This window comes from Kribbella sp. NPDC051137 (assembly GCF_040682535.1).
Classification (GTDB): domain Bacteria; phylum Actinomycetota; class Actinomycetes; order Propionibacteriales; family Kribbellaceae; genus Kribbella; species Kribbella karoonensis.
This window is the reverse complement of sequence record NZ_JBFBBI010000002.1, coordinates 56,905-112,683: the sequence shown is the minus strand read 5'-3', so window position 1 is coordinate 112,683 and position 55,779 is coordinate 56,905. Positions and strand designations below refer to the sequence as shown.

General features: G+C 69.6%; 55 protein-coding genes and 1 tRNA gene (2 of these 56 cut by a window edge). 22 read left to right on the top strand and 34 right to left on the bottom strand.

Annotated features, from left to right (window positions below; all coding sequences use genetic code 11):
* The 13 genes from prmC to AB0M51_RS07950 all read right to left on the bottom strand — a co-directional run.
* A protein-coding gene (prmC, locus tag AB0M51_RS08010; protein WP_344201856.1) for a peptide chain release factor N(5)-glutamine methyltransferase crosses the window boundary here: on the bottom strand, positions 1 to 789 show its 5' portion. 66 nt of this gene lie to the left of the window's left edge; 789 of the gene's 855 nt are visible here — the first part of the coding sequence; its start codon is at positions 787 to 789; the stop codon falls past the left edge of the window.
* On the bottom strand, positions 786 to 1,862 hold the full coding sequence (prfA, locus tag AB0M51_RS08005) for a peptide chain release factor 1 (protein ID WP_344201859.1): 1,077 nt from the start codon (positions 1,860 to 1,862) through the stop codon (positions 786 to 788). The genes prmC and prfA overlap by 4 nt, the downstream gene beginning before the upstream one ends.
* A gap of 87 nt (positions 1,863 to 1,949) precedes the next feature.
* A complete protein-coding gene (rpmE, locus tag AB0M51_RS08000) occupies positions 1,950 to 2,156 on the bottom strand; it encodes a 50S ribosomal protein L31 (RefSeq protein ID WP_209693871.1) in 207 nt (68 codons plus the stop codon).
* Between the two features lie 107 nt (positions 2,157 to 2,263).
* Positions 2,264 to 4,684, bottom strand: coding sequence for a glutaminyl-peptide cyclotransferase (locus AB0M51_RS07995; RefSeq protein ID WP_344201864.1), 2,421 nt, complete (start codon positions 4,682 to 4,684; stop codon positions 2,264 to 2,266).
* A 239-nt stretch (positions 4,685 to 4,923) separates the two neighbouring features.
* Entirely contained in the window at positions 4,924 to 7,113 is a 2,190-nt protein-coding gene (gene rho, locus AB0M51_RS07990; RefSeq protein ID WP_344201866.1) for a transcription termination factor Rho, read from the bottom strand.
* Between the two features lie 328 nt (positions 7,114 to 7,441).
* Positions 7,442 to 8,296 (bottom strand): homoserine kinase, encoded by an 855-nt coding sequence (gene thrB, locus AB0M51_RS07985; RefSeq protein ID WP_344201869.1) that lies wholly within the window; start codon positions 8,294 to 8,296, stop codon positions 7,442 to 7,444.
* 61 nt (positions 8,297 to 8,357) lie between these two features.
* Entirely contained in the window at positions 8,358 to 9,422 is a 1,065-nt protein-coding gene (gene thrC, locus AB0M51_RS07980) for a threonine synthase (RefSeq protein ID WP_344201872.1), read from the bottom strand.
* Between the two features lie 4 nt (positions 9,423 to 9,426).
* Positions 9,427 to 10,722, bottom strand: coding sequence for a homoserine dehydrogenase (locus tag AB0M51_RS07975; protein WP_344201875.1), 1,296 nt, complete (start codon positions 10,720 to 10,722; stop codon positions 9,427 to 9,429).
* Positions 10,719 to 12,125 (bottom strand): diaminopimelate decarboxylase, encoded by a 1,407-nt coding sequence (gene lysA, locus AB0M51_RS07970; RefSeq protein WP_344201877.1) that lies wholly within the window; start codon positions 12,123 to 12,125, stop codon positions 10,719 to 10,721. Before lysA ends, AB0M51_RS07975 begins: the two co-directional genes overlap by 4 nt.
* Complete coding sequence (argS, locus tag AB0M51_RS07965; RefSeq protein WP_344201879.1) at positions 12,122 to 13,780, bottom strand: arginine--tRNA ligase; 1,659 nt, start codon at positions 13,778 to 13,780, stop codon at positions 12,122 to 12,124. Before argS ends, lysA begins: the two co-directional genes overlap by 4 nt.
* A 63-nt stretch (positions 13,781 to 13,843) precedes the next feature.
* Entirely contained in the window at positions 13,844 to 14,374 is a 531-nt protein-coding gene (locus AB0M51_RS07960) for a hypothetical protein (RefSeq protein ID WP_344201882.1), read from the bottom strand.
* 44 nt (positions 14,375 to 14,418) lie between these two features.
* Positions 14,419 to 14,604 carry a PspC domain-containing protein gene (locus tag AB0M51_RS07955; protein ID WP_344201885.1) on the bottom strand — a complete coding sequence of 62 codons (186 nt, stop codon included), beginning with the start codon at positions 14,602 to 14,604 and terminating at the stop codon, positions 14,419 to 14,421.
* A gap of 136 nt (positions 14,605 to 14,740) precedes the next feature.
* On the bottom strand, positions 14,741 to 15,574 hold the full coding sequence (locus tag AB0M51_RS07950) for a hypothetical protein (RefSeq protein WP_344201888.1): 834 nt from the start codon (positions 15,572 to 15,574) through the stop codon (positions 14,741 to 14,743).
* A gap of 80 nt (positions 15,575 to 15,654) precedes the next feature.
* Here AB0M51_RS07950 and AB0M51_RS07945 point away from each other — a divergent pair.
* Positions 15,655 to 15,726: transfer RNA gene (locus AB0M51_RS07945), tRNA-Arg, on the top strand.
* A 133-nt stretch (positions 15,727 to 15,859) separates the two neighbouring features.
* Here the strand turns inward: AB0M51_RS07945 and AB0M51_RS07940 are convergent.
* The 4 genes from AB0M51_RS07940 to AB0M51_RS07925 are packed head-to-tail and all read right to left on the bottom strand — an operon-like array spanning position 15,860 to position 19,564.
* On the bottom strand, positions 15,860 to 16,786 hold the full coding sequence (locus AB0M51_RS07940) for an SDR family NAD(P)-dependent oxidoreductase (protein WP_363748596.1): 927 nt from the start codon (positions 16,784 to 16,786) through the stop codon (positions 15,860 to 15,862).
* Positions 16,783 to 17,220 carry an SRPBCC family protein gene (locus AB0M51_RS07935; RefSeq protein WP_344201894.1) on the bottom strand — a complete coding sequence of 146 codons (438 nt, stop codon included), beginning with the start codon at positions 17,218 to 17,220 and terminating at the stop codon, positions 16,783 to 16,785. Before AB0M51_RS07935 ends, AB0M51_RS07940 begins: the two co-directional genes overlap by 4 nt.
* A complete protein-coding gene (locus AB0M51_RS07930; protein WP_344201896.1) occupies positions 17,217 to 18,683 on the bottom strand; it encodes an SDR family oxidoreductase in 1,467 nt (488 codons plus the stop codon). Before AB0M51_RS07930 ends, AB0M51_RS07935 begins: the two co-directional genes overlap by 4 nt.
* Positions 18,680 to 19,564 (bottom strand): cobalamin B12-binding domain-containing protein, encoded by an 885-nt coding sequence (locus AB0M51_RS07925; RefSeq protein ID WP_344201899.1) that lies wholly within the window; start codon positions 19,562 to 19,564, stop codon positions 18,680 to 18,682. Before AB0M51_RS07925 ends, AB0M51_RS07930 begins: the two co-directional genes overlap by 4 nt.
* 94 nt (positions 19,565 to 19,658) lie before the next feature.
* Between AB0M51_RS07925 and AB0M51_RS07920 the strand changes: the two genes are divergently transcribed.
* Genes AB0M51_RS07920 through AB0M51_RS07910 form a run of 3 tightly spaced genes read left to right on the top strand, consistent with a single transcriptional unit; the run spans position 19,659 to position 22,782 of the window.
* Positions 19,659 to 20,906 carry an FAD-dependent oxidoreductase gene (locus AB0M51_RS07920; RefSeq protein ID WP_344201901.1) on the top strand — a complete coding sequence of 416 codons (1,248 nt, stop codon included), beginning with the start codon at positions 19,659 to 19,661 and terminating at the stop codon, positions 20,904 to 20,906.
* Positions 20,903 to 21,568 (top strand): DUF1365 domain-containing protein, encoded by a 666-nt coding sequence (locus tag AB0M51_RS07915; RefSeq protein ID WP_344201904.1) that lies wholly within the window; start codon positions 20,903 to 20,905, stop codon positions 21,566 to 21,568. The genes AB0M51_RS07920 and AB0M51_RS07915 overlap by 4 nt, the downstream gene beginning before the upstream one ends.
* A complete protein-coding gene (locus tag AB0M51_RS07910) occupies positions 21,565 to 22,782 on the top strand; it encodes a cyclopropane-fatty-acyl-phospholipid synthase family protein (protein WP_344201907.1) in 1,218 nt (405 codons plus the stop codon). The genes AB0M51_RS07915 and AB0M51_RS07910 overlap by 4 nt, the downstream gene beginning before the upstream one ends.
* Here the strand turns inward: AB0M51_RS07910 and AB0M51_RS07905 are convergent.
* A complete protein-coding gene (locus AB0M51_RS07905) occupies positions 22,716 to 23,249 on the bottom strand; it encodes a helix-turn-helix domain-containing protein (protein WP_344201910.1) in 534 nt (177 codons plus the stop codon). The two genes, AB0M51_RS07910 and AB0M51_RS07905, sit on opposite strands and share 67 nt — an antisense overlap.
* 98 nt (positions 23,250 to 23,347) lie before the next feature.
* Here AB0M51_RS07905 and AB0M51_RS07900 point away from each other — a divergent pair, with 98 nt between their 5' ends.
* Entirely contained in the window at positions 23,348 to 24,847 is a 1,500-nt protein-coding gene (locus tag AB0M51_RS07900; RefSeq protein WP_344201912.1) for a serine hydrolase, read from the top strand.
* Here the strand turns inward: AB0M51_RS07900 and AB0M51_RS07895 are convergent.
* Genes AB0M51_RS07895 through AB0M51_RS07885 form a run of 3 tightly spaced genes read right to left on the bottom strand, consistent with a single transcriptional unit; the run spans position 24,828 to position 26,953 of the window.
* Entirely contained in the window at positions 24,828 to 25,418 is a 591-nt protein-coding gene (locus AB0M51_RS07895; protein ID WP_344201915.1) for a maleylpyruvate isomerase family mycothiol-dependent enzyme, read from the bottom strand. The two genes, AB0M51_RS07900 and AB0M51_RS07895, sit on opposite strands and share 20 nt — an antisense overlap.
* 18 nt (positions 25,419 to 25,436) lie before the next feature.
* Complete coding sequence (locus tag AB0M51_RS07890) at positions 25,437 to 26,627, bottom strand: sigma-70 family RNA polymerase sigma factor (protein ID WP_344201918.1); 1,191 nt, start codon at positions 26,625 to 26,627, stop codon at positions 25,437 to 25,439.
* Positions 26,624 to 26,953 (bottom strand): YciI family protein, encoded by a 330-nt coding sequence (locus AB0M51_RS07885; RefSeq protein WP_344201920.1) that lies wholly within the window; start codon positions 26,951 to 26,953, stop codon positions 26,624 to 26,626. The genes AB0M51_RS07890 and AB0M51_RS07885 overlap by 4 nt, the downstream gene beginning before the upstream one ends.
* Positions 26,954 to 27,012: 59 nt before the next feature.
* Between AB0M51_RS07885 and AB0M51_RS07880 the strand changes: the two genes are divergently transcribed.
* Positions 27,013 to 27,399: a VOC family protein gene (locus tag AB0M51_RS07880; protein WP_344201922.1), complete on the top strand. Its 387-nt coding sequence runs from the start codon at positions 27,013 to 27,015 to the stop codon at positions 27,397 to 27,399.
* Here AB0M51_RS07880 and AB0M51_RS07875 read toward each other — a convergent pair whose 3' ends face one another.
* Genes AB0M51_RS07875 through AB0M51_RS07865 form a run of 3 tightly spaced genes read right to left on the bottom strand, consistent with a single transcriptional unit; the run spans position 27,400 to position 30,613 of the window.
* The gene (locus AB0M51_RS07875) at positions 27,400 to 28,332 is read right to left on the bottom strand and encodes a DUF1177 domain-containing protein (protein ID WP_344201924.1); all 933 of its coding nucleotides are present in this window, start codon (positions 28,330 to 28,332) and stop codon (positions 27,400 to 27,402) included. It lies immediately after the preceding gene.
* A 14-nt stretch (positions 28,333 to 28,346) separates the two neighbouring features.
* Positions 28,347 to 29,948 (bottom strand): OPT/YSL family transporter, encoded by a 1,602-nt coding sequence (locus tag AB0M51_RS07870; RefSeq protein ID WP_344201927.1) that lies wholly within the window; start codon positions 29,946 to 29,948, stop codon positions 28,347 to 28,349.
* Positions 29,945 to 30,613: an AroM family protein gene (locus AB0M51_RS07865; protein WP_344201929.1), complete on the bottom strand. Its 669-nt coding sequence runs from the start codon at positions 30,611 to 30,613 to the stop codon at positions 29,945 to 29,947. Before AB0M51_RS07865 ends, AB0M51_RS07870 begins: the two co-directional genes overlap by 4 nt.
* 121 nt (positions 30,614 to 30,734) lie before the next feature.
* On the opposite strand from AB0M51_RS07865, the gene AB0M51_RS07860 reads away from it, so the two are divergent.
* The 6 genes from AB0M51_RS07860 to AB0M51_RS07835 all read left to right on the top strand — a co-directional run bounded on the left by AB0M51_RS07860 (position 30,735) and on the right by AB0M51_RS07835 (position 36,975).
* On the top strand, positions 30,735 to 31,514 hold the full coding sequence (locus tag AB0M51_RS07860; RefSeq protein WP_344201932.1) for an IclR family transcriptional regulator: 780 nt from the start codon (positions 30,735 to 30,737) through the stop codon (positions 31,512 to 31,514).
* A 10-nt stretch (positions 31,515 to 31,524) separates the two neighbouring features.
* Positions 31,525 to 32,232, top strand: a complete 708-nt coding sequence (gene pepE, locus AB0M51_RS07855) for a dipeptidase PepE (protein WP_344201935.1) — start codon at positions 31,525 to 31,527, stop codon at positions 32,230 to 32,232.
* 40 nt (positions 32,233 to 32,272) lie between these two features.
* Positions 32,273 to 33,046 carry a phytanoyl-CoA dioxygenase family protein gene (locus AB0M51_RS07850; protein ID WP_344201938.1) on the top strand — a complete coding sequence of 258 codons (774 nt, stop codon included), beginning with the start codon at positions 32,273 to 32,275 and terminating at the stop codon, positions 33,044 to 33,046.
* Between the two features lie 69 nt (positions 33,047 to 33,115).
* On the top strand, positions 33,116 to 34,603 hold the full coding sequence (gene zwf / locus AB0M51_RS07845) for a glucose-6-phosphate dehydrogenase (protein ID WP_344201940.1): 1,488 nt from the start codon (positions 33,116 to 33,118) through the stop codon (positions 34,601 to 34,603).
* 14 nt (positions 34,604 to 34,617) lie between these two features.
* Positions 34,618 to 35,379 carry a precorrin-6A synthase (deacetylating) gene (cobF, locus tag AB0M51_RS07840; protein ID WP_344201942.1) on the top strand — a complete coding sequence of 254 codons (762 nt, stop codon included), beginning with the start codon at positions 34,618 to 34,620 and terminating at the stop codon, positions 35,377 to 35,379.
* Between the two features lie 57 nt (positions 35,380 to 35,436).
* The gene (locus tag AB0M51_RS07835) at positions 35,437 to 36,975 is read left to right on the top strand and encodes a carboxylesterase family protein (RefSeq protein WP_344201945.1); all 1,539 of its coding nucleotides are present in this window, start codon (positions 35,437 to 35,439) and stop codon (positions 36,973 to 36,975) included.
* Here AB0M51_RS07835 and AB0M51_RS07830 read toward each other — a convergent pair.
* Positions 36,929 to 37,567, bottom strand: coding sequence for a TMEM175 family protein (locus AB0M51_RS07830; protein WP_344201947.1), 639 nt, complete (start codon positions 37,565 to 37,567; stop codon positions 36,929 to 36,931). The genes AB0M51_RS07835 and AB0M51_RS07830 overlap by 47 nt on opposite strands.
* A 43-nt stretch (positions 37,568 to 37,610) precedes the next feature.
* The gene (locus AB0M51_RS07825) at positions 37,611 to 38,102 is read right to left on the bottom strand and encodes a MarR family winged helix-turn-helix transcriptional regulator (RefSeq protein WP_344201949.1); all 492 of its coding nucleotides are present in this window, start codon (positions 38,100 to 38,102) and stop codon (positions 37,611 to 37,613) included.
* Positions 38,103 to 38,251: 149 nt separating this feature from the next.
* On the opposite strand from AB0M51_RS07825, the gene AB0M51_RS07820 reads away from it, so the two are divergent.
* The 7 genes from AB0M51_RS07820 to AB0M51_RS07790 all read left to right on the top strand — a co-directional run bounded on the left by AB0M51_RS07820 (position 38,252) and on the right by AB0M51_RS07790 (position 45,163).
* Complete coding sequence (locus AB0M51_RS07820; protein WP_344201952.1) at positions 38,252 to 39,421, top strand: MFS transporter; 1,170 nt, start codon at positions 38,252 to 38,254, stop codon at positions 39,419 to 39,421.
* Between the two features lie 43 nt (positions 39,422 to 39,464).
* Complete coding sequence (locus tag AB0M51_RS07815) at positions 39,465 to 40,499, top strand: precorrin-3B synthase (RefSeq protein ID WP_344201954.1); 1,035 nt, start codon at positions 39,465 to 39,467, stop codon at positions 40,497 to 40,499.
* Positions 40,496 to 41,125 (top strand): precorrin-8X methylmutase, encoded by a 630-nt coding sequence (locus AB0M51_RS07810; RefSeq protein WP_344201957.1) that lies wholly within the window; start codon positions 40,496 to 40,498, stop codon positions 41,123 to 41,125. Before AB0M51_RS07815 ends, AB0M51_RS07810 begins: the two co-directional genes overlap by 4 nt.
* Positions 41,125 to 42,660, top strand: coding sequence for a precorrin-2 C(20)-methyltransferase (locus tag AB0M51_RS07805; protein ID WP_344201960.1), 1,536 nt, complete (start codon positions 41,125 to 41,127; stop codon positions 42,658 to 42,660). Before AB0M51_RS07810 ends, AB0M51_RS07805 begins: the two co-directional genes overlap by 1 nt.
* 80 nt (positions 42,661 to 42,740) lie before the next feature.
* Positions 42,741 to 43,433, top strand: a complete 693-nt coding sequence (locus AB0M51_RS07800; protein WP_344201963.1) for a hypothetical protein — start codon at positions 42,741 to 42,743, stop codon at positions 43,431 to 43,433.
* 67 nt (positions 43,434 to 43,500) lie between these two features.
* Entirely contained in the window at positions 43,501 to 44,055 is a 555-nt protein-coding gene (locus tag AB0M51_RS07795) for a hypothetical protein (RefSeq protein WP_344201966.1), read from the top strand.
* 40 nt (positions 44,056 to 44,095) lie between these two features.
* A complete protein-coding gene (locus tag AB0M51_RS07790) occupies positions 44,096 to 45,163 on the top strand; it encodes an FAD-dependent oxidoreductase (RefSeq protein ID WP_363748585.1) in 1,068 nt (355 codons plus the stop codon).
* On the opposite strand, the gene AB0M51_RS07785 is transcribed toward AB0M51_RS07790, so the two are convergent.
* Entirely contained in the window at positions 45,128 to 46,177 is a 1,050-nt protein-coding gene (locus AB0M51_RS07785) for a DUF5937 family protein (protein WP_344201971.1), read from the bottom strand. The two genes, AB0M51_RS07790 and AB0M51_RS07785, sit on opposite strands and share 36 nt — an antisense overlap.
* Positions 46,178 to 46,651, bottom strand: coding sequence for a GyrI-like domain-containing protein (locus AB0M51_RS07780; RefSeq protein WP_344201974.1), 474 nt, complete (start codon positions 46,649 to 46,651; stop codon positions 46,178 to 46,180).
* 65 nt (positions 46,652 to 46,716) lie between these two features.
* Between AB0M51_RS07780 and AB0M51_RS07775 the strand changes: the two genes are divergently transcribed.
* Entirely contained in the window at positions 46,717 to 47,997 is a 1,281-nt protein-coding gene (locus AB0M51_RS07775; protein WP_363748582.1) for a glycoside hydrolase domain-containing protein, read from the top strand.
* A gap of 3 nt (positions 47,998 to 48,000) precedes the next feature.
* On the opposite strand, the gene AB0M51_RS07770 is transcribed toward AB0M51_RS07775, so the two are convergent.
* Positions 48,001 to 48,372: a cupin domain-containing protein gene (locus AB0M51_RS07770; RefSeq protein ID WP_363748580.1), complete on the bottom strand. Its 372-nt coding sequence runs from the start codon at positions 48,370 to 48,372 to the stop codon at positions 48,001 to 48,003.
* A 61-nt stretch (positions 48,373 to 48,433) separates the two neighbouring features.
* On the opposite strand from AB0M51_RS07770, the gene AB0M51_RS07765 reads away from it, so the two are divergent.
* Positions 48,434 to 48,898 carry a MarR family transcriptional regulator gene (locus tag AB0M51_RS07765; protein WP_344201982.1) on the top strand — a complete coding sequence of 155 codons (465 nt, stop codon included), beginning with the start codon at positions 48,434 to 48,436 and terminating at the stop codon, positions 48,896 to 48,898.
* On the opposite strand, the gene AB0M51_RS07760 is transcribed toward AB0M51_RS07765, so the two are convergent.
* The 3 genes from AB0M51_RS07760 to AB0M51_RS07750 all read right to left on the bottom strand — a co-directional run bounded on the left by AB0M51_RS07760 (position 48,895) and on the right by AB0M51_RS07750 (position 53,952).
* Complete coding sequence (locus AB0M51_RS07760; RefSeq protein ID WP_344201985.1) at positions 48,895 to 50,160, bottom strand: serine hydrolase domain-containing protein; 1,266 nt, start codon at positions 50,158 to 50,160, stop codon at positions 48,895 to 48,897. The two genes, AB0M51_RS07765 and AB0M51_RS07760, sit on opposite strands and share 4 nt — an antisense overlap.
* A gap of 81 nt (positions 50,161 to 50,241) precedes the next feature.
* Positions 50,242 to 53,049 (bottom strand): DEAD/DEAH box helicase, encoded by a 2,808-nt coding sequence (locus AB0M51_RS07755; RefSeq protein ID WP_363748577.1) that lies wholly within the window; start codon positions 53,047 to 53,049, stop codon positions 50,242 to 50,244.
* Between the two features lie 9 nt (positions 53,050 to 53,058).
* Positions 53,059 to 53,952 (bottom strand): alpha/beta hydrolase, encoded by an 894-nt coding sequence (locus AB0M51_RS07750; RefSeq protein WP_363748575.1) that lies wholly within the window; start codon positions 53,950 to 53,952, stop codon positions 53,059 to 53,061.
* Between the two features lie 69 nt (positions 53,953 to 54,021).
* Between AB0M51_RS07750 and AB0M51_RS07745 the strand changes: the two genes are divergently transcribed.
* A complete protein-coding gene (locus tag AB0M51_RS07745; protein WP_363748573.1) occupies positions 54,022 to 54,477 on the top strand; it encodes a MarR family winged helix-turn-helix transcriptional regulator in 456 nt (151 codons plus the stop codon).
* A 72-nt stretch (positions 54,478 to 54,549) separates the two neighbouring features.
* On the opposite strand, the gene AB0M51_RS07740 is transcribed toward AB0M51_RS07745, so the two are convergent.
* Positions 54,550 to 55,380, bottom strand: coding sequence for a chitosanase (locus tag AB0M51_RS07740; RefSeq protein WP_344201995.1), 831 nt, complete (start codon positions 55,378 to 55,380; stop codon positions 54,550 to 54,552).
* Positions 55,381 to 55,479: 99 nt separating this feature from the next.
* Positions 55,480 to 55,779 carry the 3' end of a YegS/Rv2252/BmrU family lipid kinase gene (locus AB0M51_RS07735; RefSeq protein WP_363748571.1) on the bottom strand. The gene runs 573 nt beyond the window's last position, so only the last 300 of its 873 coding nucleotides appear in the window; its start codon lies off the right edge, out of view — the gene reads right to left on this strand; its stop codon occupies positions 55,480 to 55,482.

Sequence of the window (55,779 nt, the reverse complement as noted above, 5' to 3'; positions counted from 1 at the left end):
GAATTGCCCGGTGGCGGTGAAGACTGCGGGGGCGGATTCGCCTTGGACGTCGGCGTGCTCGCACGCGAACCATCCGCCGGGCTTCAGCAGCCGGCCGGCAGTGGCGGCGACCACCTTGATCTCGTCCAGGCCGTCGTCGCCGGACCACAGCGCGAGCGCGGGGTCGTGGTCGCGGACCTCGGTCGCGACGGATTCCCAGGCAGTCAACGGGATGTACGGCGGGTTCGAGATCACCGCGTCCACCTGGCCGTCGAACTCCGGCAGGCAGCCGTCGATGTCCCCCTCGTGCAGGATCGCCCCGGTACCTTCCAGATTCCGCCGGGCCCACGCGACCGCGTCCGCGGACAGCTCGACCGCATGCACCGTACTGTCCGGCCGCTCGGTCGCCACCGCGCCGGCGATCGCCCCAGAACCACTGCACAGGTCGACAACCAGAGGATTCGGTACGCCGGCGATCCGCTCCAGGACCCAACCCACCATGACCTCGGTCTCCGGTCGCGGTACGAACACGCCCGGTCCGACCGCGAGCTCGCGGTACCGGAAGGCCGCCGTTCCGGTCAGATGCTGGAGGGGCTCCCGCCGTACCCGCCGCGCCACCAACTCCTCGTACTGCGCCCGCTGCTCGGCCGACGGCTCGGAGAGGTGCAGCCGACTGGATCCGGTGACGTACGCCATCAACTCCCCGGCATCGAACTCGGGCGAAGCAACCCCCGCCCCCCGCAACCGCGCGACCGCAGCCCCCACAACCTCCCGCACGCTCCCGATCGGCCGGGTTTCGTTCTCGGTCACTGGGAATCGACGGACTCGAGACGAGCCGCCAGGTCCGCCTCGGTGAGAGCCTTGATGACCGGCTCGAGGTCACCGCCGAGGACCTGGTCGAGGTTGTGCGCCTTGTAGCCCACGCGGTGGTCGGAGAACCGGTTCTCCGGGAAGTTGTACGTGCGGACCCGCTCCGAACGGTCGACCGTACGGATCTGCGAGCGCCGGGCGTCCGACGCCTCCTGGTCCGCCGCTTCCTGCGCCGCCGCGAGCAACCGGGCACGCAGTACCCGCATCGCCTGCTCACGGTTCTGCAGCTGGGACTTCTCGTTCTGCATCGACACCACGATGCCGGTCGGCAGGTGCGTGATCCGTACGGCGGAGTCGGTCGTGTTGACGCTCTGCCCGCCCGGACCGGACGACCGGAACACGTCGATCCGCAGGTCGTTCTGGTCGATCTCGACGTCGACGTCCTCGGCCTCCGGCAGCACCAGGACACCTGCCGCGGACGTGTGGATCCGCCCCTGCGACTCGGTCACCGGGACCCGCTGCACCCGGTGCACGCCGCCCTCGAACTTCAGCTTCGCGTACGGCGCGTCGCCCGGTTCCGGCGTACCTTTCGCCTTCACCGCGACCGTGATCGACTTGTACCCGCCGAGGTCGGACTCGGCCGAGTCGAGCACCTCGGTCTTCCAGTTCTGCGACTCGGCGTACTTCAGGTACATCTTCAGCAGATCCCCGGCGAACAGCGCCGACTCGTCGCCGCCCTCACCGGCCTTGATCTCGAGGATCGCGTCCTTGTCGTCGTTGGGGTCCCGCGGCACCAGCAGTGTCTGCAGCCGGTCCGCGAGTTCCTCCCGCCGCGCGGTCAGCCGGGTGGCCTCCTCCGCGAACGCCGGGTCCTCGGACGCCAGCTCGCGTGCCGCCTCGATGTCGTCGCCGGTCTGCAGCCACTCGTCGTACGTGCGCACCACCGGCGCCAGCGCGGCGTACCGCTTGCCGACCCGGCGGGCGTTGGCCTGGTCGGAGTGCAGCTCCGGCTCCGCCATCTGCCGCTCCAGCTCGGCGTACTCCGCCTTCAGCGTCTCGACTGCCTCGAACATCTCGCACTCCTCCCTTCACCTGTGGACACATACAAACCGCGCGCCGGTCCCGCCCAGAACAGGCGGAACCGGCGCGCGGCAGGACAGCTACTTCTTCGCGTACCGCTTCTCGAAGCGGGCGACCCGGCCACCGGTGTCCAGAATCTTCTGCTTGCCGGTGTAGAAGGGGTGGCACTGCGAGCACACGTCGGCGTGGATGACGCCGTTCTCCGCGGTCGAGCGCGTGGTGAACGTGGCGCCACAGGTGCAGGTCACCGTGGTCTCCACGTACGTCGGGTGGATGTCGCTCTTCAAGACAGTCTCCTAGGTTCAGGTGCCCCGGGTCGTCCGCACGGTACGAACGTGAACCGGAACCAGCCATCTAGTGTGCCACGACCTGGTAATCCGCCGGAAATCCGGGGTCACCGCCCGCCTTCCTCGGCCGCCTCCGCACCGCTCGCAGGGGCGCCCCGCGGCGCCGGCATCGGGCTGTCGGCACCCTTCACGCTCTTCCAGATCGCCTCGTTCAACTGCTGCTCGGGCGCCTTGTCCGCCTGGCTGAAGTCCATCTTCGACGACTCTGCCGCGAGCGGCGCCGACGCGGTGTTCTTCTCGTCCAGCGACTGCGACGGCGTCCGGGCGTCGTACGGCGTGAAATCAGGCTTTCCGGTGAAACTCGCGGTCATCGGGGTGGCCCCGGCGTCGAACTGGGTCAGCGGGCCGATCCCGGCGATCAGTTCCATGGTCCGCATCATCGACACCGTGCTGTACATGGTCGAGTCGACCTTGCCGGTCTGCGTGTACGGGCTGATCACCAGCGCCACGGTCCGGTGCGCGTCGACGTGGTCCGGGCCGTTCTGCGCGTCGTCCTCGGTGACGAAGATCGCGGTGTCCTTCCAGTACTTGCTGTGCGACACCGCGTCCACGATCCGGCCGAGCGCCTGGTCGTTGTCGGCGACCGCGGCCTTCGGCGTCGGCTTGCCGACCGACGTACCGAACGTGTGGTCGTTGGCCAGCCGGACGAACTGCATCGTCGGCAGGGTGTCCGACGCCTTGAACTCCTTCAGCCACTCGTCGGCCCGGCTGTTGTCCCGGATGTCGCCGCTCTGCGCGGCGTAGTCCGGGTCGGTGTGGGCCGCCAGCCGCGGCTCGGTCGCGAACACCTTGGCCGGCAGCGGACCGCCCGCCCACATGCCGTAGTTGCGGTACGAGATGCCGGCGTCGTCGAGCCGGTCCCAGATCCGCGAGTCGCCGGTGAGCTTGCCCGGGTCGGTCGCCTGGTTCGTGTACACGTCGTCGCCCCGGCCGCGGCCGCTGTACGCGACCGGCCAGAGGTGCTCGTTGTACGCGTTCGACTCCGAGCCGGTCGCCCACTCCCAGCCGTCCGAGGACACGGCGCCGTCGGCGTAGAAGTTGTCGAGCGTGACGAACTGGCGGGCCAGTTGCCGCTGGTTCGGGGCCGAGTCGTCGCCGAACAGGTTCAGCGACGGGTCGCCGTCACCCTTGCCGAGTGAGCCGAACACCTGGTCGTACGTGCGGTTCTCCTTCACCACGTAGATCACGTGCTTGATCGGGCTCGCGTCCCCCGGCCGCACCGGCACGACGTTCGCCGGGCCGTTCGGGTGCGGGGCGCCGGTGAAGCCGTCGTTCTCGCGGACCCGCGCGGTGTAGTGCGCGAGCTCGTCCCGGGCCGGTACGGCGATGTCCGACAGCGTGCCCATGATCATCGAGCCGACGTACTGCGAGTAGTCGACGACCGGGTTCGTGGGCTGCGGGCCGCCCGGATTCGGGCCGGCGCCGAGGCCCTTCGCGTTCGTCACCAGCAGGCGGCGCTTGTCCTTGGTGACGGTCACCGTGGTCGGGTACCAGCCGGTCGGGATCAGCCCGGTGACGTGGTTGTTCGCGAGGTTCACGACCGCGACGTCGTTGTTGCCGGCGTTCGCGACGTACAGCGTCGTCCCGTCGATCGCCAGACCCTGCGGGCTGGAGCCGACCGGCGCGTGCCGGTACGGCGCCAGCTCCATCGTCCGGGTGATCGCGTCGGTGGCCGGGTCGATGCCGATCACCTTGTCGGCGTCGGTGACCGCGACGAGCATCTCCCCGGTGGCGGGGTTCCGCAGGATCGCTGTCGGGTGGCTGCCGACGGTCAGGGTCTTGCGGACGGTCAGGGTCGCGGTGTCGACGGCGGAGACCGTGTTGGTGCCCCAGTTCGAGACGTACGCCGTCTTGCCGTCGGCGGTCAGGCCGACGGTGAACGGGTTCGCGCCGGTCGCGACCTTGCCGAGGACCTTGCCGGTCGCGGTGTCGATCGCGGACATCGCGGCGGCACCGTTGCCGGCGACGTACAGCTTGCTGCCGTCGGCGTTCAGGGTGAGGCCGGCCGGGAAGGTGCCCTTCGGCAGCGTGATAGGGGCGGTCTCGGTGAGCAGCCCGTTCGCCTGCGTGTAGACGCGGATCTTGTCGTTGCCGCCGGCCGCGGCGTACAACTTGCTGCCGTCCGGGCTCCAGGCGAGGCCGATGAAGAGGGCCTCCGGGCTCACGTACGGGAGGTTCTGGACGACCTTGCCGGTCGCGGCCTCGACCAGCGAGAGGCTCTGCGTCCGGGTGCCGTCGTTGCTGATCGCGAGGTACTTGCCGTCCGGGCTGAGCGCCGAACCGAACGGCTTCTCGCCGAGCTTGGTCTGGTCGCCGGCCGGCGTCACCCGCCAGCCGTACGTCGTGTTCGCCGTACCGTCGGGTTGCGGGCCCGCGTGCCGCGCCGGCACCACGTTCGCGACCGCGACGCCGGTGACCGCCGTCAGGGCGATCCCGGCGGCCGTGGCCAGCCGCCATCTTGTGCGCATTCCAACTCCCGCCGAAGTAAGTACTTGACAGGATGCACATTCCCGCCGGGAATAAACCTTCGGCAAGCTCCAGATGAACCCCCGGCACACCTTCCCTCAGCTACCTGAGAACACCCTCAGCCAGCCCCGCAGGCGAGCAGCGGAAGGAACGCCGGAGGCGCGTGGTGGAAAGGCGGGTGGTGGAGAGGACCGGCGGGGGCGGGGGAGGCTTGGGGGCCTCCCCCGCGGTCACCGCGTTGTCAGTCGCCGTTGGTGGTGCTGTGGGTGGAGCCGGTGGACGGGGTGGTCTTGTTGACCTGGAGGAGGAACTCGATGTTCGACTTGCTCTCCTTGAGCTTGCCGATCAGCAGTTCCAGCGCGGCCTGCCCGTCGAGCGCGGACAGCACCCGGCGCAGCTTCCAGACCACCTGGGTCTCGTCCTTCGACATCAGCAGCTCCTCGCGGCGGGTGCCGGAGGCGACCACGTCGATGGCCGGGAAGATCCGCCGGTCGGCGAACTCCCGGCGCAGCCGGAGCTCCATGTTGCCGGTGCCCTTGAACTCCTCGAAGATCACCTCGTCCATCTTCGAGCCGGTCTCGATCAGCGCGGTCGCGAGGATCGTCAGCGAGCCGCCGTCCTCGATGTTCCGGGCCGCGCCGAAGAACCGCTTCGGCGGGTACAGCGCGGACGAGTCCACACCACCGGACAGGATCCGGCCGCTGGCGGGCGCGGCGATGTTGTACGCACGCCCCAGCCGGGTGATCGAGTCCAGCAGTACGACGACGTCGTGGCCGAGCTCCACCAACCGCTTGGCCCGCTCGATCGCCAACTCCGCGACCGTGGTGTGGTCGTCGGCCGGCCGGTCGAACGTCGAGGCGATGACCTCGCCCTTGACCGTGCGCTGCATGTCGGTGACCTCTTCGGGCCGCTCGTCCACCAGCACGACCATCAGGTGCACTTCGGGGTTGTTCGTGGTGATCGCGTTCGCGAGCGCCTGCAGCACCATCGTCTTACCGGCCTTCGGCGGCGAGACGATCAGGCCGCGCTGGCCCTTGCCGATCGGGCTGACGATGTCGACGATCCGGGTGGTCAGGATGCCCGGCTCGGTCTCCAGCCGGAGCCGCTCGGTCGCGTACAGCGGAGTGAGCTTGTTGAAGTCCTGCCGCTGCTTGGCGATCTCCGGGTCGGCACCGTTCACGGTGTCGATCCGGACCAGCGGGTTGAACTTCTCCTTGCGCTCGCCCTCCTGCGGCTGCTTCACCGCACCGGTGATCGCGTCGCCCTTGCGCAGGCCGTAGCGCTTCACCATCGAGAGTGCGACGTACACGTCGTTCGGGCCCGGCAGGTAGCCGCTGGTCCGGACGAACGCGTAGTTGTCGAGTACGTCGAGGATGCCCGCCGCGGGGACCAGGACGTCGTCCTCGGTGATCGTCGGCTCGGCGTCGTACCGCTCGCCGCGGCCGCGGTTGCGGAGGTTGTCCCGGCCGCCGTCGCGCCCGCCGTCCCGGCCACCGTCACGGTTGCCCTGGCTGTCGCGGTTACGGTCCCGGTCGCGGCCCCGGCGGCGCCGGCGACGGCCCTCGCCCTCCTCGCCACGGTCGTTCTGGTCCTGACGGTCCTGCCTGTCCTGCTGACGGTCCTGCCGGTCCTGCCGGTCCTGCCGGTCCTGCCGGTCCTGACGGTTCCGCTGGTTGTCGCGGCCGCCGTCGCGGTTGCCGTCACGGCCCTGGCTGTCGCGGCCGTCGCGGTTCTGCTCGCGGTTGCCGTCGCGGCCCTGGGTGTCGCGGTTCTGCTCGCGGGCGCCGTCGCGCTGTCCGTCCCGGTTGTTGTCCCGAGTCTGGTCGCGGTTCTGCTCGCGGTTCTGGTTGTCGCGGCTCCGGTTGCTTGCCCGGTCGCGGGTCCGGCCCTGGCTCTCACCACGGTCGTCGGAGCGGTCCTCGGCCTGACCGGCCTGGGCACCGTTCTGCACGGCCGGCTCCGGCTGCGACTGCCGCGCCGCGGGCGCTTCGACGGCGGCCTCGGGGGCGGCGCCGTTCTGCCGGGCGTCGTGCACGTTCTGCTGGACGGGCGCCTCGCTCGGCGCCGCGTCGGGGGCCGCGTCCTTCTGCGCGGCGGCGCGGGTCCGGCGGCTGCCGCCCTCGCGCTTGGCCGGCGCCTCGGCGGTCTTCGCCGCCGGCGCCTCGGCCGCCTCGTCGAGCGTCGGCTGCGTCGCCTTCGCCCGGCCGCGGCCGGTGGAGCCGCCCGCGGGAGACCCCGCCTGAGCGGCCTTGATCGCCTCGATCAGCTGGCCCTTGCGCAGCGCGCCGGTGCCCTTGATGCCGAGCGTCCCGGCGAGCTGCTTGAGCTCCGGGAGCAGCATGCCCTCGAGGCCGCCGCCAGCTTTCCGCCGACGCGTGGCGGTGGTAGCCGCTGCGTCCGCTCCGCTGGAGGCTTCAACAGTTTCTGTCACGTGAGGTCCTTCCCACACGGATCGTCGAAGGCCTGCACGGCTCATCGACCAATTTCATTCCACCCACGGCCACACAACGGGCACGCGGGGTACAGGAGGTCTCTCGCTCGATCTGAGTCCCCCCGGACATCTCCGACGCAGGCGGCGCAAGGTCACATCCACAGGAGGGTCGCCACACAACACAGGAATGCCGGGAGCACAGCCCGGATCGTGACGAGAGCACACCGATCACCTGGAGGGGATCGGGTGAGTCGAGACTAGCACCACTACAGGTCCTTCTGCCGACTCAAGGGGGTTCAACGCGTGTCCGCCGTCGCGCATTCCCCGGTCAGCCCGCCTCCAGCGACCAGACCTGTACGCCGACTGGATCGATGTCCAGTTCGTACTTCGTCCAGCCGTCCGGGGCGTCCGGCGTACCGGCAGCGCCCAGTACGGCGACGGTCGGGCCGGCGCCGCTGACGATCGCGGCGAGGCCGCTGCCGCGGAGTTTGTGCACCAGCGCGAGGCTCTCCGGCATCGCCGGCTCGCGGTACTCCTGGTGCAGCAGGTCCTCGGTCGCGGTGAACAACAACTCCGGCCGGCCGGTCAGCGCGGCGACCAGCAGCGCGGCCTTCCCCGCATTCGCCGCTGCCGAACTGTGGGAAACAACGCTCGGCAGCAGACCGCGCGCCTCCTTGGTGAGCACACGATTGTCCGGTACGTAAGCAGTCGCAGCGATACCGGCCGCCGGTGGCAACTTCACCGCGTGGCCGGTTTGCCCTTCAGTCCAAGCGATAGTGAACGCTCCGAGTACTGCCGCGGCGACATTGTCGGGATGACCCTCGATCTCGTTCGCGAGGACGACGAGCCGCTCACGGTCGAGCTGCTCACCGGCCAGGCCGTACGCCGCGGCCAGCCCGCCGACGATCGCGGCCGACGACGACCCGAGTCCGCGCCCGTGCGGGATCCGGTTCTCGCATCGCAACGTGAATCCCGGCACCGAGGCGCCCAACGCCTCCAGCCCCGCCCGGATCGACCGCACCACCAGATGCGACTCGTCCAGCGGTACTTCGCCCGCACCGCATCCGCTGACCTGGACAGTCACCCCGGATCCACCCGGGGTGACCACCAACTCGTCGTACAAGGTCAAAGCCAGCCCGAACGCATCGAACCCAGGCCCCAGGTTCGCACTCGTAGCCGGCACCCGGACCCGCACCTGGTCACACGGCCTGCGGCCGCTCGCTTCTTCGCCCATCACAGCCCGCTCAGGCGAGGCCTGCGAGGCGGGCGACGGCGTCGGTGTCAGCCGGGGTCACCGGAGGTTCTTCGAAGGTCGCGTGGGACAGAGCGGTGTCGATGTCCTTCAGTCCGTGGCCGGTGACGGTGATCACCACCGTGGAGCCGCCGGGCAGGTCGCCGTTGGCCTTGGCGAGCAGCAGGCCGGCGACACCCGCCGCGGAGGCCGGCTCGACGAAGACGCCCTCGCGGGCGGCGAGTTCGCGCTGGGCGGTGAGGATCTGCTCGTCGGTGACCAGGTCGATCCGCCCGCCGGACTCGTCCCGCGCCGCCTCGGCGAGCGTCCACGAGGCCGGGTTCCCGACCCGGATCGCGGTCGCCGCGGTCTCCGGCTTCTCGACGATCGCGCCCCGGACGATCGGCGCCGCGCCCTCCGCCTGGAAGCCCCACATCTTCGGGGTCCGGGTCGCGAGCTTGTCCTTGGCGTACTCCTGGTATCCCTTCCAGTACGCCGCGATGTTCCCCGCGTTCCCGACCGGCAGCAGGTGCAGGTCCGGAGCGTCACCCAGCGCGTCGCAGACCTCGAACGACGCGGTCTTCTGGCCCTCGAGCCGCACCGGGTTCACCGAGTTCACCAGCGCGACCGGGTAGTTCTTCCCGAGCTCGCGCACGATCCGCAGGCAGTCGTCGAACCCGCCGTCGATCTGCACGAGCTTCGCGCCGTGCACGACCGCCTGGGCGAGCTTTCCCTTCGCGATCCGCCCGGCCGGGATCACCACGAGCGGCAGCATCCCCGCACGGACGGCGTACGCCGCGGCCGACGCCGAGGTGTTACCCGTCGAGGCACAGACGACCGCCTTGTCCCCCGCCTGCGCGGCGAGCGAGATCGCGACCGTCATCCCGCGGTCCTTGAACGAGCCGGTCGGGTTGTTGCCCTCGACCTTCAGCCACACCTCGCAGCCGGTCTGCTCGCTCAGCCACTGCGCGGCCACCAGCGGCGTCCCGCCCTCGCCGAGCGTGACCACCGGCGTGTCCGCCGAGACGGGAAGCCGGTCTCTGTACTCCTCGATCACGCCGCGCCACTGGTGCACCATTGAATTACTCGCCTTCTACCCGCATCACACTGCTGACTTCACGGACGATGTCCATGTCCCGCAAGGACTCCACGGTCGCGGACAACGCGGCATCGGTCGCGGTGTGGGTGACCACCACCAGCTGCGCGTCGCTGCCCCGGCCCTCCTGGCGGACGGTCTGGATCGACACGTCGTGCTCGGAGAACGCCTGGGCCACCGCCGCCAGCACACCGGCCTTGTCGGCCACGTCCAGCGACACGTGGTAGCGGGTCGTCGCGTCGCCCATCGGCCGCACGGCCCGCTGGGTGTACGACGACTCGCCGACACCCGGCACACCCTTGAGCCGGTTGCGCGCGGCGGACACCAGATCCCCGAGGACTGCACTGGCCGTCGGGGCGCCGCCGGCACCACGACCATAGAACATCAGCCGCCCGGCCGCCTTGCTTTCCACGAAAACGGCGTTGTACGCGTCCCGAACACTGGCCAACGGGTGGGTGACCGGGATCATCGCCGGATACACGCGAGCACTCACCGAGTCGGTCCGCTCGTCCAGCTCGCAGATCGCCAGCGACTTCACCACGCAGCCCATCTCCCGGGCGGACGCGATGTCGGTCGCGGTCACCTCGGTGATGCCCTCGCGGTGCACGTCGGCGATCGACACCCGGGTGTGGAACGCGAGGCTGGCCAGCAGCGCGGCCTTGGCGGCGGCGTCGAAGCCCTCGATGTCCGCGGTCGGGTCGGCCTCGGCGTACCCGAGCGCCTGGGCCTCCTCGAGCGCCTCGTCGAAGCCGGCGCCGGTGCTGTCCATCTTGTCGAGGATGTAGTTCGTGGTGCCGTTGACGATGCCCATCACCCGCACCACGTCGTCGCCGGCCAGCGACTCGCGCAGCGGCCGCAGGATCGGGATCGCGCCGGCCACCGCGGCCTCGAAGTACAGGTCGCGCTGGTACTTCTCGGCGGCCGCGAACAGTGTCGGGCCGTCCTCGGCGAGCAGTGCCTTGTTCGCCGTGACGACCGAGGCACCGTGCTCGAGCGCGGTCAGGATCAGTCCGCGCGCGGGCTCGATGCCGCCGATCACCTCGATCACCAGATCCAGGTCGCCGCGCGAGACCAGCGCCTGCGCGTCGGTGGTGATCAGGCTCGGATCGACCGCGATGTCGCGCTCGCGGCCGGCCCGCCGGACGGCGATCCCGGCGATCTCCAGCCGGGCGCCGACGCGGGCTGCCAGATGGTCCGCCTGCTCGGTCAGGATCCGCACCACCTCGGTGCCGACCACTCCACAACCGAGCAGGCCTACCTTGAGAGGCTTTTCATCGTTCATTCGGCGGCCCCCATGTCCAGGAGAAGCAGGTCGTCTTCGGTCTCACGGCGTACCACCACGCGCGTTCGGCCGTCCTTGACCGCGATCACCGGTGGCCGCGGCACGTGGTTGTAGTTGCTCGCCATCGACCGGCAGTACGCACCGGTCCCGGGGACGGCGACCAGGTCGCCGGGCCGGACGTCGGCGGGCAGGAACTCGTCCTTGACGACGATGTCCCCGGCCTCGCAGTGCTTGCCGACCACCCGGGCCAGGGTCGGCTCGGCGTCGGAGTACCGGTTGGCGAGCGTGCAGGAGTAGTCGGCGTCGTACAGCGCGGCGCGGATGTTGTCGCTCATGCCGCCGTCCACCGACACGTACGTTCGGGCCGCGCCGGCGTCCAGCTCGACCTCCTTGACGGTGCCGACCGAGTACACCGTGCACATCGCCGGGCCGACGATCGCGCGGCCGGGCTCGACCGACACCCGCGGCACCGGGACGTCGTGCTCGTGGCACTCGTGCTCGACGATCTTGCCCATCTCGGTGGCGAGCTGTGCCGGGTCCGACGGATCGTCCTGGGTGGTGTACGCGATCCCGAAGCCGCCACCCAGGTCGAGCTCCGGCATGTCCACGCCGATCTCCTCGGAAACCCTTGCGTGCAAGGCGATCACGCGCTTCGCGGCCACCTCGAACCCGGACGAGTCGAAGATCTGCGAACCGATGTGCGAGTGCAGGCCGAGCAGCTCGAGCTCCGGCGCTTCGTTGATCCGGGCAACGGCCTCGAAGGCCGCGCCGGAGGTGATCGAGAAGCCGAACTTCTGGTCCTCGTGCGCGGTCGCGATGTACGCGTGGGTGTGCGCCTCGACCCCGGCGGTGACCCGGACCATCACCGGCGCGACCACCCCGCGCTCGCGGGCCAGCTCGATCAACCGGGTGATCTCGTACTGCGAGTCGACGACGATCCGGCCGACGCCGGCGTCCAGCGCGCGGGCCAGCTCGGACTCGGACTTGTTGTTGCCGTGGAACCCCAGCCGCTTCGGGTCCGCACCGGCCCGGAGCGCGACGGCCAGCTCTCCCCCGCTGCAGATGTCGAGGTTCAGGCCCTCCTCCATCACCCAGCGGACGACCGTCGTACAGAGGAACGCCTTGCCCGCGTAGTAGACGTCGACGTCCTTGAACGCGTGCTTGAAGGCCCGTGCCCGGGCGCGGAAGTCGTCCTCGTCCAGGACGTACGCCGGGCTGCCGTGCTCGGCGACCAGGTCCCGGACGTCGACACCGCCGACCACGAGCGCGCCCTCGGCGTCCTTCTTCGCGTTCATCGACCAGAGCGACGGGACCAGCTCGTTGGGGTCGCGGGGGGCGCGCAGCCAGGGCGGTGCCCGGTGGCCGATGTCGGCGTGCAGCGCGCCCGCCTCGTGCGCCCTCACATCCGCTCCGGTGCGGAGACGCCGAGCAGGTCGAGCCCGTTGGCGAGCACGGTCCGGGTCGCGGAGACCAGGGTCAGGCGAGCCTTGTGCACCGGCTCCACCTCCTCGTCGCCGCGCGGCAGCACGCGGCAGCTGTCGTAGAACTTGTGGAACGCGGACGCGGTGTCCTCGAGGTACCGGGCGATCCGGTGCGGCTCCCGCAGCTCGGCCGCGGTCGCGACGACCCGCGGGAACTCGGCCAGCGCGCGGAGCAGGTCGCCCTCGCGCTCGTGGCTGAGCAGGCCCGGGTCGAACTCGTCCAGCTTGATGCCGAGCTCGTCGGCGTTACGCAGGATCGAGGCCAGCCGGGCGTGCGCGTACTGGACGTAGAACACCGGGTTCTCGCTGGCCTGGCGGGTCATCTCCTCGATGTCCAGGGTCAGCGGGGAGTCGGCCGGATACCGGCAGAGGGTGTAGCGGAGCGCGTCCACGCCGCCCTCCTCGACCAGCTCGGCGAGCGTGACGATGGTGCCGGCCCGCTTGGACAGCCGCATCTCCTCGCCGCCCTTGAGGATCTTCACCAGCTGGCCGATCAGGATCTCGATGTTGTGCTCGGGGTCGTCACCGGCGCAGGCGGCGATCGCCTTCAGCCGGTTCACGTACCCGTGGTGGTCGGCGCCGAGCAGGTAGACGCACGTCTCGAAGCCGCGGTCGCGCTTGTTCACGTAGTACGCCGCGTCGGAGGCGAAGTACGTCGGCTCGCCGTTCGACCGGATCAGCACCCGGTCCTTGTCGTCGGTGAAGTCCGTCGTCCGCATCCACAGCGCGTCGTCGGCCTCGTAGAGGTGGCCCTGGTCACGGAGCTTCTGGATGGCGTGCGGTACGCCGTCCTGCTCGTGCAGGCTCCGCTCCGAGAACCAGACGTCGAACTTGGTCCGGAAGTGCTCGAGCTGGTCCTGCTGCTCCTTGAGCTGCCGCTCGTACCCGGCCTCGCGGAACGCGACGACCTGCTCGTCCTCCGGCAGCGTCAGGATGTCCGGCACCTCGTCGACGATCCGCTTGGCGAGGTCGAGGATGTACTCCCCGTGGTACCCGTCCTCCGGGATCTTGTGCCCGTGGGCCGCGGCCTGCAGGCTGGCGCCGAACTTGTCCATCTGGTTGCCGCGGTCGTTGATGTAGAACTCGCGGGTGACGTTCGCACCGGCGGCGGACAGCACCCGGGCCAGGGCGTCGCCGACCGCGGCCCACCGGGTGTGGCCGAGGTGCAGCGGGCCGGTCGGGTTCGCCGAGATGAACTCGAGGTTGATCGCGCGGCCCTGCAGGCTGTCGCTGGTGCCGTACGCCGGGCCCGCGTCCAGGATCGCCTGGGCGACCTTGCCCTGGGCATCGGCCGCGACCCGCAGGTTGATGAACCCGGGGCCGGCGATGTCGACGGCGGTGATCGCCTCGTCGTCGCGGAGCTTGGCGGCCAGCAGCTCGGCGAACTGCCGCGGATTCAGCCCGGCGCGCTTGCCGAGCTGCATCGCGACGTTCGTGGCGTAGTCCCCGTGCTCGGGGTTCTTGGGTCGCTCGACCTTCAGCTCGCGCGGCAGCCCGCCCTCGACGGTGATGGTGCCGTCGGCGGCGAGCGCGGCCAGGGCCTGCAGGATCTTCTCAGCGAGCTGTTCCGGAGTCACCGGATCAGCCTAATGGGCCGCGCCCGAAACCCTTGACTCGCTATCCACAGCGCGGTACGGAGATCACCTCCGGGCGGTGACCAGGATGTGACTGCTGCGTACCAGTGGGGTGTTCCAGGCGGCGGGCTTGCCGTCGACGGTCACGCTCAGGCTCTTGCAGGCGTCGGCGAGGCACTTGGCGTCGTACCGGACGCCCCAGAGGGTGAAGAACTGGGCGAGCGTGGGCTGCTCGGCGGCGGTCTTGGCCTCGACCCAGACGACGCCGTCGGTGCCGTGGGTGTGGACGGCGGCCTGCTCGGCGCGGAGCTTGTCGATGCCGATCCCGGCCGCGACCTGGACCGGCCTGCCGTCGAGGGTGACGGCGACGTTCAGCGTGTAGGGCGAGGGGCCGGAGAAGTCCAGCGGGAGCCGCTCGAACCCGGCCTCGTCGATGTAGGAAACGGCGTCCCGGGGAGCGTCCCAGGGCGGCGCGGCGGTCCGCAGGTCGGCGGCCGCGGGCGCCGCGGGGCCGATCTGGCAGCCGCCGAGCAGGACGCCGGCGACCAGCAGGACGGCCACCGTGCCGGCCGCCCGGCGCCACCTGCCTGCCCTCATGGGAGCCAGGTTGCCAGGTACGCCGGGACGGACGGCCGCCGGGGTCAGCGCTCCGCCGGCATCAGGATCCAGAGCGCGACGTAGATCAGGATCTGCGGCCCGGGAAGCAGGCAGCTGAGCACGAAGATCAGGCGCATCGTGTTCGAGGAGATACCGAACCGGCGAGCGAGTCCGGAGCACACACCGCCGATCCAGCGATCGTTGACCGGGCGAACCAGAGAGCTGGCCATGAGTACCGCGTCCTTTCCACCGTTGAGCCCCCGTCGGGCCTTGTGTCCACTATGACGGTGCCCACCGGCGGAAAGGTCCCACCTCGCCGGGGTTCCAGGGTCCGCTCAGGGGTCCCCCGTATGACGAAAGTCGCGCTCAGCGCCGGAAGCGGTAGGTCTTGCTGTCGATGCCGACGCAGACCCCCGGCGACATAACCACGACGCGCAGCGTGCCGTCGGGTTCGTAGTAGTCGAGCCCCTCCACCTCGAAGCTGCCGGAGCAGCTACTTTGCAGCGGGAGCTGCCCCAGCGAGGTCACGTGACCGGTGACGTCGCCGGAGCCGACCGGCGCGGACAGATCCACCTGCAGCAGCGGCTTCGTCGTACCGAACAGGCTGCCGTCCGGGTCGTCGGAGGAGCACAGGAGCTGGGTGGCGTTCACGAAGTCGCAGCCCTGTACGTCGCGGACCTGGTGGTCCAGGCGGACCGCAGCGGCGTACGGGAGGTTCTTCGAGGGGTCCGTGGCCGCCACACCGGGCATCGGGAGGACCAGGAGCCGGTCCATCGTTCCCCACTCCCCTGTGACCAGCCACCGGGCGTCCGGGCTCACCGCGGCGAAGCTGTTGTTGTTCGCCTCCCAGGACTCCAGCGCGTGCGTGTAGTTCGACCACGTCCCGGACGGCGACTGCACGCGGTACAGCTTCCCGCCGCGGTCGTCACGCTGGTACGGCTCGACGTACCAGCCCTGTGACGCGCCTGGGTCGCCGACGTGGTTCCAGCCGCGGACCAGGAGGTCCGACGGGATGGTCCCGACACCTGTGTAGCGGTACTGCGTACTGCCGTCACGTGTGACCGTGGCGAGGCCCTGGCTCTCGTCCAACGGGCGCGCGTTGTCGGACCCGACAACGTGCCATCCGGTGACTGCCTGGGCCTGGGTCGGTAGAAGGAGGGCGGCTAGCACGGCAACAAGAGAGATCCCTGGTTTGCGCATGCCAAGACTTCTACCCCACGCCGAAGCGCCCCGATTCGGAATTGGCATGAACATGCTGCTAATGTTCTGCTCGTTCCTGAGCCCCCGTAGCTCAGGGGATAGAGCACCGCCCTCCGGAGGCGGGTGCGCAGGTTCGAATCCTGCCGGGGGCGCGACCGATCTGGCCGATCTGTGTGCACAAAGAGCGTGCACCTGGATCGGTCGTTGTGTTTTCTGGGGGCGGAGCCCCCAGACCCCGCCCGGAGGGCTTCGCCCCCCGGACCCCCCTTTGGGTGGTCCCGGGCGTCAGGTGGTACTCGAGGGTGGGGGTTGTGGGACGCCTGCCTGTTCCAGGCAATAGGTCCAGGTGGTTTCCGTGAGGGTGCTTCGGGTTCGGTCGAGGTAGTGGGTGGGGCGGATTCGTCTGTCGTGCCAGAAGTTGCCGGTTGGTGGGGGCGGCTCGGTTGCGGCCAGCCACACTGCTGTGTCTGCGCCTTGCTCCGGTGTGCGCAACAGCGGTCCGGTCAACCGGGCGAACCCGGGCAGCGAGGTTGTCAGGCCCGGGGTGTCGGACCAGCCCGGATGCATCGTGGCGATCGTGACCGGGGCGAAGTGGGTAGCCATGAGCGGGGTCAGGTCGACCTGGATGCGTTTGCTGCGGGCGTAGGCGACGGCCGGCTTGTAGGGGCTGTCGCGGTACTCGGGGTCCCTCGGGAGGGGTTGGGTGTACATGCCGCCGGAGGCTACGAAGATCGCTCTGGCCAGGTGGTCTTTGAGGAGTTCGGTGAGCAGGAGCGGGCCCAGTACGTGGGTTGCCAGGGTTAGTTCGTGGCCTTGGGGGCTCTCGGTTCGGGTGGGCGGCATCACGCCCGCGTTGTGGATCAGGGCGTGGATGGGCTCTTCGACGGTGGCGGCGTAGGCGCGGACCGAGGTCAGGTCGGCGATGTCGCACTGGTCGAGGATGAAGGTGCCTCCGGTGGATTGGAGGTCGGCCAGGGCGGTGGTGGCGTTGGACGGGTCTCTCACTGCCAGGCGGACGGTGGCGCCCAGGGTGGCCAGGGCTGCCGCGGTGGCTTTGCCCAGGCCTGAGCGGGCGCCGGTGACGATGACCGTTTTGCCTTGCAGAGCTTGGGGTTCAGGGTCGTCGACGGGCCAGGTGCGGCTGCGGAGGGCGTAGCCGAGCTTGGTGTAGCCGGGAACGACCAGGCGGTCCAGCAACGTGTCCAGGCTCATGCAGCCAGCTTTCCGAGCGCGTTGCGCAGGCCTTCCTCGGCCTCCTCGCCCAGCTGCTCGAACGGTTTGCGCAGGAAAGGTTCGGCGAACCGGGCCAGGCCCTTGAGCCGGAACTCGGCGCGGTAGGTGACGCGAGTGCTGTTGGCATCCCCGCGGAACGTCATGGTGTCGCGGGCAACGATCGTGCGGTTCTCACCGCGGAGGACGATGCGCTCCGGCCTGACGTAGTCCTCCACCACGTAAACCAGCTCGGTCTCGCGGCCCTTGAAACGAGAGGTGTTGCGGTACGTCGTCCCCGGCCCGCCGGCGCCGGACAGCAGGATCGTACGGACCGTGCCCGGGTCCCACTCTTCGGTGTTCCGGAAGTCGGAGAGGTAGTCGAAGACGCGCTCCAAGGGCGCGGCGACCGGTACTTCGCGTTCGACGACGATCATCGGGGATCCTCCGCTCGTTCGGCCGCGTGGGCGATGTTGCGTTGCATTCCCCCGAAGACGACGTCGTGGAACGGACTGATCGCCGCCCAGTACAGCTCACCCGGCAGCCCTCGCGGGTGGAACAGCGCGCGCTGCCGGAACAGCGTGCGTCCGTGCTCGTCGCTCCCCGCCTGCAGCTCCAGCCAGGCCTCGCCGGGCAGCCGCATCTCGGCGCGCAGCCGGAGCAGGCGGCCGCGGTCGAGGGCCTCGACCCGCCACCAGTCGAGGGGGTCGCCGACCGACAGCGCGTCGGGGTGCCGCCGGCCGCGACGCAGCCCGGGACCGCCGACGATCCGGTCGAGCAGACCGCGGGTCCACCAGCCGAGCCGCCACGAGTACCAGCCGCGCCGCCCGCCGATACCCTCGATCACCTTCCAGAGCTGCTGGGGCGACGCGTCGACCGTGCAGTCGCGTTCGTCGACGTACAGCGAGCCGCCGCTCCAGTCCGGGTCGCCCGGCAGCGGATCGCTCGGTGCGCCGGGCGTCGCCGCGGACGCCCACGACGTACTCACGTCCAGGTCGTGCACCTTCTTCAGCGCGAGCTCGACCGCGCGGTCGAAGCCGATCGGGTCGTGCGGGCCGGCGTACCGGTCGATGTCGTGTTCCTTGCAGACCACTTCGTGCACCAGGCTGTCGACGAGCGGCCGGGCGATACCGCTGGGGACCGGGGTGACCAGCCCGACCCAGTGGCTCGACAGGCCGGGGCTGAGCAGCGGGAGCGTCACGATACGGCGCGGACGGAGGCCGGCGACGGCGGCGTACCGCTGCATCATCGCGCGGTAGGTCAGCACGTCCGGACCGCCGATGTCGAAGCCGCGGCTCACGCCGGACGGCATCCGGGCGGAGCCGACCAGGTAGTGCAGCACGTCCCGGACCGCGATCGGCTGGATCCGCGTGTCCAGCCAGCGCGGTGTCACCATCACCGGCAGCCGCTCGGTCAGGTAGCGCAGCATCTCGAACGAGGCGGAGCCCGAGCCGATGATCACCGCGGCCCGCAGCACGGTCGTCGGAACGCCGGCGGCGAGCAGGATCTCGCCCACCTCGCGCCGGGATCCCAAATGGGGCGACAGCTCCTCGCCCTCCGGGTACAGCCCGCCGAGGTACACGATCCGCCCGACCTGCGCCTCGCGGCACGCGACCCCGAAGGCGAGCGCGGTCCGCCGGTCGCGCTCCTCGAACCGGCGGCCGGTACCGAGCGCGTGGATCAGGTAGTACGCGACGTCGACGCCGGCCAGCGCCTTCGTCAACGCCACCGGATCACCGGCGTCGCCCTCGGTGACCTCGACCCGGGACCGCCACGGACGGTCGTCGAGACGCTGCGGACGGCGGGCCAGGACGCGGACGTCGTACCCGGCCGTGAGCAGCTCGGGGACCAGCCGGCCGCCTATGTAGCCGGTGGCTCCGGTCACCAGGACCCTGGTCATCGGTCTGCCCATCGCTCCGCGGCGGTGACCGGGTCGTCCTCGACGTACTGCGCTCCGACCGCGACGGCGAGGTCCTCGGAGGCACCGGCGCCGGCCAGCGCGACGGACCGGTCCTGGGCCAGCCTGACGAGTTCGGGACGGATGGCGTCGAAGCGGGCAGCGTCGGTCGCCGCGAGCATCACCAGGTCCGGCTCGAGCACGTCGGCGGTGCGTGCGATGTCGGTCGTCGGCGAGTCCGCGCCCAGGAACACCACCCGCCAGCCGCAGCGACGCAGGACCAGCCCGAACGACAACAGGGCGATGTCGTGCAGCTCGCCGGGCGGGCAGGCCAGCACGGCCCGCGGACCGTGGCCACCGCCCCAGCCCGGTGCCAGCGCCGCGAGGCGGGAGCGGATCACGTTGCTCGCGAAGTGCTCCTGGCCGACCGTCACGTCGCCCCGGGCCCACCGGTCCCCCAGGTCGTGCAGATACGGGATCAGCACGTCGCGGAGCACTGCCTCGATCGTCAGCGTGGCGAACAACTGGTCGAGTACGACATGCGCGGCGCGCTCGTCCAGGTCGTCCAACGCGACCTGGAGGCTGGCAGCCGCACCCACTGCGGCGGTACGGACGACAACGGGGTCCGGCTCCTGCGCAACGGCACCGGACTCGGCCAGCACAGCACGGGCCGCCTCAGCCGCGGACAGGCCGTCGGCCAGGTACGCCCGCATCCGCTGCACCCGGCGTACGTCGAGCTGCGAGTACAGCCGGAAGCCGCCGGGCGAACGGGTCGGCGTCAGCAGTCCGTACCTGGTCTCCCAGGCCCGTAGTACGTGCTCGCTGACGCCGGCGCGCTTGCTCAACGCACCGATCCGCAGAGCGCCCGGCACCGAAGTCTCCATGAGGTCACTATACAAAACCTAGACAGACCTTTGACGAACGTCAACAGTTCCGCCTAATCTCTAGACAATCCTTCGACAGCCTGGAGAGCTTCCCATGACCGAGTCCGTGGCTGTGATCGGTGCCGGAGTGTCCGGCCTGACCGCCTGCTATCTGCTCGCGCGCCGCTTCGACGTCACGCTCTTCGAGGCCGCGCCACGGCTCGGCGGCCATGCGCACACGCACGACCTCACCGACCCGGCCGGACGCCGGCTGGCGGTCGACACCGGGTTCATCGTGCACAACACCCGCACCTATCCCCTGCTCCGCCGGTTGTTCGACGAGCTCAGGGTGCCGACGCGGCCGACCGAGATGAGCATGAGCATCAGCGACCCCGCGCACGGCCTGGAGTTCGCCGGCGGCCGCGGGGCGACGGGGATCTTCGCGCAGCGCCGCCGGCTCGCCGACCCGCGCTTCCTGCGATTGCTGGCCGAGGTCCGCCGGTTCCACCGCCGCGCCGCCGACTACGTGACCCGGACCGACGACCACGACCTCCTGACGTTCGGCGAGTTCCTCGAGGCGGAGCGCTTCACCCCTGCTTTCATCCGGCTGTACGCCGTTCCCGTGGTGTCCTGCGTGTGGTCCTGCGGCGGCAACTCGGCGTTGACGTACCCGGCCCGCTACCTGTTCCGGTTCCTCGACCACCACGGCATGCTCTCGATCGGCGGGTCGCCGCAGTGGATGACCGTTACCGGTGGCTCCCGGACGTACGTCGACGCCGTCGCGGACCGGCTCGACGCCGTACGCACGGGCCGGCCGGTGCGGGCCGTACAGCGGCACCCGGACGGTGTCGCGGTGACCGTTGCCGACGGCAACACGTTCGACTTCGACCGGGTCGTCGTGGCCACGCACGCGGACCAGGCACTCGACCTGCTGGCGGATGCGACACCTCAGGAGAAGGCCGTCCTCGGGCCGTTCGGGTACAGCCGCAACGAGACGGTCCTGCACACCGACACGTCGTTGCTGCCCGCAACGAAGAACGCCCGCGCCTCGTGGAACTACGTCGTACGCCCGGGCGCTCCGCTGACGACGTACTGGATGAATCGGCTGCAAGGGCTGGAAACCGACGAGACGTACCTGGTGACGCTCAACGGTGCCAAAACGGTCGATCCGGCGAAGGTGATCGCCCGGATGGACTACCGGCATCCGATCTACACCCCCGAGGCGGTCGGCGCGCAGGCCCGGCTAGCGGGGCTCAACACCGGCCGGGTCGCGTTCGCGGGGGCGTACCACGGCTGGGGCTTCCACGAGGACGGCTGCCGCGCCGGTGTCGCGGCGGCCAAGTCCTTCGGGGTCCGCTGGTGACGGCCGTCGGTGAGCTGCCCCCGCTCCCGGCGATCGTCACCGGCTTCGTCCGGCACGGGCGGTCCGGTCGGGTGCGGCACGCGTTCCGGCACCGGGTCTACCAGTGGCTGGTCGACCTGGACGACGTACCACGGCTGCCCTGGTACCTGCGTCCGCTGGCGCGGTTCGACAGGCGCGACCACGTGGACGTGCGGCGCTACCTGGCCGACAACGGGATCCAGTACGACGGCCGTGTCGTCATGCTGGCCAACGCACGGGTCCTGGGCCACGTCTTCGATCCCCTGACGGTCTACTGGTGCCTGGACAGCCCGTACGTCGTTGCCGAGGTCCACAACACCTATGGCGAACGGCACCTGTATCTACTGCGCCCGGACGCTGACGGCAACGCCCATACCACCAAGGACTTCCGCGTCTCGCCGTTCTACGAGGTGACCGGCAGCTACCACCTCACGTTCGCACTGGACCAGGAGCACGTCAGGGTCCAGGTCACGCTGTCCCAGAAAGGCAGTGCGGTGTTCGGCGCGAGCTTCGACGGCGTACCGCGGCCTGCTACTCGGAGGGCTGTGCTGGGGGTCGCCGTACGTATGCCGCTGATGACCCAACGGGTGTCGGCGCTCATCCGGATGCACGGCGTGTGGCTGTGGCTTCGGAGGGCGGGATGAGGGCGCGCATCGCCCGGCTGATCGTGGACCGGATGCTCGACCAGTTCCCGGTACGCGCGGTCTACCCGGACGGGACGGTCCGTGGCCGAGGTGGACCGGTGCTGGAGATCGTCCGGCCGACGGCGATGTTCGAGCGACTCGCGCGGAGTCCGAAAGTCGGTCTGGGCGAGGCGTACCAGGCGGGCGACTGGAGAGCCGGCGACGGGACCGACCTGGCTGAGCTACTCACGCCGTTCGCGGCTCGGGTCGCGCAGCTCGTGCCACGGCCGCTGCTGACGTTCCGGCGGCTTGTCGAGCAACGGCTGCCGAGCCGGCAGCGCAACACCCCGGCAGGTGCCCGGAGCAACATCCGCGCCCACTACGACCTCAGCAACGCCTTGTTCGGCGCATTCCTCGATCCGGGGATGACGTACAGCTCAGCGCTGTTCGATCACAGCGACGAGGACCTCGAGGCGGCGCAGCACCGGAAGGTCGAGCGCATCCTCGACCAGGCCGAGGTCGGCGCCGGCACGCGCCTGCTGGAGATCGGGATCGGCTGGGGCACACTGGCGATCGCCGCCGCCCGGCGGGGCGCGCGGGTCACCGGCATCACGCTGTCGACCGAGCAACTGCAGCTGGCCCGGAAACGCGTCGCCGAAGCTGGGATGACCGACCGGGTCGACCTCAGGCTGCAGGACTACAGGGCGGTGACCGGCTCGTACGACGCCGTTGTCAGCGTGGAGATGATCGAGGCGGTCGGCGAGGAGTACTGGCCCGAGTACTTCCGCACCATCGACCGGCTGCTCGCGCCGGGCGGATCCGTCGCGTTGCAGGCGATTCTGATGGAGCACGACCGGATGCTCGCGACCCGGACGTCGTACGGCTGGATCCAGAAGTACATCTTCCCGGGCGGGCTGATCCCGTCCCGGACCGCGATCGACGAGACTCTGGCGACGCACACGACGCTGGTGGTCGAGGACGACTTCAGGTTCGGCGCCGACTACGCGGAGACGCTGCGCCGCTGGCGGCGGAACTTCACCGCCAACTGGCAGGCCGTCCGTGCGGAAGGGTTCGACGAGACGTTCCGGCGTACCTGGGAGTTCTACCTGGCCTACTGCGAGGCCGGCTTCGCGTCCGGGTACCTCGACGTCGCGCAACTTCGGCTCACTCAGCTGTCCGGGAGCGAGAACATCGACAGCACCACGCGGTCCTTGCCGGGCGCTGCGGCCAGGTAGGGCTCGATCAGCTCGGTGAAACGCGCCCGGAACTCGACCATGTCCTCCGGGCTCAGGTACATCGCCAGCTGGGAGTAGCCGAGCTGGTCCATCCGCGAGTACAGCTCGCCGTGCTCGACCACGCGGTCGAAGTCGGCGGCCAGCCGGGTCAGCATCATCAGGAACGCCTGCCGGTGCTGGTCCGGCGTCATCGCCCGCGCCTCGCGGACGTCGATCCGGCCGACCTTGGTCTGGTCCAGCGAGAGGGTGCGCTCGGTCGTGCCGCGGACCTTGCGCTCCCGGACGACGGTCAGGTAGCCGGCGTCGATCAGCGCGGCGACGTGCCGGTACAGCGTGGTCGTGGGGATGTCGGGCAGGTCCCGCTTGAGGTCCGTGGTGGTGACCTCACGACCCAGCACGCGCTGCGCGATCCGCCAGCGGACCGGGTGCAGCAGGACGTCCAGCACCGGGGTCGGCGACTCCTCCATCGGCTCTCCATCAGGGTTCTTTCAGGGTATCCATTGATACCAACAGTGGTAATAATAGCGGAATCGGTACCATCCACTCGCCCCAAGGAGACGTTGACGTGTCGCTCACCCGTCGTACCGTGCTCAAGTCCGCGGCCGCCGCCGTACCGCTCGCCGCGGCCACCACGCTGCCGTCCTCGGCAACCACACTCAGAGAACCCGTCGCGATCGGCCGGCTGGCGGAGAAGATCCAGGCCGGGATGGCCAAGTACGCGATCCCCGGCGCCGGGCTCGGCGTCTGGTACCGCGGCCGCGAGTACGTCCGCGGCTTCGGTGTGACCAGCGTGGACACGAACGAGCCGGTGACCGCGGACACCGTGTTCCGGATCGGCTCGACCACCAAGACCTTCACCGCGACCGCGATCATGCGGCTCGCCGAGCGCGGCCGGATCAGCCTCGACCGGCCGGTCCGCGCGTACCTGCCGGACTTCGCGACCGCGGACCCGGCGGTGTCGGCCCGGGTCACCGTGCGGCAGCTGCTGAACCACTCGGCCGGCTGGCAGGGCGACTACTTCGAGGACACCGGGGACGGCGACGACGCACTCCCGAAGTACGTCGCGGACATGACGAAGATCCCGCAGCTGACACCGCTCGGGAAGGTGTTCTCGTACAACAACGCCGCGATCGGCGTCGCCGGGCTGATCCTCGAAACCGTCTACGGGAAGACGTACGAGACCGCCGTACGGGAGCTGGTCATCGACCCGCTCGGCCTGGACCACAGCCGGTACTTCCGCAGCGAGCTGGCCGGGTTCAGCGTGGCCGCGTCGCACAACATCGTGGACGGCAAGCCTGTCGTGGAGCCGTCGTTCGACCGGGTGCCGCGTGGGCTGCACGCGGCGGGCGGGCTGATCTCGAGCCCGCGGGACCAGCTGCGGTACGCGCGGTTCCACCTGGGCCACAGCGGTCTCCCCCAGGTGATCAGCGACCGCACCAGGCTGTCCATGCAGTCGCACCCGGGCCCTGGCGGCACGCTGTTCGTGGAGCTGAACGGCGTCGGCGTCAGCTGGATGCTGCGGCCGACCGCGCAGGGGCCGACGGTCGTACAGCACGGTGGTGACTGGTCCGGACAGCACTCCGGGTTCCTGTTCGTACCGCAGCGGGACTTTGCGATCACGCTGCTCACCAACTCGGAAAGTGGGCCGTTGCTGGTGGCCGAGCTGTTCGCGGACGACTGGGCGCTGCAGGAGTTCGCGGGCGTCGACAACCTGCCCGCCGTACCGCGGGAGCTGCCGGCACGCCGGCTGGCGGAGTACGTCGGGACGTACGTCGCCCAGCAGATCGGCTTCGACGGTAAGCCCGAGGACATCGGGCTGGACGTCACAGCCGACGAGGGCGAGCTCGTGGCGAGTGCCGGCGGCCAGGCGATGTTCCGTTTCGCCTTCTACCGCAAGGACTTCGTACTGGCGTTGAACCCGGACGGCACGCCGACCCACACGCGTGCCAACTTCGTCCGTGGCGACGACGGCCAGGTGGAGTGGCTGCGCTACGGCGGTCGCCTGTTCCGCTTCCACGCCGCCGGCACCCGCAAGCCTGCAGCCTTCAGCCACCGTGTGCTTTAGGGACCTTACGGCCGCTCATCCACAACAGCAGTTCCTGGGCGGTGCCGGTGCGTGGCTCACCGGCACCGTAGGTCCAGTCGAGGTCCGTGGCTTGCAGCTGTACGCCGGTCAGGTCGACGCCGAAGTACTTGATCTGCCGTGGCTTCATCGCGTCGAAGATGCGACGGAGCCGGTCCAGGGGTACCTGACGGTCGATGCCTAGCGCAACGGTCATGTCGAGACCGTGGATCACGTCGTGCGACAGGGCACCCTCGTAGCCGCCGCCCGGGGGCTTCCACGGGTTGTCGACGTTCTGCTTCAGGCAGTCGAGGAGCTCGGCCGAGGTGAGCGTCGCCGCGTCCTGCCGCGCCTGCCGGTCGGCGTACCGGTTGAAGTTGCCGCCGGCCCGCACCATCCCGGCCAGGAACCGTGGCATCGGGATCCGGTACGGCATGGTGATGTGCGCGACCACCTCACGCACCCGCCAGCCGGCGCACAAGGACGGCCGGTCCCAGTCGTCTTCCGTCAGCCCGGCCAGCATGTCCGCCAGCTCGGCCCGCTCACCTGCCACAGCACTTCTGATGTCCGTCATACCCCACCGACGAACGGGTCAGCGCGGGACGGACACCTCTTTCAGCCTTTTCTGCAGGTACAGGCGTTCGGCGTCGGTGGCGGCCAGGTCGAGGGCCTCGCGGTAGGCGGTGGCTGCTTCAGCCGGGCGATTCAGCCGGCGGAGGAAGTCCGCTCGGGTCGCCGGGAGCAGGTGGTAGCCGGTCAGTGGACCGGCCGCGAGCTCCTCGACGAGCCGTAGGCCGACAGCGGGGCCGTCGGCCATACCGATCGCTACGGCACGGTTCAGCGCGACCACAGGGGTCTGCGGGAGCTGGGCGTAGAGCCCTGCGATCTGGGACCAGTCGGTGTCGTCCGCAGTACGTGCAGTCGCGTGGCAGGCTGCGACAGCCGCCTGGATCTGGTACGGACCGGGAACACCGAGCCCTAGCGCAGCGTCCAGGACCTGTGTGCCCTCGGTGATCTGCTGGTGGTCCCATTGCGTGCGGTCCTGCTCTTCCAACGTGACCAGTGCGCCGTCCGGCGCCAGCCGGGTGTCCCGGCGGGAGTCGTGCAGCAGCATCAGTGCGAGCAGGCCGCCAGCCTCAGGTTCGTTGGGCATCAACTCGACGAGCAGCCGCGCCAACCTGATCGCCTCACTGCTCAGCTGACTCCGGACGACGTCGGAGTACCCCTCGTTGAACAGCAGGTACAGGACCGCCAGTACGGCGGGTGTGCGCTCCGGCAGCAGGTGTGCGGGCGGCACGCGGTACGGAATGCCGGCGTGCTGGATCTTCTGCTTCGCACGGGTCAGCCGCTTGGACATGGTCGATTCCGGGACCAGGAACGCGCGTGCGATCTCCGCCGTACTCAGACCGGCCAGTGTCCGCAGCGTCAACGCCACCCTGGCCTCCATCGCCAGCGCGGGGTGGCAACAGGTGAACATCAGCCGCAGGCGGTCGTCAGGTACGTCGTACGCCGGCTCTGACGGCTCATCACCCAGCGCGGCCACCTGCCGCAGCTTGGCAGCCCCCACGGCCTCCCGACGCAGCCAGTCGATCGCCTTGTTGCGGGCGGTCCTGGTCAGCCACGCACCCGGCTTGTCCGGTACGCCGTCGGTTGGCCAACGCTGCAACGCCGCGGCGAACGCCTCCTGCGCGCACTCCTCGGCAAGCTCCCAGTCACCGGTCACGCGGATCAGGGTGGCGACCACCTGACTCCACTCCTGCCGGTAGATCTCGTCGAACGTCACACCGGCGGCTCGAGGACCGGCCGGATCTCGATCGTGCCGTAGCCCGCCGCCGGGTGCTTCGCGGCGATCTCGATCGCCTCGTCCAGATCGGCGCAGTCGATCATCACGAAGCCGCCGATCTGCTCCTTGGTCTCGGCGAACGGCCCGTCGGTGAGCAGCAATTCCCCCTCCCGCACCCGGATCGTGGTCGCCTCGTCCGGCGGCCGCAGCCCGGCGCCGCCGGCCACCACGCCGCGGCCCTCCATCTCCTCGGTCCAGCCGCCGCACCCGTCGTTCGCGTGCTCCGCGGCGGACTCGTCTCCACAGATCATCAGCAGGTACTTCACGCCCTCATCCTCGCAGGTCTAGCGTCGGCGGCAAGGAACTCATTGGGGGAGGTACCGCGATGACTGGTCGGATCGTGCACTTCGAGGTGCCGTACGACGACGGTGAGCGAGCGCGGGCGTTCTACCGCGAAGCCTTCGGGTGGAACCTGACGGAGATGCCCGAGATGAACTACACGATGGTGTCCACCGGGCCGGTGACCGAGCAGCAGATGCCGGCCGAGCCGGGCTTCATCAACGGCGGGATGTTCCAGCGCAGCGCCGGCAACGCCGACCTCAGCCGGCCGGTGCTGACCGTCGACGTCCCGGACATCGACGCCGCCTGGAAGACCATCGAGAGCCTCGGCGGCGAGCGCGTCGGCGAGAAGATGCCGGTCGGCGACATGGGCTTCGCGGCCTACTTCAAGGACCCGGAGGGCAACGTCCTCGGACTCTGGCAGAACTCCTAGTCATCGACCCATCGTCTGCAGGTGCCGCATCGAGCCGTAGCGGCTGGTGAGCCGGTCGAAGTCGGCCGGGTCGAACAGCGCGCAGGTGCCGGCGCCGTAGCTCTTCGCGGCCTCGACACAGAACCGGGCGGCGGACTCGACACTGGCCAGGTCGGTCGCGCCGGTCCCGCAGCCCGGTACGGCGGTCTCGGTCGTGATCGCGACGCCGACCACCGGCGAACTGGTCGCCGTACACGGCTGCAGGATCGAGTTCACGTGGTACACGTCGTTCCCGTACGGCGTGATGTCCTGCATCGTCAGCGGCAGGACGGCAGGCAGCCGGCCGGTGACCTGGGACGCGAGCTCGAGCAGATCCTCGCTGACCCGCAGGATCCAGCCCTCCTTCACGGTCGGCGAGATCGCGAACCCGTGATGGTTGACGATCCGGTTGCCCTTGGTGGTGTCCACCGACAGCACCGCCTCCATCGCGGCCTCGACCTCGTGCTCGTTCATCGCGGCGAGGTCCACCGGCGAGTCCATGAACGGCACCGGCTCGTGCGGCCGGGTCGGCGCGTCCGGGCAGACGTGCGTCGCGACGATCACGTCCCCCGGCAGCCGGTCGCCGCGCCGAGTCATCGACCCCAGCTTGGCCGCGACCGCGAGCGCCACCAGCGCCCCGTCACCGTCCGACACGAACCCGATCCGCTCCGGCCGCGCTCCCAGCCCACCGAGCCGCCCGATCACCCCGAGCGTCGGTACGTCGCCACCGGACAACCGGCCGGCGCTGCCGGGGATCACGGCGCGCACGAAGTCGGTGCTGCCCTTGTCGCCTCGCACCGTTGTCACGGTGACGTCGTCGACGCCGCACTTGCGCAACCAGGCCGCCACCATGTCACCGGAGGCCGACGCGTCGTCGAGCAGGTCGTACAGGTCGAGTACTTCACGCCATGGCATAGCTGTCGATCTCCTCAGAACTTGGTTTTGACGAGGCTGTTGCCGAAGCCCCACAACGCGTCGCCGGCGATGAAGCCGGCCGCCGCGATGGTCATCTGCGAGTCCGCCTCGGGTCCCTTCCAGCGGCGGTACGCGATCCGCAGCACGATCCCGGCGAGAACCGTCCAGCCGGCGATCGGATTCACGATCAGCGTGCCGGTGGCGAGCATGATGCCCATCTGCCGCTTCGGTCCGCCGACGGCCTGGACGATCGCGCCGGGCACCGCCCAGAGCAGCAGCTTCCCGATCAGTCCCGGGTCGACGCCGGCCTGGATGGTCTTCGCGTAGACCTGCACGATCGGCGGGAACAGGTCGCGGTCGAAGTACACGTGGTAGGTCAGCGCGACCACCGCGGCGGCGACGGCCATGCCGATGACACCCGCGAACAGCTGCTGGCGGCGGCCCGCGAGCTCGAAGGCGGGGTCCGCTCCCCGGCCGCGGAGCAGCCAGCCGGCCTTGAAGTCGTACCCGGCGTCCGCGAACGCCGGTCCACCGGCCGCGATGAACCCGACCAGCAGCGCGAGCGCGATCGGCGGGAATCCGAGCAGCATTCCGATGGTGAGGAAGATCAGCGAGGTCGCGAACGACGGGAACCAGCCCGAGTGCATCGCGGACAGCCCGACGATGAACTCCGCGACGATGCAGGACACCGCGGCGTACAGGACCCAGAGCACGAGTTCACCCACGCCGAGGTCGCTGATCAGTCCACCGATGACCGCGAGCAGTACGGCGGCAGCGACGTACAGCACGAAGCCGCGCGCGAGCCCCCGGGCGGCGTCGGAGTCCTGCCGCGTGTAGGCCACCTCTTCCTCGGCCGAACCGGTCTTGGGGCCGGGCCGGGGCGATCGACGGTCGCGGGCGACGACCACAACCGCCTGGATCAGCGCCACCAGCCCGGCGCCGACCATCAGTCCGTGCGGGATGTAGTGCGCCGCGATGTCCAGCCCGAACAGGTCCGTGCTGTAGCCCCGTGCCAACAGCCCGATGCCGAACATGGTCAATGCGACGACGTTCCCGATGAACGCCACGCCGAACGCCGACATCGGGATCCCGAGCCACGACCCGAGCAGGCCGACCGCCGTACCGGCCCCGAGCAGCGCGGCCCGCTTGCCGCCCTCGTCGCCGGCCTTGATCGCCTCGGCCGCGGCGACGCCCGGAGGCCACGCGCCCTGACCGGGGAACACCTTCGAGTCGAACAGCCAGTACAGCATCACGAAGTCGATCAGCATCGCCAGCCCGGCGCCGATCAGCATCGGCCAGACCAGCCCGGCCCGGCCGAGCACGACCGGGATCGCGATCGGCAGCAGCAGCGAGTTCGCGGCCGCGAAGGTCGCCGTGGAGATCGTCGACTGCACCAGGTTCTGCCGGTGCACCGACCGGAACGGACGCAGTACGGCGAGCGGCACCCGGCTGAGCGCGATCGCGACCAGGACGCCGATCAACGCGGTGTTCGGGGTGACGCCCAGGGTCGTGATGATCTGCAGGCCGATGACCGAGCCGACCACTGCACACACCACGAGCAGGATCAGCGTGGCGGGCTCGAACGCCCGCGGATGGCCCTTCGCCGGAAGTCTCATGTCAGCTCCGCGGTGAGTCGCGCGACAACCGACCGTGAGAGGACCACCGGCAAACCGGACGCGGCCGCGGCGGCCTCCCGATGCTGCTGCGTGTAGCCCATGCAGTCCAGGACCAGCAGCTGGACGCCCTCGGCCGCCAGCGAGCGCGCGGCGTGCTCCAACTCCGCCAGCCCAGGCTGGTACGGCGTTGCCGACGCCACCTTGATCTTCTGCTTCAGCTGCACGAACTTCTCGTACGTCTGCTGCTCCTGCTCCGCCAACGGGCAGATCACCCCTGCCGCCGAATCGCCCGCGAGCGCGGATAGCCCCGCGGTGAGCAGCGGACCGGCGAGCAGCAACGGCCGGCTGTGCCGGAACGGCGGGAACTCCCCGGTGCAGACGAGCAGTACGACGTCCGCACCCTCGGCCTCGAGGACGTCGACGGCGGCCTGCACGCGCGGCAGGATGCCGGCCCGTCCGATCACCACCGACGAGCCGTCGCGCAGCCGCGTCGTCAAGGTCTCGTCGCCCGGGGACGGTGCGAGACCCGCGAGGTCCGCCGTACCCAAGTCGTCCAGGGCACCGCGCTGCCGCACCTCGACCGAGGGCGGCAGCCACTGCAGCAGCTCCGGGAACATGTCGGTGCGCGGCGACTGGCCGATCGTGACAACGCCCAGCACGGTCACGCGATCGCCTCCTTGAAGTCCATGCCGAAGAGGTTCGAGGACAAGCTGCGGAATCTGCAACGACTTCCCGTTATATGAGAGAGGAATTCGATAATCGGGTCTGTGCGCTACCGTTCTGGGCGTGGAGCAATCGCCGCTGCAGACCGTGGACCGGGCGCTGCAGGTCCTGATCTCGTTCACCGAGCAGCGCCGGGACTGGGGTGTGATGGAGCTCGCCGACGAGCTCGGGATCGACAAGTCGTCGGCGCAGCGGCTGCTCGCGGCGCTGGCGTTCCGCGGGTTCCTGCGGCCGGACCCGATCAGCCGGCGGTACAGCCTCGGGCCGACGATGTGGCGGATGGCCGCGCTCTGGGAGCGCACCGGCGGGCTCGCCGCGCTGGCCGACGGCGTCCTCGCGCGGCTCGCCCAGGACACCGAGCGGACCGCGACGTTCACGATCCCGGACGGTTTCCACGTGCGGTGCATCGCGGCGGTCGACGGCGGCGGCGGTCCGCTGCGCAGTCACCCGCTGGTCGGCGACCTCTACCCAGCGCACGCCGGCGCGACCTCCCGCGCGTACTTCGCGTTCCTCGACCGCAACGAACGCCGCGCCCTGCTGTCCGGGCGGCCGTTCGCCCGGTTCACCGACCTGACCGAGGTCGACGAGGCCGCACTGGAACGGGTCTTCGAGGACACCGTCCAGACCGGCTGGGCGTTCTCCGACGGCGAGTACGACGCCGCCACCCGGGCGATCGCGGCGCCGGTCCGGCTCGGCCGCCGCCCGATCGGCTCGCTGACCGTGGTCGAGGGCAAGTCCGAGGAACAGCCCGGCGACATCCGGGACCACGTCCCACGGTTGCTGGAGGCAACCGAAGAACTGAGCAACCTGCTCGCGCACCGTACGCCCGCCCGCCGACGTTGAAGGATCACCTGTGGAACTGCTGCTGCTCTCGAACTCCGCCACCCACGGCCGCCCGTTCCTCGACCACGCGCTCGACGCCTTGCGCGAGCTACTGCGCGGTGCCGGCGAGGTCGTGTTCGTGCCGTACGCGCTGGCCGACCACGACGGGTACACAGACAAGATCCGGGCTGCGCTGAAGCCGCTCGGGGTGTCCGTCCTCGGCGCCCACACCACGCCGCTGGCGGCGGCGGAGGCGATCTTCGTCGGCGGCGGGAACACCTTCCGGCTGGTCAAGACGCTGCACGAGCGCGGCGACCTGGAGGTGATCCGGGACCGGGTCCGCGCTGGTGCGCCGTACATCGGGTCGAGTGCCGGGACGAACCTCGCGGGGCCGTCGCTGCGGACCACCAACGACATGCCGATCGTGCAGCCGCCGTCGTTCGAGACGCTCGGCCTGGTGCCGTTCCAGCTCAACCCGCACTACCTCGACCCGGACCCCACGTCGACGCACCAGGGCGAGACCCGGGAGACGCGGATCAGCGAGTTCCTCGAGGAGAACGACGTACCGGTGCTGGGGATCCGGGAAGGCACCTGGCTGCGACTGCACTCCGGAACGCTGACGCTCGGCGGTCTCCCGGCGGGCGCCCGGCTGTTCCGCCGCGACGCCGTACCCGAGGAGATCCCGACCGGCGCCGACCTGTCGGACCTGCTCAGGACCACCCCACGCTTCGACGCGTAAACCGGTCGCGCGCGGGCATCCGCCGGGCTACGTTCGGCGCATGCTGACGGACACCCAGCGAGCCGACTTCGAGCGCACCGGCCTGCTGCGGGTCGAAGGCGCGGTCCCGGCGCCGGACGTCGATGCGATGTGCGACCGGATCTGGGAGCACGTGCGCGCCGAACACGCGATGGAACGCGACGACCCGGGCACCTGGCAGGTCGACACCCGGCTGTCCGGGCTGCGCACCGTCGGCGGGCGCCGGGAGTTCGAGCGGATCGGCAGTCCGGCGATGCGCGCCGCACTGGACGGCCTGCTGGGTGAATGGACCACACCGGCGAAGTGGGGCATCCTGCTGGTCACGTTTCCTCAGCTCGAGCAGACCAGGTGGGACGTGCCGTTCGGTGTCTGGCACAACGATTTCGTGCCGTACGACGCCACCCGGCCCGGGCTGCGGGCCGTGCAGTTCTTCCTGCTGCTGAACGACATCCTGCCGGGCGGCGGCGCGACGGTCGTCCTGACGGGCTCGCACCGTCTGGTCGAGAAGTACGCCGACCCCGCCGGTGACGGCCCGCATCCGAAGGCTCTCCGGCAGACCCTCGCAACGGTCGATCCGTGGCTGCGGGACCTGTGGGTGCGTGACAGGCCGGCCGAGGACGACAGGGTACGGCGGTTCATGACCGACGGCGCCGTGGTGGACGGCGTACCGCTGAAGGTCGTCGAACTGACCGGACGGGCCGGGGACGTGTACTTCATGCACTGCGACACGTTCCACGCGGCGGCGCCGAACTGCCTCGACCGGCCGCGGATGATGGCGACGAACATCATCCGCTGACGGTTCACCTCCCGTTGCCCGCGGGCACCTAGACTGAGGGCTCCGGTGATGTCCTCGGGAGGACCGAAAATGCCAGACCGTACCCAGACCATCGCGTACCCGGCGCCCGGGTCGCGCCCGTCGCGGCGGGATCCGGAGCCGCTGGCCCCGCATGTGATCGTGCTGTTCGGCGCGACCGGCGACCTGGCCAAGCGCAAGCTGCTGCCCGGGCTGGCGTACCTGCAGCAGTCGAAGTTCGCGCCGGACGTGCGGATCATCGGGACCGCGACCGAGGACCTGAGCTGCGACGAGTTCCGGGACCGGGCCCGGCAGGCGGTGGAGAAGTTCGGCACCCACAAGCTGAACGACGAGCAGTGGGCGCAGTTCGCCGAGCGGCTCGAGTACGTGCCGGTGACCGCGGGCCCGGAGGCACTCGCGTCCGCGGTCAAGAAGGCCGAGGAGCTGCTCGGCCCGGACACCCGGCGGCTGCACTACCTGTCGGTGCCCCCGAAGGCGGCCCAGGCGGTGATCGCGATGCTCCGCGACGCCGGACTGGTGGAGCGTGCCCGGGTGGTGATGGAGAAGCCGTTCGGTGACGACCTGGCCTCCGCGATCGAGCTGAACGACTTCGTCCACGAGACCTTCGACGAGTCGCAGATCTTCCGGATCGACCACTTCCTCGGCAAGGAAGCGGCGCTGAACATCCTCGCGTTCCGGTTCGCGAACGGCCTGTTCGAGCCGATCTGGAACCGGAACTTCATCGACCACGTGCAGATCGACATCCCGGAGTCGCTCGGCCTCGACCAGCGCGCCACGTTCTACGAGCCGACCGGCGCGTTCAAGGACATGGTCGTCACGCACCTGATGCAGGTGATGTCGTTCGTCGCGATGGAGCCGCCGACCGCCCTGGAGCCGCGGGCGATCTCGGAGGAGAAGAACAAGGTCTTCCGGTCGATGCTGCCGCTCGATCCGGCCTGCGTGGTCCGCGGGCAGTACTCCGGGTACCGGCACGAGGAGGGCGTCGCGCCGGACTCCGACACCGAGACGTTCATCGCGCTGAAGGTCGAGATCGACAACTGGCGCTGGGCCGGGGTGCCGTTCTTCCTGCGCACCGGCAAGAAGATGGCCGAGGGCCAGCGGATCATCTCGATCGCGTTCAAGGAGGCGCCGAAGACGATGTTCCCCGCCGGCTCCGGTGTCGGCTCCGAGGGCCCGGACCACCTGACCTTCGACCTCGCCGACTCCTCGCGGGTCTCGCTGTCCTTCTACGGCAAGCGCCCCGGCCCCGGCATGCGGCTGGAGAAGCTGTCGATGCAGTTCTCCACCCAGGAGACCGCGGGCGCGGCCGACGTACTGGAGGCGTACGAGCGGCTGATCCTGGACGCGATGCGCGGTGACCACACGCTGTTCACCACGGCCGAAGGCATCGAATCGTTGTGGGACCGCTCGGCACCGCTGCTGGAGGACCCGCCGCCCGCGAAGCCCTACCAGCCCGGCACCTGGGGCCCGAACGCGATCCACCAACTGATCGCTCCACGCGCCTGGCGCCTCCCCTTCGAGCGGGAGTGGCGCGAGTAGTTAGGCTGCCCGGCATGCGGGAGATTCTGGTCATCGGGGTCGGTGCGGGCGATCCGGAGCAGGTGACGATGCAGGGCGTGTCGGCGCTGAACCGGGCCGACGTGTTCTTCGTGCTCGACAAGGGCGAGGTCAAGCAGGAGCTGGTCGACCTGCGCGCCGAGATCCTGCGGCGGTACGCGACGGCGAAGGAGTACCGCGTCGTCGTCGGGCAGGACCCGGAGCGGGACCGGACGACATCGGCGTACGTCGAGGCCGTGGACGACTGGCGGCGGCGCCGGGCGGACGTGATCGCGGGGATGATCGCGACCGAGCTCGGCGAGGACCAGGTCGGCGCGTTCCTGGTGTGGGGCGATCCGTCGTTGTACGACAGCACGCTGGCGATCCTGGACGACATCCAGGCGCGGGGCGAGCTGGCGTTCGAGGTCGAGGTGATCCCGGGGATCAGCAGCGTGTCGACGCTGGCGGCGCGGCACCGGGTCGGGCTGAACCAGGTGGGGCGGCCGATCCAGATCACCACCGGGCGACGCCTGGCGACCGGGTGGCCGGACGGGGTCGACGACGTCGTGGTGATGCTGGACGCGCAGACCGCGTTCACGGAGCATCTGGATCAGGACGCGGTGATCTACTGGGGTGCGTACCTGGGGACGCCGGACGAGCTGTTGGTCTCGGGTCCGGTGCGGGAGGTGGCCGCGCAGATCGAGAAGGTGCGCGCGGAGGCGCGGGAGCGCAAGGGCTGGATCATGGATACGTATCTGCTTCGTAGACCAAAGTCTTAGTAGGTCTGGACTCCCGAACGAAGTCGTCGAAGGACTCTCCGGCAGAGGCTGCTGGGTATGAAGAGAATCTTGGCGACGATGGTGGCGGCGGGCGGTCTGCTGATGGCCTTCGCGGGCCCCGGCGAGGCCTCACAAGCCGTACGAACAGACAAAGGATTCGTTGCAGGCAAGGCGGTCGGGGACTCCCTGGTGTACGACGGGATCCCGTACGCCGCTCCCCCGGTCGGCGCGCTCCGCTGGAAGGCGCCGCAGCCGGCCGCCGCGTGGAACGGCGTACGGCCGTCGGAGGTTCGGGACGTGTGCCCGCAGCAGGCGAACTCCGAGGCGCCGAAGGGGTCGTCCGCCGAGGACTGCCTCTACCTGAACGTGACCACTCCGGCCCGGGCGTCGGCGACGCCGCGCGCGGTGGTCGTCTGGCTGCCCGGCGGCGGGTTCTTCTCCGGGGCAGGCAGCAGCTACGAGGCGTCGAAGTTCGCGGCCCGCGGCGACGTGGTCGTTGTCACGGTCAACTACCGGCTCGGCATCTTCGGCTTCTTCGGGTATCCGGGCCTGCCGGGCTCCGGGACGTTCGGCCTGCAGGACCAGCAGGCGGCGCTGCGCTGGGTGCAGCGCAACGCCGGCGCGTTCGGCGGCGACCCGCGCAACGTCACGGTCGCGGGCGAGTCGGCCGGCGGGATGAGCGTCTGCGCGCAGCTGACGTCGCCGACGTCGACGGGCCTGTTCGCGAAGGCGATCATGCAGAGCGGATCGTGCGCGTTCAACTGGGCCGCGAACAGCCAGTACCCGGGCCAGACCGCGGACTCCCCCTGGATCCCGGCCGGCCAGGTCGAGGCGAACGGCAAGGAATGGGCCGCCGGCAAGAAGCTTTCCTGTACGACGATCGAATGCCTGCGCGCGCTCAAGGCCGACGTACTCGTCGACGACACCCTCGCCTTCACCCAGATCGGGTACGGCGGCACCGCGGTCGCGCCGTTCTCCCCGGCGAAGGCCATGCGGGCGGGGCTGTTCCACCGGGTGCCGATCATCTCGGGCAACAACCACGACGAGGCGAACGGGTGGCTGGCCGCGTTCGGTGACATCAAGGACTACCCGGCGCTGGTGAGGAACATGGTCGGCGGGTCCAAGGCGGCACAGGTACTGCAGCACTACCCGCAGTCCCGTTACGGGTCGCCCGCAGCCGCATGGGGTGCTGTGACGACGGACAGGATCTGGTCGTGCACACAGGTTGCGACAGACCGGCAGGCAGCGCGCAAGGTGCCGGTGTACGCGTACGAGTTCGCAGACAAGCACTCGCCGATCGCAGCACCAGGGCTGGGCGCTGCACACGCCATGGAGCTGCCCTATCTGTTCCGGCTCGGTGGCCACGACTTCCCGATGTCAGCGCCGCAGCAGCAGCTCTCGGACCAGATGATCGACTACTGGACCGCGTTCGCCCGTACAGGCGACCCGAACGGCCCTGGCCGTCCGCAGTGGTCTCCGACCGGCAGCAGCTCCGTCAGCGGCGTTTCACTCGCTCCGACCGACCAAACCGGCATCCGGCAGGTCAACCTCAGCTCTGAGCACCAATGCCGGTTCTGGGCTGCTCTGGGTGCCTGAGGCGCCAGACGCGCATCACCGGCGTCGGTAGAAGCAGCAACAACATCGCGTAGAAGTTGATGCCCGGCACAAGGGACCCCAGCAGGAACGCGACCAGGGTGAACCCGGTCAGCACCAGGGAGCCGGTGAGCTCCCGGCGGCTGACCGGGTTGTCCGGTGTTTCGAGCTCCTTGTGCCCGTGGACCAGCAAGGCGAGCGCGGACTGGCAGATGCTGAGCACGAGGATCGTTCCGATGTACACACCGGCGACGAACCGGTCGCTGTCGAACGCGCCGACGATCTCGGTCGTGAACGGCAGGACGACGATGGTGAGCAGCCAGAGCAGGTTCAGCCGCATGATGCCCGCGGTGTAGACGCGCACGTGCTCGAAGATCCGGTGGTGTCCGAGCCAGAAGTTGGCGATCACCACGAAGCTCAGCAGGAACGTGAAGATCTCCTGCCGGTGCTTGGTGATCACGCTGACCGCGTCGCCGCCGTGGTCCTTCACCTCGGGGACCAGGTCGACCAGCGGCAGGACGAGCAGCGTGATGGCAATCGCCACGACCGCGTCCGTGAACAGCACCAGCCGGTCCGGGTCTCTCGACTTACTCACGGCCGACAACAGTAGCTGTACCGCGGAGCAGGCCGGTTCTGGATCAGCTGATGCGTTGGCGGGAGCGGCGGACCGGCTGGGCGGTGACCGGGGTCGCCAGCGGGCCGTCGACGAGCGTGGTCATCGCGTCCACGAACGGCTGCCGCTGCGGCGCGGCCAGGGCGGCCAGGGCCTCGGCGTGGACGCGGTCGACGATCTGCTGGCCCTCGGCGGCGATCCGGGCGCCGGCGTCGGTGACCGCGATGATCCGCGCGCGCCGGTCGGTGGCCGACGGCTTGCGCTCGGCGTACCCGGCCTTCTCGAGCGCGTCGACGGTGCCGACCATCGTGGTCTTGTCCAGGTACGACAGCTCGGCGAGCTGGATCTGGGTCCGCTCCGCCTCCAGCGCGTGCCGCAGGACGCACTGCATCCGCGGGGTCAGCCCGATCTCGGCCAGCGCCGCGGACAACTGGGTCTCCAGGACGTGGCCGGCGTGCGTGAGGTACCCGGTGAGGTCGGGCACGGTGGGCACGGTGCGTTCCGGGAGTTCCGCCATACCTCCGAGGGTAACGCGGAACCGTCTGCCCGCAGATGATCCCGATCCGGATCATTCTCGGTCGCGGGAAAACGACGTCCTGCTCACGCCGGACCGAGCTGTCGCGAAACCGCGAGCCGGGGGCGGGCGGCGCCGGTTGCCTGGAGGACATGACACTCCAGACGGCAACCAGGTCGCCGGCCGTGCGGTGGTACGGCGTCGGCGCGGTGACGCTCGGGATCTTCGCGATCGCCACCACCGAGATCCTGCCGATCGGCCTGCTCACGCCGATCGGCACCTCGTTCGAACTCACCCCGGGCCGTACCGGCCTGCTGATGACGATGCCCGGGCTGGTGGCAGCCGTCTCCGCGCCGGTCGTCACGCTCGTCACGGCCAGGCTGGACCGGCGGCTGATGCTCTGCGCACTCATGGTCCTGCTGGCCGCCGCCGGCTTCCTCGCGGCCGCGGCGCCCGCGTTCTGGCTCGAACTGGTCGCCAGGTTCCTGGTCGGCCTCACTCTCGGCGCCTTCTGGTCGATCGGCGCCGGTCTCGCCGGCCGGCTGGTACCCGGACCACAGTCGACAAGAGCGACCGCGGTCATCTTCTCCGCGGTACCTCTCGGCTCGGTCCTCGGCGTACCAGCGGGCACGTTCCTCGGCGAACTGGCCGGTTGGCGTACGTCGTTCGCCGCGCTGGGCGTACTCGCACTGCTCGCACTGATCGCGCTTCGGACCACGGTCCCTCCGCTGCCGCCTCTGCAGGTCACCCGGGCCGCCGTACTCGCAAAGGCTCTCCGAAGCAGCCCCAGGGCCTTGCTCGTCACCTGTTTGATCGTCACGGCGCACTTCGCGACCTACACGTACATCACGCCGTTCCTGCGGGAAGTGATCCGTCCCGAACTCATCGGCCTGTTCCTGCTCGTCTACGGCGCTGCAGGTCTGGTCGGCAACGCTGTCGCGGGCACGTACTCGGCGCGCAACCTCACGGCCACGTTCACCGCCTGCGCCGGGCTGATTGCATTGTCGACGCTGCTGATGCCGGTACTCGGTCGCAGTACGGCGGGAGCACTCCTGCTGCTCGTGGTGTGGGGACTCGGGTACGGCGGTGTACCGGTGTGCTCGATGACCATGTTCGCGAGGGCTGCACCCGAGTCGCGGGAGGCGGCGACTGTGTGGTTCACGTCCTCGTTCCAGGCAGTGCTGTCGACGGGCGCCCTGGTTGGCGGTCTTGTGGTGGACGCGTGGTCGGTGTCAGTGGTGATGGTGGCTGGTGGTTGCTGCGCTGTGCTGACGGTCGCAGTCCTGCTGTGGTCCAGAACACAGCGGATTTCGGGCACGTAGCATCACGCCTGTGGCGAGGACTGAAGGCGATCGGTGCCCTGGTGTGCTGGCAGTGCATCAGGCTGCTGACGGCGGTCTCGCGCGCGTACGGCTCCCCGGCGGATGCCTCACCGCCCAGCAGCTCGCCGTACTGCGTCTTGCTGCCGCTGAGCTTGGTGACGGGCGGCTGGAGCTCACCTCGCGCGCCAACGTCCAGCTACGCGGGCTGGACGCGGATGGACCACGGGAGCTGTCCGATCGGCTGTATGCCGCCGGTCTGCTGCCGTCGATCGCCCACGAACGCGTACGGAACATCATGGCGTCGCCGCTGTCCGGTCTGGACCGCGAGACGCGGTACGACGTGATGCCAGTGGTGGCTGCGCTTGACGAGGCGCTGTGCGACCGCCGTGCGCTGGCCGAGCTCCCGGGCCGGTTCCTGTTTGCGCTGGATGACGGGCGTGGGGATCTGGCTGACGTGCGGGCGGATGTGGCTGTACGGGCGTTGGACGAGCGAACTGCACTGCTGAGCATCGGCGACCGCGGCGTTCGGGTCGAGTGGGCCGCGGTGCCGGAGCTGATGGTTGCTGCGGCTGAGTCGTTCTTGCAGGTGCGTGAGCGGGAGTGGCGCATCGCCGAGGTTGCTGGTGGTGCTGAGCGGATCCTGGAACGCCTTGGGCTGCAGGGCAGTGAGCTAGCGGCTCTTGAGAGCACACGGGTTGTTGCTGGCGTGCATGGGGCCGCTCTGGTGGTCACGGTGCCGCTCGGGAGCCTCACACAGGAGCAGGCCGCCGCGCTGGGAGCTGTACGTGTGACACCTTGGCGCTCCCTTGTGGTGCCGGCCGGTACACGCGGGCTGGAAGAGGTCGGGCTGGTCACCACACCGGACTCCCCGTGGGAGGGAGTCACGGCGTGTGCCGGTCGCCCGGGTTGCGCGAAGGCGCTGGCTGACGTGCGAACGGACGCCGCCAAGCACCTGGACCTCCGTGGACGGCGGGTGCACTGGTCGGGCTGTGAGCGCCGGTGCGGGAAGCCGCCCGGTGAGTTCGTGGACGTGGTTGCTGTCGGTGACGGATATCTGGTGGACGGGGAACGGCTGTGAGTTACGAGTACGAGCGGGACGGCGCGGAGATCTACCGGCGGTCGTTCGCGACGATCCGGGCCGAGGCGGCGCTCGACGGGTTACCGGCCGACGTCTCGCAGGTCGCCGTACGGATGATCCACGCGTGCGGGATGACCGACCTGGTCGCGGACCTGGCCTGGTCACCGAACGTGGTGAAGAACGCCCGCGCCGCGCTGCAGAACGGTGCCCCGGTGCTGTGCGACGCACAGATGGCGGCAGCCGGTATCACCCGGCGCCGGCTGCCCGCGGACAACGAGGTGATCTGCACGCTGCAGGACCCGCGGACCGTCGAGCTCGCGCAGCAACTGCAGACCACCCGGAGCGCTGCCGCAGTCGACCTGTGGACCGACCACCTCGACGGCGCGGTTGTTGCTATCGGCAACGCTCCGACGACGCTGTTCCGGTTGCTGGAGGTGATCGCGGCCGGCGGACCGCGACCGGCCGCGGTACTGGGGATTCCGGTGGGGTTCATCGGCGCGGCCGAGTCCAAGGAGGCGCTGGCCGCGAACGAGTTCGGCCTCGAGTACCTGGTGGTCAGAGGGCGCAGGGGCGGCAGCGCGATCACCGCGGCCGCTGTCAACGCGATCGCAAGCGAGGCTGAGTGATGACGGTGACGACTGGGCGTTTGTGGGGTGTGGGGCTGGGTCCGGGCGACCCCGAGCTCGTCACCGTGAAGGCGGCGCGACTGATCGGCGCCGCGGACGTGATCGCGTTCCACAGCGCGCGGCACGGGCGGAGCATCGCACGGTCGGTCGCCGCGCCGTACCTGACCGAAGGGCAGCTCGAGGAGCACCTCGTCTACCCGTTGACCACCGAGACCACGGACCACCCAGGTGGCTACCAGGGCGCGATGGACGACTTCTACGCCGACTGCGCCGCCCGCCTCGCGACCCACCTCGACGCGGGCCGTGACGTGGTCGTCCTCGCCGAGGGCGATCCGCTCTTCTACGGCTCGTACATGCACATGCACAAGCGCCTCGCGGACCGCTACCCGTGCGAGGTGGTCCCCGGCGTGACCTCGGTCAGCGCGGCCGCCGCCGTACTCGGCCGTCCGCTCTGCGAACGCGACGAGATCCTCACCGTTCTTCCCGGAACCCTGCCGCCGGACGTCCTCGCCGACCGCCTCCGCTCGACGGATGCGGCGGCGGTGATGAAGCTCGGCCGCACGTTCGAGAACGTCCGCGAGGCGTTCGAGCTGGCCGGGCGCGCCGACGAGGCCTGGTACGTCGAACGCGCCACCACCGACGCCCAGCGGACCGCCCCGCTCAGCGAGGTCGACCCGGACGACGTGCCGTACTTCTCCTTGGCGCTCCTCCCGAGCCCCATCAACAACACCTTCACTCCCCCAGCCACCAGAACCGCTCCGGAAGGCTCCGTCACCGTCGTGGGCCTCGGCCCGGCCGGCCCGGAGTGGATGACGCCCGAGGTACGCGCGGCAATCGCGGGTGCCGACGACGTGATCGGCTACACGACGTACGTCGACCGGCTGCCCGACAGAGCCCGGCAGCGCAAACATGGCTCCGACAACCGCGTGGAGTCGGAGCGGGCCGCGTTCGCACTGGACCTGGCCCGCAAAGGCTCCCGGGTCGTTGTCGTCTCGTCCGGCGACCCTGGCGTGTTCGCGATGGCCAGTGCGGTCACCGAGGTGGCAGCGGAACCGGAGTACGCCGACATCGCCGTACGCGTGCTGCCCGGCATGACAGCGGCACAGGCGGTCGCGAGCCGTGTGGGAGCGCCGCTGGGGCACGACTACTGCGTGCTGTCGCTCTCGGATCGGCTGAAGCCGTGGGACGTCATCGCACAACGCCTGACCGCAGCAGCACAGGCAGACCTGGCCATAGCGATCTACAACCCCGCTTCGAAGTCCCGCACCTGGCAGGTGGCCGCTACCCGCGACCTGCTGCTGGAACACCGTTCCGCCGATACACCGGTGGTGGTCGGGCGTGATGTCGGCGGGCCGGCGGAGGCGATCACTGTGACAACTCTGGGCCAACTGGACACTCAAACGGTTGACATGCGATGCCTGCTGCTGATCGGCTCGTCACAAACCCGTACCGTGCCCCGTCCGGCCGGGCCGGTGGTCTTCACTCCGCGCCGATACCCGGCAACGGTCAGTGATACCGCACCAGGAGTCGGTTAAATCCGTGCTCCGCCTGTGTCAGGAAGCATTCGGACGGGTAGGGGGCGTCCGGGAAACCGACCAGTGAGGAGCCAGCGGACATGAGCCAGCAGTACCCCGGTGACACCGCGACGATCACCGCGCCCGCCGGTGACAGCACCCAGCGGTACGAGGAAGCACGGGCCGCGGCCAGCCGGGCGATGAGCACGATCACGGTCCCGGCGGACCAGCCGCTGCGCACGCCGCCACCCTCTGCCGAGAAGTCCGCGGTCGACCCGGAGCTGCTGTCCTACCGCGGGTTCAAGTTCGGCGCCGCCTTCTTCGGCTGGCTGATCACCATCTCGATGTCGGTGCTGTTGCTGGCCGCCGTGTCCGCCGCTGCGTTCGGGACCGCACAGGTCCTCGACTACACGACCAGCGACGCGAAGGCCCAGCCCGGCGCGGCGTCGATCACCGCGGCCGCCGTCACGATCTTCATGCTGACCTTGGCGTTCTACACGGGCGGGTACGTCGCGGGCCGCCTGGCGCGCTTCGACGGCGGCCGGCAGGGCTTCGGCGTGTGGATGATCGCCGTACTCGTCGGAGCCGTTGCCGGCGGTCTCACGTGGTTCCTGGACAACCAGTACGACGTGTTCGGCAACCTGCACCGGCCGAGCGTCGCGCTCTCCGACAACACCTTGCTGCTCGGCAGCGCTGCCGCGGCCGCAGCACTGCTGGTGCTGACGCTGATCGCCGCGATCATCGGGGGCAAGAGCGGTCGTCGTTACCACGACCGCATCGACGAACTGCTCTGAGTAATGGTCGGTTTCCCGCCGGGTACCTGGTAGTCACACGGGGCTTGTCCGGTAAGGAGAAGCTGACATGACGCAGCAGTATCAGGAAGACACTCGCGTCGGGCCGTCCGAGCTCTACGCGGACGAAAAGCATGAAGAACCCGCACACCGGGCTTCGACCGGTGGGGCGACGTTCTACGGCTGGCTGGTCGCTCTGGGGATGGTCGGGCTACTGACCGTGATCGTCGGTGCGGCCGCGACAGCAGTCGGCTACGCGGTGACATTCAACTGGAACGACGCCAAGGGCAGCGCCGGCACCATCGGGATCGTCTCCGGTGCGGTCCTGTTGCTGATCCTCGCGATCGCCTACTACAACGGCGGGTCGGTCGCAGGACGGCTGGCCCGCGCCCACGGCGCCCGGCACGGCTTCGGCGTCTGGCTGCTCGGTGTCGTCGTGACAGCGATCGTCGCCGTACTCGCAGGGCTGGCCGGTTCGCAGTACAACGTGCTGAATCGGCTGGGGCTGCCCATCGCCGACCGGACGCTGACGACGGGTGGCATGGTCGCGGCAGGTGCCGCGGTGCTCGTCACGCTGATCGCAGCGGTCGCCGGAGGTAGGTCGGGGCAGCGCCGGTTCGAGTAGGCCTGGGAAGACGTGGGACCCGCACCGCGTTGTCGTTGATGTGCTCGAAGTAGCGGTGATCGGTGCGGGACAGGCAGGGCTGTCGGCTGCGTACCACCTGGTGCGCTTCGGGTTCACGCCGTACGACGAGGTCGTCGTGCTGGACCGCAACGCGGAGCCGGGTGGTGCGTGGCAGCATCGCTGGGACTCGTTGACGATGCACGACGTCCACGGGATCGCCAACCTGCCCGGCGTACCGGTACCGGAGAGTGTCGGCGCGGAGCGGGCGAACGCGTTCGTGCCGGCGTACTTCGCGGACTACGAGAGGCGCTTCGAGCTTCCCGTCGTACGGCCGGTGGCGGTGGAGAGCGTGCTGGAGATCGACGGCGGGTTCGCACTGGACACGTCTGCCGGCGAGTACTCCGCTGCCACGCTGGTGAATGCGACCGGTACCTGGGACCGGCCGTTCATCCCGTGGTATCCGGGCATCGAGACGTTCCGCGGACGGCAGCTGCACACCGCCGACTACCGTGGAGCGGCCGAGCTCAACGGGCAGCATGTGCTCGTCGTCGGCGGTGGAGCGTCTGCGGTACAACTGCTGGCGGAGGTGTCGGAGGTCGCGACCACCACGTGGGTGACACGACGCCCTCCGGAGTGGCGCACCGGCGTCGACTTCACACCGGAGTACGGGCGTCAGGTCGTGGCCCGGGTCGAAGAGCGTGTCCGTGCGGGTCTACCACCTCGTAGCGTCGTCAGCGTGACGGGACTGCACCTGCGGCAACAGGAACAGGCTGCCTGGGACCGCGGCGTCTACACGCGGCTGCCGATGTTCTCGCGCATCACACCGGACGGTGTGGAGTGGGCTGACGGCAGCAAGCAGCACGTGGACACGATCCTCTGGGCCACGGGCTTCCGTGCCGAGCTGGCGCACCTGTCCCCGCTGCATCTACGTGAGCCGTCCGGTGGCATCCGGATGAACGGCACTGCCACTGCAGCCGACCCACGAATCCACCTGGTGGGCTACGGCCCATCGGCCAGCACCATCGGCGCCAACCGAGCCGGCTTTGCGGCAGCCAGGGCGCTACGGGATCTGCTAGCGCATGATCAACGTGAGCAGGTCAGCGCCTAGCGCCGTGATCGCGTCGTTGTTCAACCTGTACGCGACAAACCGGCCCTCGCGTTCAGCCGTGACCAGACCGGCTCTGGTCAGTGCCCGCAGGTGACGGGTGACCTGCGTTGGGTGCAGCCCCCACAGTGCGGCGATCTCCCCTGCCGTGCGCGGTTCGCTGGCCACGGCCCGGCACACCTGCAGGCGATCGGGCGACGCGAGCGCGTCCAGCCGGGCCCGGATCTGCTGCGCCGTCGGTACGTCGGCCGTGCGTCCGCCGGTCGGGTAGATGACGGTGATCGGTTCGCCGGGGATCTCGCCGATGAACAGGTGCGGCGCGATGTAGTTGCTCGGGACAAGCAATAGCGAGCGACTGCTGATGTCGATGCGCTTGCTCTGTACCTTCTGGACCACGACGCTGTCCGCGTCCCGTACGTCGATCGAGGCGTCCAGCGAACGCAGCATCGCTCCGACGCCGTCCCGTACCGCCAGGTCGCGGTCCTGCCGGCCCCGCGCGGCCAGGGCGTCTCGTGACTCGTCCCACACGCTGCAGAACCACTCCCGCCAGCAGGCATCCAGTAGCTCGACAAAACGACGTACAGGCTCGGCAGGGTCCGTCAGCAGCCCCTCGACCAGTGCACCGGTCGACCGTCCCCTACTACGCGCCCAATGCAGCGCTGCGCTGTTGTCGGACGAACTCAACGGGCGTCCATGGAGCGGGCGGACGAGTTCCGCGGCCACGTCCTCGGGCGGACGTTCACGTAGCGCTGCCAGCTCGTCGTCCCACAGCGGCATACCGGTGGCGCTTGACGTCGCGAAGAAGCGGGCCCGGACCGCCCGCACGGTCCAGGTCCACTGAGCGAGCTCGCCGCGCAGATCGTCCGGCAGCGGCACCGAGGCTGCCCAGCCGGCCCGCCCGTGATGTGCGGGCTCCGCCAGTACATGCAGCGCACAGCCGAGCTCGATCAGCGGTGAGGCGACGTGCCGGATCCGCTCGGGATCGAGCCGGCTGACGCCCGCGAGGACGGTCGGCACTCAGCTCTTCAGCTTGAACTGCAGGTCGGTGACCCAGTCGTTCATGTCCGGAACCTCGCGCGGGTCCGAGCGGTAGACCTCCAGGCGCGCGGCCCAGGTGTCACCGTCCACGTCCCAGGTGACGCCCTGCTGCTCGCCCCACGCGAGCAGGTCCCCCGTCGCGTCGCGCAGCCCGTCCGGGTGCCCGTGATAGGTGGCCGTCGCGTACCGGCCGGCCGGGAGTACGCCGGTGACGATCTCGCCCTCCCCGGCGTGTACGTCGTCGACCGGGAAGCCGATCTCCATCGTCAGCCCGTGCTCCATGTCGACCACGTCGTACTTGAAGAACGGCGCGTCGTTCGGTGCGATCTCCCGGGCCGCCAGCCAGTCGATCACCTCCCGCAACCGGTCCGCGAACGCCGCGATCCCGTCCATCGGCACCGTGCCCCGCAGCGCAACGTAGGGCCGCTCCCCCAACTCCACGATCTCCGGCATTCTGTCCTCCACTCAGCTCTTGAGGTCAACCTAGCGCCTCCTGTGTACTGGGAGCGGGGGAAGCCATGTTCAAGATCAAAGTTCTCATCGCGGCGCTCGCAGTCCTGATGCTCGGCACACCGGCGTACGCCGAGCCGACGACGCCGATCACGTACAACGCCGGTACGACGGCCACGCGCTACACCGGGCTTGCCTTCGACACCTGCACGGCGCCGACGCTCGCCCAGCTGACAGCGTGGAAGGCGTCGCCGTACAGGGCGATCGGGATCTACGTCGGCGGCGTCAACCGGACGTGTGCGCAACCGCAGCTGACACCCGCATGGGTGAGCGGCGCGACCGCGATGGGCTGGCGGCTGGTGCCGATCTACCTCGGGCTGCAGGCACCGTGCGGCACCCGCAGGTACAAGATGTCGACCACCTCCTCCAACCGTGAAGCCGTACGCGAAGCAGACGACGCAGTGGCCAAGGCGAAGGCACTGGGCCTGCTGCCGGGCGGTGCGATCTACAACGACATGGAGAACTACGACCGGACGAACACGGTCTGCCGCAACGCCGTCCTGCACTACCTGTCCGCGTGGACGAAGGAGCTGCACCTTCAGCGGTATGTGTCCGGCATCTACGCCAACCTGTCCTCAGGTGCACTCGACCTGGCCGCCGCTTACAACTCCACGTCGTACGCCCGCCCCGACGCACTGTGGATCGCCCGTTGGGACGGCAACAGCGCGCTGACCGGCTGGGCCGGTGTCCCGAACACGTTCTGGGCGGTCGGGCAGCGCGGCAAGCAGTACAAGGGCGACCACGCCGAGTCGTACGGCGGCGTGACGCTGAACATCGACAACGACCGCTTCGATGCACCGGTCGCCAGTGTCGTCTACAGGTACACCGTCCGTACGACGGTCTACTCCTACAGCGGGCCGTCCACGGCGTACCCGATCCGCTCGACGATCCCCGCCAACACCTCGCTCCGCCTGGTGTGCCAGACGTTCGGACCGAAGATCGGCACGACGACAGTGTGGGACAAGCTGGTCGAAGGTACCTACGTCACGGACTACTACGTGCGTACGCCGAACAAGACCGGGTACAGCGCTCCGCTTCCCGGCTGTGCCTTCCCGTTCCAGACCACGGTGAACGGTCTGTCGCGGCGGCACGGCCCGGGTACGGCGTACACGGCGTACCCGGGCACCCTGCCGATCGGCTCCCTGGCCTGGGTCACTTGTCAGGCGCCTGGTTCCAAGGTCGGCACTACCGCTGTCTGGGATCGGTTGACCGACGGGAGCTGGGTCACCGACTACTACGTCGCGACTGCGAGCAACACGACGTACAGCGTCCCTATTCGTCGCTGCTGACGGCTACTGAGCCCAGGGCGGCTGCACCGCCGTGCCGTCGGCCATATAGCCGGTGAGCCCTGCCGTGACGGCAACGATCAGCTCGGCCTTGACCTCGCCCAGGTTGCTCAGCGAGATCAGCTCACCGGCAGGCACGACAGCCGCGTCGCCCGGGCCGAGTTTGTCACCGTCCGGGCCGAGCTGCACCGTGCCGGTGAGCACCATGAACACCTCGTCGCGGTCGATCGTGTGCGGCGCGTCGCCGACGTGGCCGACGTCGACCGTGAGCCGCCACGTGCACAGGCCGGCCGAACCGCGGCTCGGCGCGGCGAGCCCTGCGAACTCGACCCCCGGGAGCTGGAACCGCGGCGCTTCGGCCGCTCGTACGACGTGCATCCGTCCCCCTACCATTTAGTCAAGCTGACTTGACCAAGTCAGCTTGACTATCATGGCGCGCATGACGCAATCGGGCAAGCCGGATATCGGCATCCTGCTGCTGCTGGCCGACCAGGAGTTCGTCCGCGCGCTGCGCGGGCAGCTCGCCGCGCAGGGGTACGAGGACCAGGGCCGCTCGGACGGCTTCGTGTTCCGCACGCTGGCCGACGGCCCGACCACGATCAGCCGGCTCGCCGAGCGGCTGGAGATCACCAAGCAGGGTGCCGGCCAGATCGCCGACGACCTGGAACGCCGCGGGTACGTCGAGCGCCGCCCCGACCCGTCCGACGCCCGCGCCCGCCTGCTGCACCTCACCGACCGCGGCCGCGCCGCACTGTCCGCGGCCCGCCGGTTCCACCGCGACTACGAACGCCGGCTCCGCCAGCGGCTCGGCGACGCCGCGATCGACACCCTGCGCGACGTACTGACCGAGATGGCCGGCGAGGCCCAGATCAGTACGCCGCACTTCCGGGCGTTGATGTTCTAGAAGTACTGCGGGAAGAGGTCGTTCGTCGGCCAGGACTTGACGCTCTTGGCGGCCGTCCAGAGCGCGGCGTCGATGTCGCCGTACGACTTGCCGCTGGCGTCGTCGCGGCGGTTGAACACGGCCGCCCAGCTCATCCCGTTGTACGTGCGGACCATGATCGAGTACGTCCCGGGCATGCTGCCGGTGTGCCAGGTGTTCCGGCCGGTGCCGCCGGTGACCGGGCGGATCTGCCAGCCGAGGCCGTAGTACCAGCCGTCGGAGTTCACGCCGATGGACGGCTTCGCCCAGACGTGGCCGAGCGACGTACTGTTCAGCACGCCCGACGGCGCGTCGAACATCTTCGCCCAGCGGACCAGGTCCGGCGCGCTCGCGATCCAGCCGCCGTTCGCGTCCTGGATCCGCATGCTGAACGAGCCGTACGGCGCGGGCACGGTCTTCCCGGACATGTCAAGCACGGTCCGGCCGGTGTACTGCGACTCGTACGACGTCTCGCCGCTGTGCTTGGCGATCGAGTAGCCGAGCGCCATCCGGGTGATCTTCAACGGCGCGAGCAGCTTCTGCTTCACGTAGTTCTCGTAGCTGAGTCCGCTGACCTTCTCGATCACCCGGCCGGCCAGCGTGTACCCGAAGTTCGAGTACGCGTACTTCGTTCCCGGGTCGAAGTCGAGCTTCTGCCCGGCGACGTACTTGATCACGTCGGAGGTGTGCAGCTCCATCGGTACGCCGAGGGTCCGGGAGATCGTGGCGTCCTTCCACTCCGGGTCGCCGGAGACGTCCCGGTCCCAGCCGCCCAGGTGCTGCAGCACCTTCCACAGCGTGATCTTCGACCACCGCGCGTCCCGGGTCAGCCCGGACGCCGGCACGATGTCGATGATGTTCGCGACCGGCGTCGACAGGCTCACCTTCCCGTCCTGCACCAGCTTCACGATCGCGGCCGCGGTCAGCGACTTCGACAGGCTCGCGATCCGGAACAGCGACGTCGGCTGCACGGACAGCGCAGTCGACGCGCTGTAGCCACGGGCAAGCACCAGCCGCCCCTTGTACGTCACCGCGACCTGGCCCGCGGTGATCCCCCGGGCCTGCATGAACGCCTTCATCTGACTGTCGAACCCGGCCAGCGCAGGCACCGCCGTCCCGGTCACCTTCCAGGTAGCGGCCGCGTCGGCGGGCCGCCCGATCAAGTACCCAGCACCCGTACCCACCGCAGCGGTGGCACCAGTTGCGACAGCCAGCTTGCCGAGATTCCGGCGCGACAACTCCACGAACGTTTTCTCCTTCAGGGGTGGACGACCCCGGAAGTCTTTCACCCCGAGAGGTCTACCGGAGTGAGCTGTGGGTTGCGGTCAGTCGACGACGGTGGCGTAGGAGATGACGCCTCGGCGGATCTGGTCGACGACGGCTCGGGCGGTGGTGCGGAGGGGGGTGGGGCCGGCGGCGTCGGCGATTTGTTCGGTGAGGTCGATGAGTTGCTTGACCCAGCGGACGAAGTCGCCGGCGGCCAGGTCGGACTCGTACAGGACCTCGGCCAGCGAGGCGCCGGAGGCCCAGCGGAAGGCGGGCCAGCAGAAGTTGAGGTCCATGGAGCGGAGGAAGTCGACCCGCATGTCGCGTTCGAGTGCGGACAGGTCGCGCCAGATCACGCCCATCTGCTCCAGCGCCGGCCGTACGTCGCCGCGCGGCAGGCGGGGTGAGGTCGGATCGTCCTTCGAGCGGGACTCGTACACCAGCGCGGCCAGGCACGCGGCCAGCTCAGGCACGGTCAGGTCGTCGAAGACGCCTTGCCGGAGGCATTCGGCGGCGACCAGGTCGAGCTCGGTGTAGATGCGCGCCAGCCGGTCCCCTGCCTCGGTGGTCTTGTCGCCGTCGAGGTAGTGCAGCGCGTCCAGCACCTGGCAGACCCGGTCGAACTGCCGGGCGATCGTGTTGGTCCGCTGCTCGATCTTCCGCTGTACGTCGCGGTTCTCCCGGTCGAGCCGGAAGTACCGCTCCGCCCAGCGGGCGTGGTCCTCGCGGTCCGAGCAGCCGTGGCAGGGGTGGGCGCGCAGCTGTGCCCGCATCTCCTGCAGCTCCGGGTCGTCGGCGTGCGAGATCACGTCGCGGTGGCGCGACGGCGGTCCGTCCTCGCCGAGCAGGTCGGTCCGGGTGCGCAGCACCTGGGCCAGCTCGCGGCGCTGCTGCGGGTTCCGCGGGTTGAACTTGCGCGGGATCCGCAGCGACCCGATCGCCTCGACCGGCGACGGGAAGTCGACCATCGACAGTTTCCGCACCTGCCGGTCGAGCGTCAGCACGGTCGGCCGCGGCCCTTCCCGCTCGGACCGCATCCCCGGGTCGAGCACCAACGCCCAGCCCGCACTACGACCGGCGGGGATCCGGATGATGTCACCGGTGCGAAGCTTCTCGATCGACTCCTGCGCCTCGACCCGGCGGTCGAGCTTGCGCCGCTTCGACCCGGACGCCTCGCGATCACTGATCCGCCGCCGCAGTGCGGCGTACTCGAGGAAGTCGCCGAGGTGGCAATCGATCGACTCCTTGTACCCCTCGAGCGCCTCGGTGTTGCGCTGCACCTGCCGCGCCAGCCCGACCACGGCCTGGTCGGACTGGAACTGCGCGAACGACAGCTCGAGCATGTCCCGCGCCCGCGTCCGCCCGACCTGGCGGACCAGGTTGACGGCCATGTTGTACGACGGGGAGAACGACGACCGCAGCGGATACGTCCGCGTCGACGCCAGGCCGGCCACCGCGCGCGGGTCGAACCCGGGCTGCCAGAGCACCACCGCGTGCCCCTCGACGTCGATCCCGCGCCGCCCGGCCCGCCCGGTGAGCTGCGTGTACTCCCCGGGCGTGATGTCGACGTGCGCCTCGCCGTTCCACTTGGACAGCTTCTCGAGTACGACGGTCCGCGCCGGCATGTTGATGCCCAGGGCAAGCGTCTCGGTGGCGAACACGACCTTGATCAGCCCGCGCGCGAACAGCTCCTCGACGACCTCTTTGAAGGCCGCGAGCATGCCCGCGTGGTGCGCCGCGATCCCGCGGGACAGCGCCTCGGCGAAGTCGTGGTACCCGAGCACGCCGAGGTCCTCGTCCGGGAGATCCGCCGTACGCTCGGCGACGACCCGCTTGATCTCGTCGCGCTCGGACGGCTTGGTCAGCCGCAGCCCGGACCGCAGGCACTGCACGACCGCGTCCTCGCAGCCCTTGCGGGAGAAGATGAAGTAGATCGCCGGCAGCAACGCACCCGCGTCCAGCTCCTCGACGACGTCCGAGCGGTACGGCGTGAAGTGGGTCTTGGACGGCCGGCTCTTCGGCAGGTCCCGGCGGCGCCGGGGCTTGCGTGAGTCGTCGCGGAAGATCCGGCTGTCGTCGCGGGCGATCCGGACGAGCTGCGGGTTCACCAGGTCCTTGAGATCCGCGCGAGCCGCCTTCGCCGGGTTCCCGGACCGGCCCGACGCGGGAGCGCCGACCCGAGCGGTCGGCGCCTCACCGGCGAACAGGTCGTGCAGCCGCTTCCCGACCATCACGTGCTGGAACAGCGGCACCGGGCGCTTCTCCTCCAAGACGACCACGGTGTTGCCGCGGACCGTCTCCAGCCAGTCGCCGAACTCCTCCGCGTTGCTCACGGTCGCGGACAACGAGACCACCGACACCGAGTCCGGCAGGTGGATCAGCACCTCTTCCCAGACCGCGCCGCGGGACCGGTCGGCCAGGTAGTGCACCTCGTCCATCACGACGTACGACAGACCGAGCAGCGTCTGGGAACCGGCGTACAGCATGTTCCGCAGCACCTCGGTGGTCATCACCACGATCGGGGCCTCGGAGTTGATCGAGTTGTCGCCGGTGAGCAGCCCGACCTTGTCGGCGCCGTACCGGCTGACGAGGTCGCCGTACTTCTGGTTGCTCAGCGCCTTGATCGGGGTCGTGTAGAAGCACTTCTGCCCGCGCTCCAGCGCCAGATGTACGGCGAACTCGCCGACCAGGGTCTTGCCGGAACCGGTCGGCGCCGCGACCAGCACCTGGTGCCCGTCCTCGAGCGCCGCGCAGGCGCGCAGCTGGAACTCGTCCAGCTCGAAGTCGTAGAGCGCCCGGAACTCCTTCACCGCGGGGTGCTCCTGGTCCGAGCGGAACGAGGCGTACTTCTCGGACGGGGTACTCATGTGCCCAATCTATGCGACGGCACCTACAACTTTGTCGCGGATCCGGTTCTTGACGAACGTCGCCGCGTGGTCGAGGGCTTCGTCGGCCTCAGGCAGGAGGCCCTCGAAGTACTGGAACACGTGCGGAGCGCCGGCGATCACGTCCAGGCTGACGTCCACCTCCTGCTCCGCGGCGCGGGCCACCAGCCGGAGCGAGTCGTCGAGCAGGACCTCGGCCGATCCGACCTGCACCAGCAGCGGCGGCAGACCCGTCAGATCGGCGAGGACCGGGCTGGCGAGCTCGTTCCGCGGATCCGCACCGCCCAGGTAGAGCTCCGCGGTCTCTTCCATGTTCGGGCGGCTGAACAGCGGGTCGTAGTCGCCCCGTGCGTCGATGCTCGGCCCGGTCAGCGCGACGTCGGTCCAGGGTGAGAACAGCACCACCCCGGCCGGCATCGGCAGTCCTTCCGCGCGCGCCGCGATCACCGTCGCCAGCGCCAGCCCGCCGCCGGCCGAGTCGCCCGCGATCACCACCGGCTGACCGGCCAGCTCCCGGTACGCCGCCAACGCATCGTGGACCCCGGCCGGGAACGGATGCTCCGGCGCCAGCCGGTACTCCAGGGACACCGCCGGTACGCCGCTGCGGCGGGACAGCGGCGCGGCCAGGTTCGCGCCGGTCCGCGCGGAGCCGATCACGTAGCCGCCCCCGTGCAGGTAGAGGATCACGCCCGCCGCGTCCGCTCCGTCGACCCGGACGTCGAGGGCCGGTACGCCGCCGTACGTCCGCTCCGCCAGTGTCACGTCGTCGCCCAGCGGGCGGTTCGCGAACAGCTTGTCGAACTCGGCCCGCTGCTCGGCCGGGGACCGGCCGACCTCGCCCTTCTGCATCATGCCGCGTGCTGCCTGGCGTTCTTCAGCGCTCATCGTCGTCTCCTGGTGATAGATTCCGAGGAATATAGTTCTCTCCAACTACATTCCAAGGAATCTAATTCCGTGACTGATCTCACAGCATTGTTCACGGACCTGGTCCGGCTGGAAACGCGTTTGTACAACGCGCTCGACAGCCGGCTGAAGGCGGAGCACGAGCTGCCGCTCGGCCAGTTCGAGTTCCTGCGGTACATCGCGTCCCGCGACACCGCCCGCGTCTTCGACCTGGCCCACGAGATGGCGATCACCGTCGGCGCGACCAGCAAGGCCGTCGACCGGCTCGAGGCGGCCGGGCGCATCCGCCGTACGGCGAACCCCTCCGACCGCCGCTCGTCACTGGTCGAACTCACCGCCGAGGGCCGCCGTGCGCTGGAGTCCGCGACGCCGACGGTCGAGGCGGAGCTGCAGACCTGGGTCGGCTCGGTGCTGCCCGCGCCGGTCCTCGAACAGCTCGCCACCCACCTCTCGATGCTCCGGCAGCGCGCGGAGATCGACCCGCGCACGGACCGCGCCGGAACATGACGCAGCCGGGCTCCCTTCCCTGGTGGTCCGATGGGAGCCCGGCTGCGGTTCGTGGTGCGACCCGGTCGATACCTAGTCGATGTGGTACGGGTCGCCGTACACCTTCCAGTCCAGCGGGGTGTTCAGCGCGAGGTTGCCCTTCTTCAGCCAGACCCGCTGCGCGGTGTCGACGCGACTGGTGTCGCTGTGCGCCTCCTCCTGCTTCATCGCCCAGACGCGCGCGTCCAGGAAGGCGTTCAGGTACGTCGTCTCGTTCCCGCCCTGCGACGGCGGCTTCGCGTGGCTGAGCGCGCGCTTGCGGATCCCGCCGAAGCTGGTCGGGTCGTCGCCGTCGCCGTGCATCACGATCGCGTCGTAGTAGCAGAACTGCCCGAGCGTGCCGATCCCGTCGGCCTTGCCCTGCTTGACGGCCGGGTTGAAGTACACCCGGTCGCGCTCGTCGTTCTGGCAGTTCTGGAACGTCGAGTCCTTGGCCGCGGTCTTCCAGTCCCTGGTGAAGTTCGGGTCGAGGCCCTGGTGCGAGTCGCTGCCGTTCACCTTGCGTAGCGCCGGCAGGTACTTCTCCAGGACGTTGCCCGGCTTCCGGCTCGAGTACAGCTCGACCAGGTCGAGCATGTCACCGGTCCCCGAGCAGAACCCGATGATGCCCGCGGTGTACCCGCGGCCGTCGTCGATGTCCTCGATGTACTTGTACTGCGCCTTCCAGTCCAGCGACGAGTTCTCCGCGCTGCAGACGATCTCCATCGCGATCTCCTTCTTCGCGGGATCGTCCAGTCCGGTGGCCTTCACCCCGACCGCCGCGTCGGCGGGCGACGCGAAGCGGGAGGCAGCGAGGCCTGCGGGCACAGCGGCCAGGGACAGGCCGAGCAGCAGCGTGGTCCGGCGGGTGGGGCGGTTCTCCATGAGGTCCTCCGAGGGGCGTCCGAGGAATGAACTGTTAGGAAGCTTTCCTATCAGAGCGAACCCAGGGAGGGGAATAGCTCAGAACTTCATGATTGTGTCTCAGTGGAACACGGTGAGCGCGCCCGGCGCGATCCCGATCTCCACCGGCAGCGGACCGAGCGGCTCGCCGTCGGCGTACGCCGTGATGCCCGGCGACTCGATCCGCACCGAACGGCCGCGCAGCGCGCGCACCGCGGGGTGCCCTACATGGGTGCCCTTGGACAGCTTCGGGAACAGCTGCAGCAAGGTCAGCCGGGAGACCGGCTTGATGATCGTGACGTCCAGCAGCCCGTCGTCGATCTCGGCGCCGGCGCAGATCTGCAGGCCGCCGCCGTACGTCGGCCCGGTGCCGACCGCGAC

Excerpts from the sequence above, each read along its gene's own strand:
- AB0M51_RS07765 (WP_344201982.1), top strand. The coding sequence starts at position 48,434 with ATGACGCAATCGGGCAAGCCGGATATCGGCATCCTGCTGCTGCTGGCC.
- AB0M51_RS07995 (WP_344201864.1), bottom strand. The coding sequence starts at position 4,684 with ATGCGCACAAGATGGCGGCTGGCCACGGCCGCCGGGATCGCCCTGACG.
- AB0M51_RS07905 (WP_344201910.1), bottom strand. The coding sequence starts at position 23,249 with ATGGAGGAGTCGCCGACCCCGGTGCTGGACGTCCTGCTGCACCCGGTC.
- AB0M51_RS07795 (WP_344201966.1), top strand. The coding sequence starts at position 43,501 with ATGACGCAGCAGTATCAGGAAGACACTCGCGTCGGGCCGTCCGAGCTC.
- AB0M51_RS07875 (WP_344201924.1), bottom strand. The coding sequence starts at position 28,332 with ATGCCATGGCGTGAAGTACTCGACCTGTACGACCTGCTCGACGACGCG.
- AB0M51_RS07775 (WP_363748582.1), top strand. The coding sequence starts at position 46,717 with ATGTTCAAGATCAAAGTTCTCATCGCGGCGCTCGCAGTCCTGATGCTC.
- AB0M51_RS07740 (WP_344201995.1), bottom strand. The coding sequence starts at position 55,380 with ATGGAGAACCGCCCCACCCGCCGGACCACGCTGCTGCTCGGCCTGTCC.
- AB0M51_RS07975 (WP_344201875.1), bottom strand. The coding sequence starts at position 10,722 with ATGAACGATGAAAAGCCTCTCAAGGTAGGCCTGCTCGGTTGTGGAGTG.
- AB0M51_RS07950 (WP_344201888.1), bottom strand. The coding sequence starts at position 15,574 with ATGCGCAAACCAGGGATCTCTCTTGTTGCCGTGCTAGCCGCCCTCCTT.
- zwf (WP_344201940.1), top strand. The coding sequence starts at position 33,116 with ATGCCAGACCGTACCCAGACCATCGCGTACCCGGCGCCCGGGTCGCGC.
- AB0M51_RS07870 (WP_344201927.1), bottom strand. The coding sequence starts at position 29,948 with ATGAGACTTCCGGCGAAGGGCCATCCGCGGGCGTTCGAGCCCGCCACG.
- AB0M51_RS07895 (WP_344201915.1), bottom strand. The coding sequence starts at position 25,418 with ATGACGGACATCAGAAGTGCTGTGGCAGGTGAGCGGGCCGAGCTGGCG.
- AB0M51_RS07930 (WP_344201896.1), bottom strand. The coding sequence starts at position 18,683 with ATGACCAGGGTCCTGGTGACCGGAGCCACCGGCTACATAGGCGGCCGG.
- AB0M51_RS07940 (WP_363748596.1), bottom strand. The coding sequence starts at position 16,786 with ATGAGCCTGGACACGTTGCTGGACCGCCTGGTCGTTCCCGGCTACACC.
- AB0M51_RS07925 (WP_344201899.1), bottom strand. The coding sequence starts at position 19,564 with ATGGAGACTTCGGTGCCGGGCGCTCTGCGGATCGGTGCGTTGAGCAAG.
- AB0M51_RS07920 (WP_344201901.1), top strand. The coding sequence starts at position 19,659 with ATGACCGAGTCCGTGGCTGTGATCGGTGCCGGAGTGTCCGGCCTGACC.
- AB0M51_RS07850 (WP_344201938.1), top strand. The coding sequence starts at position 32,273 with ATGCTGACGGACACCCAGCGAGCCGACTTCGAGCGCACCGGCCTGCTG.
- AB0M51_RS07955 (WP_344201885.1), bottom strand. The coding sequence starts at position 14,604 with ATGGCCAGCTCTCTGGTTCGCCCGGTCAACGATCGCTGGATCGGCGGT.
- AB0M51_RS07805 (WP_344201960.1), top strand. The coding sequence starts at position 41,125 with ATGACGGTGACGACTGGGCGTTTGTGGGGTGTGGGGCTGGGTCCGGGC.
- AB0M51_RS07820 (WP_344201952.1), top strand. The coding sequence starts at position 38,252 with ATGACACTCCAGACGGCAACCAGGTCGCCGGCCGTGCGGTGGTACGGC.
- AB0M51_RS07910 (WP_344201907.1), top strand. The coding sequence starts at position 21,565 with ATGAGGGCGCGCATCGCCCGGCTGATCGTGGACCGGATGCTCGACCAG.
- AB0M51_RS07755 (WP_363748577.1), bottom strand. The coding sequence starts at position 53,049 with ATGAGTACCCCGTCCGAGAAGTACGCCTCGTTCCGCTCGGACCAGGAG.
- AB0M51_RS07800 (WP_344201963.1), top strand. The coding sequence starts at position 42,741 with ATGAGCCAGCAGTACCCCGGTGACACCGCGACGATCACCGCGCCCGCC.
- prfA (WP_344201859.1), bottom strand. The coding sequence starts at position 1,862 with ATGTTCGAGGCAGTCGAGACGCTGAAGGCGGAGTACGCCGAGCTGGAG.
- cobF (WP_344201942.1), top strand. The coding sequence starts at position 34,618 with ATGCGGGAGATTCTGGTCATCGGGGTCGGTGCGGGCGATCCGGAGCAG.
- AB0M51_RS07935 (WP_344201894.1), bottom strand. The coding sequence starts at position 17,220 with ATGATCGTCGTCGAACGCGAAGTACCGGTCGCCGCGCCCTTGGAGCGC.
- AB0M51_RS07880 (WP_344201922.1), top strand. The coding sequence starts at position 27,013 with ATGACTGGTCGGATCGTGCACTTCGAGGTGCCGTACGACGACGGTGAG.
- AB0M51_RS07750 (WP_363748575.1), bottom strand. The coding sequence starts at position 53,952 with ATGAGCGCTGAAGAACGCCAGGCAGCACGCGGCATGATGCAGAAGGGC.
- AB0M51_RS07835 (WP_344201945.1), top strand. The coding sequence starts at position 35,437 with ATGAAGAGAATCTTGGCGACGATGGTGGCGGCGGGCGGTCTGCTGATG.
- thrC (WP_344201872.1), bottom strand. The coding sequence starts at position 9,422 with ATGGTGCACCAGTGGCGCGGCGTGATCGAGGAGTACAGAGACCGGCTT.
- AB0M51_RS07770 (WP_363748580.1), bottom strand. The coding sequence starts at position 48,372 with ATGCACGTCGTACGAGCGGCCGAAGCGCCGCGGTTCCAGCTCCCGGGG.
- AB0M51_RS07780 (WP_344201974.1), bottom strand. The coding sequence starts at position 46,651 with ATGCCGGAGATCGTGGAGTTGGGGGAGCGGCCCTACGTTGCGCTGCGG.
- AB0M51_RS07960 (WP_344201882.1), bottom strand. The coding sequence starts at position 14,374 with ATGAGGGCAGGCAGGTGGCGCCGGGCGGCCGGCACGGTGGCCGTCCTG.
- AB0M51_RS07825 (WP_344201949.1), bottom strand. The coding sequence starts at position 38,102 with ATGGCGGAACTCCCGGAACGCACCGTGCCCACCGTGCCCGACCTCACC.